This is a genomic window from Gleimia hominis (assembly GCF_032085515.1).
GTDB lineage: Bacteria > Actinomycetota > Actinomycetes > Actinomycetales > Actinomycetaceae > Gleimia > Gleimia hominis.
The window spans coordinates 1,233,696-1,291,366 of the sequence record NZ_JASXSX010000001.1; the positions used below are offsets into that span (position 1 = coordinate 1,233,696).

Sequence of the window (57,671 nt, forward strand, 5' to 3'; positions counted from 1 at the left end):
TGGGGGACACTCGAGCGCGAAAAACCCAACCTCATCCCGGAACCCGACCAGGTCCAGAATTCAGTCATTAACTCTACCAGTAAACGCCTCTTGCTTGATAGTGGGATCCGCGTCAAAACAAGTGAAGGTGCTCACCTTAACCGGTATCCCCGGAGCGTAATTGCCCAAGAAAATAGTAGATAACAATTCCGCTCCTTTACTTAACAGGCCCGTAGCGCTGACTACCGTTACTTCTACTTAACAGGCCCGTAGCGCTAACTACCGTTACTTCTACTTAACAGGCCCGTAGCGCTGACTACCGCTACTTCACTAAGCCGGACCCGTGCCGCTAACTGATAGAGGCGATCAGCAACCCCACCGCAGTTATAAGTGTTAGCGCGCCCGTGATTGGAATAGACACGGCGGTCAGCACAAAAGACGCCAGCGTGTAGCGGAAATCCTGGTTCAGCCACTGCGCATCGTAATCGGGGGCCAATAAGTGGCGTAAGCTCCGCTGCGCCGCTTCGACGCGAGGAAAAAACCGGGCGGTGCGTCTAGAGTATTCGGCACGCGCACTGCCGATCCGCTCCCCACTTTTACGCGCGGCCTCCTGCAGTCGCTGCGCAGGCTCAGACGAAGAGTCTTCTACGGTAACCACTTCGCGCGGGCCCGAACGAGCAATGGCTTTTGCCAGCGAGTACCGCCGGTAAGCGAAGAAACCGGTGCATGCAAAAGCGGCGGCAGCGATGACGAGCATAATCCACCAGCCGGCACCCCCGTATAACGCTGCGCCCAGCATGTTCGCTACCGCCAGCACTCCGGCGCTAAGTAAAGCCAGGCGAATCAGAAGCCGACCCGGTACCTAAACTGCGTTGCGCGTAAACCGCTGCTGCGCACCACTCACATCCACGGGGACTGGGGGATTCTTGCGATCGTCAAACGAGTGCACAACCTCACCTTCCATAACTTAGAGAACGAGACTCATCAGATTTGAGCTATCTCGCCGCACACCGACCCCACCTACAACCTAGAAACCTAGACTCGAGCCGGGGTTGATGACGGATAGCAGTCTAACTCAACCACCTGAACGACAGCTTGACCCCCTATAGTGGGTGCTACCCACGCGTTTACCCTAAACCGAATGGAGCGGACAGCACCTCAAGAACAAAAACCGTCTTGCGAAACTACACAACGCGCGCCGATAGGCAGAAAAGTTTGCGTTGCAAAACGGAACGTCTTGCTTTGCAGGACAAAACGGTTTGCAGCGCGCTATCGGCAACTAGAAACCAGCGGCTAGAAAACAGCTAAGAGTCAGCGAAACACAAGGAGGCCTCGGAATGGAAGCAGTGTCAATCCCCGCGGTGCGTTCCGCCCTAAAGGTCGTGTACACACCGGGAATCACTATTGATTCTCCAATCGGGCTGCGCAACGATCCACTGACCGCAACAATCCTGCAGCGAGGCCGGGAATGGTCAAAAGAACTGTGGGAAGCACGCTACCAACGCACCCCATCGGAAATGCGTGAGTACGCACAGTGGCTTGAAGACGCCGACGGGGTAGCGTTCACCGAATGGAGTAAACGCGCGTTCGCGCTAGCGGGCGCATACGAGGTGATCGCATCCGCGTGGGAACGGGAAGTGCTCACGGAAGAAGAAGACCGGGCCCGCGCGCAGCTGCAAGCCATGGCGGATCGGGCACAGCGAATCCAAACAAACCAGCACTGGCTGTGGATATTCGCCTGCCTGCTCGTATTCTGCGGTTTCTTCTTTGTGGGGCCCGCAACCAGTGCCGCGTTAGTGGGAATGCGGATCGTGCTGTACGGCGCTGCTGGGCTGCTGCTGGTGGGCTACGGGTTCGCCCGCTGGTACGTGGGACGCCTTGACCGCAAGGCGCAAAAACAGGGCGTTACCCTCGCACAAATCCGCCACCAGCAAGTAAATAAACCGCAGCTTTGGATGGGGGAGGGCCTGTCGCATCAACGCATTCTAAACTTCGCTAACTGGGCTCTCATGTCGACCCCGCCGAAAGGTAGTTTTATTCCTTTAGATCCCCCAGTACCTCAGGAATATGAAGGGCCGGAGGCAGAAAAACTCGACGAATGGCACACGCAGGTACTGGACCTGGCGCACCGGTGGTACCGCGAGTGGCAGACGAAATATGATCAAAAGGGCGAGGGAATTCGGTAAATCCGTGAGTGCATGCAACAATTGCGCACAGCAGTAGTGAAAGGTGGGGTCAGTTGCCTCAAGTTACGGATGGGCAGTTAAAGTCTATTGAACCGGGACGAACGGATCCGAAGTGGATCCGAAACTTCTGCATCATAGCGCACATTGATCATGGGAAGTCCACGCTCGCGGACCGTATGTTGCAGCTAACCGGAATCGTGGAGCAACGCCTAATGCGTGACCAGTACCTAGACCGCATGGACATTGAACGCGAACGCGGCATCACAATCAAATCCCAAGCGGTACGCATGCCGTGGGCGGTGGATGGGAACGCGTACGCGTTGAACATGATTGACACGCCCGGTCACGTCGATTTTACGTATGAGGTATCGCGCTCACTCGCCGCGTGCGAGGGGGCGGTGCTGCTCATCGACGCAGCGCAGGGGATTGAAGCTCAAACGTTGGCGAACCTCTATCTGGCGATGGAACACGACCTCGAAATCATTCCGGTGCTCAATAAAATCGACCTGCCGGGCGCGATGCCAGAAAAACACGCGGAAGAGATCGCGCAACTCATCGGCTGCGATCCGAGCGACATCCTCCAGGTGTCTGGGAAAACCGGGGCGGGGGTAGAAGAGCTGCTGGACGCGATCATTGAACGCATCCCAGCGCCAACGGGGGGCGATGGGCCGGCGCGCGCACTGATTTTCGACAGTGTTTACGACATCTACCGCGGGGTAGTGACCTACATCCGGGTGGTCGACGGGGAACTGAAACCCCGCGAGCGGGTGCGGATGCTCGCCACGGGCACGCACCACGAGGTGTTGGAACTGGGGGTTATATCCCCGGAACCAACCGGCACCAAAGGTCTGGGCGTAGGGGAAGTAGGGTACCTAATTACCGGGGTGAAAGACGTGCGCCAGTCGAAAGTGGGGGACACGGTCACCACCGTGGTGCGGGGCGCAGATGACCCCCTGCCGGGCTACGAAGAGCCTCTCCCAATGGTGTACTCGGGCATCTACCCGATTGACGGATCAGACTTCCCGGTGCTGCGGGAGGCGCTTGAGAAACTTCAGTTGAACGACGCGTCCCTCACTTTTGAACCCGAGTCGTCTGCGGCACTTGGATTTGGATTCCGCTGCGGCTTCTTGGGGTTGCTGCACTTGGAGATCATCCGGGAGCGGCTTGAACGCGAGTTCGACCTCGCGCTTATCGCCACCGCGCCGAACGTGATTTATGACGTGGTGGCCGAAGATGGGACGACGGTTGAAGTGACGAACCCGTCGGAGTTTCCAGACGGGAAGATCGCGCAGGTGCGCGAACCGATTGTGGATGCCACGATCCTCACGCCTTCGGACTACGTGGGGCGGGTAATGGAACTGTGTCAAGACCGGCGCGGGGACATGAAAAACATGGAGTACCTGTCGCAAGATCGCGTGGAGATCCACTACACGCTGCCACTTGCCGAAATCGTGTTCGACTTCTTCGACCAGCTGAAATCCCGCACCCGCGGGTACGCTTCTTTGGATTATCACAGCGCGGGTGAGCAGGCAGCGGACTTGGTTCGGGTGGACATTTTGCTGAACGGCGAGCAGGTGGATGCGTTCTCGGCGATCGTCCACCGTGACAGTGCCTACCAGTACGGCGTGATGATGACTAAGAAACTGAAGGAACTGATTCCCCGCCAGCAGTTCGAAGTGCCCGTACAGGCCGCGATTGGTTCGAGGGTGATTGCCCGCGAGACGATTCGGGCGTTGCGTAAGGACATGCTCGCGAAGTGTTATGGCGGCGATATTTCGCGCAAACGGAAACTGTTGGAAAAGCAGAAGGAAGGGAAGAAGCGGATGAAGGCGATTGGGCGGGTCGACGTGCCGCAAGAGGCGTTCATCGCGGCCCTGACTTCGGATGCTCCGACCGGTAAGTCCGGTAAATCTGCGGGGAAGTAGTGTGGATATAAAGTACCCGGCTCGAACCAAATCGTTTGCCCGGCGCGGGCGGCCACTGCACGATGCAATGGAACGCGTGTGGGCTGAGCACGCAGAGGAGTACGTTGCGCAGGTGCCACGCGATGGGGGATTGACCACGGTGGATCCGCGGTTCCAGTTAGATCTACAGGCACTATTCGTTCGCGTTGCCCCGCTCGTTGTAGAGGTGGGGACCGGGAACGGGGAGCAGCTGGTTGCGTACGCGCAGTCGCATCCGGATGTTAATTGCCTTGGGGTTGAGGTGTGGCGCCCGGGGTTGGCGAAAACAGTGGCGCGGGCCGTGCGGGAGGGCGTGCATAACCTCCGGCTGGTGGAGGCCGACGCCGCGCAGGCACTTCCGACCCTGCTGCCGGCAGCGTGCGCGCGGGAGGTGTGGACGTTCTTCCCAGACCCATGGCGCAAGGCCCGGCATCGCAAACGTCGGTTGGTGAACGAGGCGTTTGCTGGTACCGTGGCGCGCTTGCTTCAAGATGGTGGGGTGTGGCGGCTAGCTACGGACTGGCCGGATTACGCATGGCAGATGCGGGATGTGGTAGAAGCCAGCGCGTGGTTTGAAAACCCGTATGCGGGTGAGCGCGTTGCAGAGGAAGATCCGCGGGGTGCACACGGTGGGTTTGCACCGCGGTTCGCGGATCGGATTCGCACGCGGTTTGAGACCCGGGGCGTGGAAGCGGGCCGGGTAGCCCGGGACGTTGTGGGAGTGCGCGTAGAGCGGTGACTTTTTCCGTATCCCCACGCAGCATCGAACCCGGTCGCGATCTAGCACTGTACATTCACGTTCCGTTTTGTACGGTGCGGTGTGGTTATTGCGATTTCAACACGTACACGCGCGGGTTCGGCGCGGGCGCGGATTTGGATTCGTACCACCAATCAGTTTTGGCCGAAATTGACCTGGCGGCCCGCACCCTTGCCCCTTTTGAGCACCGGCCGGTTTGTTCCATTTTTTTTGGAGGCGGCACCCCGTCTTTACTGGACAGTAGCCATCTGCAGGTTATTTTGGACTATGTGGCGACGCGCATCCCGGTGGCTGCGGATGCGGAAATTACGCTTGAGGCCAACCCGGATACTGTGGATGCGCAGCGGTTTGAAAGGATTGCGGCCGCGGGGGTGAACCGGATTTCGATGGGGATGCAGTCGGGGGTCAAACACGTGTTGGACACGTTGGATCGCACGCATGATCCGGAGCGTATTCCCAGCCTCGTGCAAGCGGGGCAGCGGGCCGGTTTGGACGTGTCTTTAGATCTGATCTACGGCACCCCGGGGGAGAGCCTGGAGGATTGGCAGTGCAGTATAGAAACGGCGCTGGCAGCGCAGCCGGATCACATTTCCACTTACGCCCTGGTGATTGAACCCGGCACTAAGATGGGGCGCCTAGTGCGCAAGGGGGATTTGCCGCAGCCAGATCCTGATGATGAGGCTGCGAAATACGAGATTGCAGACCGGATGCTCAGCGCTGACGGTTATGCGTGGTACGAGATTTCTAACTGGGCGAAACTTGAGCCCGGTGAAACTCGTGGCCAAACCAGCCTCGTGCACGCGTCTGTGCACAACCTCGCGTATTGGAAAAACGCGGACTGGTGGGGAGTGGGCCCGGGCGCGCACTCTCATTTGGGCACGACCCGATGGTGGAACCGCAAACACCCGCGGGCGTGGGCGGATTCACTAGCGGCCGGAGAGCCGGCTGCGGGTAGTGAAGAACTAACGGCTGAGGACCAGTTGTTGGAGCGCGTCATGCTCAATATTCGCACCGCAGACGGGTTAGCCCTAACTGAGATTCCCGCGCCACTGCGCGGGCGCGTACAAGAGCTCGTGGGCGATGGATTACTCGACCCGGCGCAAGTGGAAAACGGCCGCGCAATGTTGACCCTGCGGGGCAGGCTGTTAGCGGATTACGTAACGCGCGTGCTCACCCCCTAGCGTGGGCTTCCCCCTAAGTACGAGGTTTTCGCTGCATCCGGGCTTTCCATTGGGCCGGGGTTGCACAAATTAACGTTGGGTGCGGTCCAGGTGGCGCTACACGCGTGCCTTGCGCGGCCCGGTGCCACCAGAGGCGTGTTACGCGATGCTCAGTTGCGCTACTTAGTGCCCGGTTCGGTAACGAAATCGATCAGTGCTTCCACGCATCCGAGCAGTGGCGCCTCAAGGTCCCGGTAGTCGCGCACTTGAGCGAGAATAGCTTGCCAGCCCCTGCCCACATCTTCGCGAGTTTCGTGCGCCAACCCAAGTGCTTTTAACGAAGCAGTTTTAATATCCACGCCCCGCGGTACATCCGGCCACTGCCGCAACCCAACCCGTTGCGGTTTCACCGCCTGCCACACGTCCACAAACGGGTGCCCGAGCACCAGGACCGCATCGGGCCACCGCTCCATAACCCGCTTTGCAATCCGGGTTTCCTTCGAGCCAGCAACCAGGTGATCCACCATCACGCCCACCCGCTGGGACCGCGTGGGGCCAAACACCTCAAGAAGATCCTCCAGGTGGTCGACGCCTTCCAAAAACTCCACTACGACCCCTTCGAAACGCAGGTCGTCCCCCCAGATTTTTTCCACCAATTCCGCATCGTGGCTACCTTCTACGTAGATGCGGGAGGCCCTGGCTACGCGCGCCCGTTCCAGGTGCGCGGCGCGGGAACCAGACGCGGTCCGACCCGGCTGCGCCTGCTCTTTCCCCTGCCCATTCCTTTTCCCCTGAGGCGGGGTGAGCTCAACCGGTTTCCCATCCACCCAAAAACCCTTCCCAAGCGGGTACGAGCGGAGCCTGCCGCGCCGGTCCTCCAACTCAACTAGGTGCACGCCCCCGGATTTCTCTACGCGCACGACCGCGCCCACGAAACCGTCCGCTGGAACCTCAACCACTAGGCCTCGGTCCGCGGGGAGCGGCTGCGGCGCAATCACCCGAGCGCGATGCGGGTCAGAGCGCAGAACATCGGATCCATAACGGTCAAACATAGCCCCTAGACTAATCCATGAGCGATCACTGTTAGCGCAAAACTGGCGGCGGCGTTCGCGATCTACTACTGAGCGCGGTAAGGTTAGCACTCGGAAGGTAAGAGTGCTACGCGTTCGGAGGGGGTTGACCATGAGCACGCACGCAAGACGGTTAGACGTGCTGCGGGCAATTGTGTCCGACTACGTCTCTACCCGCGAACCAGTAGGCTCCGCGATGCTGGCGCGCAAATACGACCTCGGGGTGTCACCCGCAACCATCCGCAACGACATGTCAATCTTGGAAGAAGAAGGCCTAATCTTCCAACCGCACACTTCCGCCGGGCGGATCCCAACGGTCAAAGGCTACCGGTTGTTCGTAGACCAACTTGCGGAGTTAAAACCACTGTCCGCGCCCGAACGGCGTGCCCTAGAGGTGTTCCTAACGGACGCCGCAGATATAGACGATGTAGTAGACCGCACCGTGCGCCTCCTCTCGCACCTCACCCGACAAGTCGCGATCGTCCAATACCCCCAGCACGTGAGCGCGAACCTCGTGGGCATAGAACTGGTCCCAATTGGGGCGGGCAGACTGCTCGTTATCGTAATTGCAGACGATGGGGAAGTGGCCCAACAGGTAGTTCCCGACTTCGCGACCGACACCGAACAGATCCACAGACTTCGGGAGCACTTCAACCAGCAGCTGGTGGGCGCTCCACTGGAGCAGGTCGTCGCGCAAACTGACGTGCTAAACGACGTAGACGCGCCCCTGCTTCCCGTTGCCACCGCAATCAGCCAAGCCATCGCGGCAGCATCGGATCGTAAAGTAGATGACCGCATAGTAGTGGCCGGAACCGCTAACCTAGCGCGATCCGGAGTGGATTTTCGCCACACAATAGTGCCAGTATTAGACGCACTAGAAGAACAAGTTGCCCTCCTGCGCCTATTTTCCGCGCTCCCAGCCGACAACGTCACCGTCTCCCTCGGCCGTGAAAACCAACACGCCGGGCTCAGTGAAACAGCGGTTGTGGCTGGATCTTACGGAGACGAAACCACCACCGCGCACCTGGCGGTCGTGGGCCCCCTGCGCATGGACTACCCCGGCGCCATGAACGTGGTGCGCAGTGTCGGACAATACCTGTCACACTTCCTCAAAAATAAACGGTAAGCAAGGATTAACTTAATGAACGAAGACTATTACGAAATATTAGGTGTCTCGCGGACCGCATCCACCGAGGAGATCAAGAAGGCCTATCGTAAACTCTCCCGCAAACTCCACCCTGACATTGCGGGCCCCGAGAAGGAGGAGGAGTTCAAACGCGTCTCCGTGGCGTACGAAACCCTCTCAAATCCGCAAAAACGCCAGCGCTACGACATGGGTGGAAGCGCGTCTGGGGCAAGTGGCTTCGGTGGATTCGACATGGGCGACATGTTCGGTGACATTTTCGAAAGCTTCATGGGAGGCATGGGGGCGAACGCGTCCACGGGCCGCAGCCGCCGCGGGCAAGACCTGCTGAGCGTAATGACAATCGACCTGAAAACCGCGGCGTTTGGCGGCACCGAAGAAACCACCATTAACACCGCTGTCGTGTGCCCAACGTGCGAAGGGTCGTGCGCGAAACCGGGCACGTCCCCCCGCACCTGCTCGCAATGCCACGGCTCCGGGACCGTGCGGCGCGCCCAAAACACGTTGCTGGGCACCATGATGACCTCCGGACCTTGCCCCGCCTGTGGTGGGCACGGCACCATCATCCCTGAGCCCTGTGACGAATGCTCCGGTGAAGGCCGCGTCCATGCTAAACGCACCGTGTCCGTTGACATTCCCGCTGGGGTCAGTGCCGGCACCCGCATCCGCATGTCTGGCGAAGGTGAAGTTGGCCCTGCTGGCGGACCCGCCGGTGACCTGTACATAGAGATCCGCGAAGAACCTCATGATATTTTCACCCGGTCAGGCGACGACCTGCTCGTCACCCTGTCCATCCCCATGACGCTCGCGGTGCTGGGGACAACCGTGCCGCTCGAAACGCTGGATGGAACGGAAGAAATCGAGGTGAAACCAGGGTCTCAACCGGGGGAAGAAATCGTATTGAAGGGGTACGGCGTGGGACACCTGCACCGCAACTCCAGAGGTGACATTCGGATCCGTTTGAAAGTGGAGATCCCCAAGAAGCTCAGTGCGCAAGAGCGGGAAGCTTTCGACGCATTCGCAGCCTTGCGCCCGGAGGCGAGTGCAAAAGCCCAAGAACACGGCAAACCGGGTGGGTTCTTCCAGTTCTTGCGCGAGAAGTTCGCGGGTAACTAGACGTGACTGCGCCCGTGTTTTTCTCGTCCGTACTCGCGGACCCGGGGGAAGTGGTCCACCTGGACGCGCCAGAGGCCAAGCACGTGCGCGTCATGCGCATTGAGGTGGGGGAAGCGGTTGACCTAGTCGACGGGCGCGGTACCCGGATGAGCGGCACCTACCTGGGGCAAGATCAAGTGCGCGTGCAAACCCGCGTTGAAGATCCGGTGGTATTGCCGCGCATTACCCTGGTGCAAGCGCTCGCCAAAGGCGGGCGGGATGAGAAGGCAATCGAAATGGCCACAGAAGTGGGCGTGCACCGGGTAGTTGCGTGGCAGTCCGAACGCGCCATCGTCCGGTGGGGGAAGTCGGCCTCGAAAGAAACGGCTTCCTCAAAAGTCGGCCGAGGGCTTGCGAAGTGGCGGCGCACCCTGGAGGCAGCTACGAAGCAGTCGCGGCGTTCACGCATCCCAGATTTGGACTACGCGGCCGATCTGAACGAGTTGCTAGCAGTACTGAAAGACCACCGGATAGTGGTGCTGCACGAGGCAGCTGAGCTGCCTATTGAACAGCTCGACCCCGCGTTGCTGCGCGACCCGGTCGCGATCGTGGTGGGCCCAGAAGGAGGTATCACGGACACGGAACTGGACGGTTTAACAGCGGCGGGTGGGCGCGCGTGCGTGGTTGGGGACACGGTGATGCGCTCTTCTACCGCCGGTACCGTTGGGATCACTCTGGTACGCCACCTAGCGCGAGCGTGAGACAGTTGGCTCAACCGGCGCGTTAACCGAGGCGGCGCGGTAGAATACGAGTGAGTCAACGAAAGGGTAGTTTAGCGCCGAATGACCGCGAACAGCACAGAAGAAGATCTGAACGTCAGTGACGTAGTTACCATTCCGGAGCAAGTGGAGCCCGTGCGCGTCCTCGGGACGGCCGATCAAGTGTTACGTACCCTTCAGACCGGGTTTCCGCAAGTGTCTATCTCTTCCCTTGGCCACGATATTACTGTGCGCGGGCCCGCAGCTGACGTGTCGACTGTGGCAGACCTCGTGCGCGAACTAATTTCCGTAGCGCAAACCGGGCAGCATTTGGATGCGGCGACAGTGCAGACCGCGATCGATTTACTGCAAGGCAGTGGCACGGTGGCGAATACTGAAGCGATTTTGACGGTTAAGGACCATCAGATCCGCGCGAAAACCGATGGACAGCAGCGGTATGTGAACATGATTGAGCGGTCCACAGTCGTGTTTGGCATTGGCCCTGCTGGCACTGGGAAGACGTATTTGGCGATGGCGATGGCGGTGAACGCGTTGCTAACCGGGCAGGTGCGTCGCATCATTTTGACGCGTCCAGCGGTTGAAGCCGGGGAGTCCCTCGGGTTCCTTCCAGGCACTCTCACCGAAAAAATAGACCCGTATTTACGTCCCCTTTACGACGCATTGGGGGACATGGTGGATTCTGAGGCTCTGCCCCGCTTGATTGCCTCCGGCACCATTGAAGTCGCGCCGCTCGCGTACATGCGTGGCCGCACCTTAAATGATGCGTTCATTATTTTAGATGAGGCACAAAACACGACGGCGTCGCAAATGAAAATGTTCCTCACGCGACTTGGGTTCGGGTCGAAAGTGGTGGTGACTGGGGATGCGACCCAAGTGGATCTACCGGGCTCTGTGCGCTCTGGATTAGCGACTGCGAGGGATATTTTGGATGGCATCGAGGGAATCGAGTTTTGCCAGTTGACGTCCGCGGACGTGGTGCGCCACCGGCTCGTGTCACAGATTATCGACGCGTACGATAGGTGGAGTGAAGAAAACCCGCAGCCAGTTAACCACAACAGGAGCCGCCACCGATGAGCATTGACGTTGCTAACGAAACTGAAGTTCCCATCGACCTGGAAGACTTCACGCGCGTTGCGGAATACGTGCTGACGCAAATGCACGTTTCTACCGAGGCGGAACTGTCGATCCTGTTCATCGACCCCGATCCGATGGCGGACCTGCATGAACGCTGGTTGGACCTGGAGGGACCCACAGACGTGATGAGTTTCCCCATGGACGAGTTACGTCCCGGCACAGCGCAAAAACCTACCCCACCGGGCACGCTCGGGGACATCGTGGTGTGCCCACAGGTTGCAGCGCAGCAAGCGTTGAGCGCGGGCCATTCGTCGATGGAAGAAATGCTGCTGCTGACTGTTCACGGGATTTTACATCTTCTTGGATACGACCACGCAACCAAAGCGGAAGAAGCCGAAATGTTTGGTCTGCAACGCCACCTGCTGCTCACGTTCTTAGCCCAGAGGTAACGCGTGACACTCCCAGTGGGCTTCCTTCTAGCTGGAAGCGTGGTGATGCTGTGGCTGGCCGGAGTGCTCGTCGCAGTCGAAACCGCACTCGGTAGCCTCACCCGCGCCGCGATCGAAGACCTAATCGAAGAAGGCCGAAAGAAAGCGCGCCGCCTCGACCAGGTTTTTGAACACCGCCGCCGCGCCATGCTCGCCGCCCGGGCGGTGCGTATCGGAGTGCAAATGGTGGTTGCAGCTGCGGTCACTCTAGTGATTGCGGCAACCGGTTGGTACTGGTGGGTGGTTCTGCTCGGGTCGATTTTCTTAAACTGGATCCTCACCTACTTGCTGGTGTCGTTGCTTCCACAGGCGATTGGATACCGCCGACCGGCGTCAGTGGCGCTTTCTGCCACCGGCTTGCTCGAACTGCTGCTGCGCGCCTCCCACCTGCTCGACCCCGTGTTTACACTCGTTAAGAACCGGATCCCACCCGCCGCGCAGACCGATGCGCAAGTGCGGGCGGCGATGACGGAGCAGATGCGGGAAGTGGTTGACGAAGTTGGGGACACGGACGGGTTCGAAGCCGAAGACCGGCAAATGATGCGCAACGTGTTCCAACTTGGCCACACGTACGTGCGGGAAGTGATGGTGCCCCGCACGGACATGATCACCATTAACGCAGACACAAGTGTAGATAAGGCCCTCGGACTATTTGTGCGCTCCGGATTCTCACGTATTCCCGTTATCGGGGACGACATTGATGACGTCGTGGGAATCCTGTACTTCAAAGACGTGGTGTCTAAAATGCGTTCGCGTCGCGTAGACGCCACCCGGCCCGTGCGGGACCTGTGCCGCCCACCCCACTTCGTAGTGGAAATGAAACGCGCGGACGACGAACTGCGCCTCATGCAAAAAGAACGCGTCCACATGGTCCTGGTGGTCGACGAATACGGTGGAATCGCGGGCCTGCTCACGATTGAGGATTTGATTGAGGAAATCGTGGGGGAAGTGCGTGACGAACACGACCGGTTCGAGGTGGAACCGCAGCAGCTGGAACCGGGCGTGTGGCGGATTTCGACCCGACTTGGGTTAGACGAGTTGGGGGAGCTGCTCGGGATGGAACTAGAGGATGAGGACGTGGATTCCGTCGGTGGACTACTAGCGAAAACCTTGGGTAAGGTACCATTGCCGGGGGCGCATGCGACTGCCCTGGGGGTGGAGATGGTCGCGGATGAAGCAGTGGGGCGCAGACGCCAAGTTCGGACTGTGGTGGCTAGAAAAATGGAGGACGAGACCAGTGAACTTTCCCAGTGATGACGAGTTAATGGACGGGCCACAGGCCGACGTGGAACCACTAATCGCGAACTATCCCGAAGGGTTCCGGGCTGGTTTCGTTGCGATCGTGGGCCGGCCGAATGTGGGGAAATCTACGCTCACGAACGCGCTGGTGGGCAGCAAGGTGGCGATCACGTCGCGGCGGCCCGAAACGACGCGCCGGTCAATCCGCGGAGTGGTGCAGGGCGATAACTACCAGGTGGTGCTGGTGGACACTCCCGGCTACCACCGGCCCAGAACCCTGCTGGGGCAGCGGTTGAACTCGATGGTGCGCGATTCAGTGGGGCAAGTTGATGCAGTACTGTTTTGCCTGCCGTGTGACCAGCGGGTGGGGCCGGGCGATGATTTTATTGCCCGCCAACTGCGCGGTCTAAAAGTGCCGGTAATCGCCGTGGCAACCAAGATGGATGCGGTGGCGCAAGAGCGGGTGATGAAACACCTGGTAGCGATCGACAAGTTGGGGGACTGGGAGCAGATCGTGCCCGTCTCGGCCGCTACCGGTGAGCAGGTGGACCATTTGAAAGACGTGGTTGCGTCTTATTTACCGCCGTCCCCGCCCCTGTACCCGCTTGATGCGGAGTCGGACGAGTCCGATGAGGCACTTATCGCCGAGTACGTGCGGGAAGCGGCGTTAGAAGAAATTCGTGAGGAACTGCCGCACTCACTGGCCGTTTCGGTGGAAGAAATTATTGAGCGGAAGAAAAAACCGGGGCAGAACTACCCGCCGATGTTGGACGTGCACGTGAACGTGTACGTGGAGCGGGATTCACAAAAGGCGATCATCATTGGTACCGGTGGCACCCGGATAAAGCGGATTGGCATGAAAGCGCGGCGAGAAGTTGAGAAACTGCTGGGCCGGCGGATTTATCTGGACCTGCATGTGCGTACCGCTAAGGATTGGCAGTCGGATCCGAAGATGCTAGATCGGTTCGGTTTCTGACAGGTGCGGACGTATCGCGATGAGGGGATAGTGCTGCGCACCCACAAGCTTGGGGAAGCGGATCGCATTATTACTGTGCTCACGCGGTATTCGGGGCTTAAACGCGTAGTTGCGAAGGGTGTGCGGCGCACGAAGTCTAAGTTTGGGGCGCGGTTGGAGCCGTTCACGGTGGTGGATGCGCAGTTTTACGCGGGGCGGAGTTTGGACACGCTCACGCAGGTGCAGACGCTGCGTCCGTACGGGATGCGGATTGCGCGGGACCATTATTTGTACGCGTGCGCAAACGTGATGGTGGAGGCCGCGGAGAAGCTCAGTGAGGACGATCAGAGCCCGCAGATGTACCTGCTTTTGCTGGGGGCGTTGCATGCGTTAGCGTTTCGCCGGCACGACGCGGACTTGGTGATGAACTCATTTTTGCTGCGGGCGTTCGCCCTGTCTGGTTGGGCGCCTTCGTTCTACGATTGCGCGGTGTGCGGCCGGCCAGGCCCGGCAAGCGGGTTCAGTGTGGAAGCGGGGGGTGCGGTGTGTGAAAACTGCCGTCCCCCGGGTTCTTTAGCCCCGTCGCTTGAGGCGCTGGCCCTGCTTGGGGATTTGATTTCTGGTGATTGGGCGCGGGCGGATGAGGCTCCGCGAGGGCCGCGGCGGGAGTCCGCTGGGTTGGTTAACGCGTGGGTGCAGTACCATTTGGAAAGGCGGCTGAAATCTATGGATGTGCTCCGCCGGTTACGGGAGGTTTGATTCACGTGTCAGACAGCGGGAAAACTAATGAGCCAGCAGCGGAAGAGAATCGGGTAATTGCCCCGTTTGAGGGCGGTTTGCAGCCCCCGCATTTGGATGCGCCCGCCCGGCACGTGGCGATCATCATGGATGGCAATGGCCGGTGGGCAAACGCGCGTGGCCTGCCGCGCACGGAGGGGCACAAACGCGGGGAGATTGCCCTCATGAACACGATCGCGGGGGCGGTTGAAGCGGGGGTTAAACATTTGACGGTGTACGCGTTTTCTACGGAAAACTGGAACCGCTCCCCAAGTGAAGTGCGGTTCCTAATGGGGTATTCACGCAACGTTATTCGCCGCCGCGCCGCACAGTTGCACGAGTGGGGCGTGCGGATTAACTGGTGGGGGCGCCGACCTCGGTTGTGGCGGTCGGTGATTCGTGAACTGGAGGCGGCACACGCGTTAACGCAACACAATGACCGGTTGGATTTCAACATGGCCATTAATTATGGTGGGCGCGCGGAGATTGCGGATGCGGCCCAGAGAATCGCCCGGGAGGTTCAGCGGGGAACGTTGAAACCGCGGGGGATAACGGAGGACGTGTTCGCCTCCCGCTTGTACGCCCCCCATTCACCGGATGTGGATTTGCTGATCAGAACCAGTGGTGAGCAGCGGCTTTCGAACTTCCTTTTGTGGCAGTGCGCGTATGCGGAATTCATTTTTAATCCCACTCCCTGGCCCGCGTATGGACGCCGTGAGTTGTGGGATGATTTATTAGCGTTTGAGGGACGCGACCGGCGCTTCGGTGGCGCTGTGGACAAAGTGAACTGAACGACCGTCGTGCGCGGCTTATGCGCGGCGGCGTTTCGCCATCCAGTAGATGCTCAGGGCTGCGACGAGGAACGTGAATGGGATCAGCACCCAGTACTTGCCGCTGGCTGCCGCCTGACCGGCGGTGAACAGGCCGGTGAAAACCGCGGCGTACAGTAGGCCCCACGCGATGTACCCCGGGATTGCGCACAGCGTGTACGAAAACCACCGCATCCGCAGCACTCCAGCGCCCAAGTGGATGACGGTTTGCAATCCGATCGTTAAGAACGACAGGGGAATAATCACCAGGCCCCAGCGGTCTACCGCGTCGATCCCCCGCCGGGTAGAAGCGGATTGTAGTTTCCCCTGCAGGCGCCGCACCCAGGGGCGCTGGGAGTACTTAGCGGTAGACAGGAACCCGCTGGTCACCAGGCGTGCCAGCCAATACGTGGATTGGGAACGCAAAAACACCACGATCACCAGGAACGCTGTTAGCGCCCAGAAACCAGATTGACTGATGAACGAGGGAACACCGGGCATGGGAGAGCTTTCTATTTATCCGCTATTTCTTTCTGACAACTAGAGCATAGACCAAAAAGTTCCAACGAGTGCTGCAGATCCGTGAACCCCTCTTTTTGCCCCAGTTCTTGGAACCAAGACTCCAGCGGATCCACCTCAATCTCCACACTGCGGTGGCACCGCCTGCAGATCAGGTGGTGGTGGTGTCCTTTCGTGTCGCACTGCCGGTACAGTGCCTCCCCGTCGGGCGTCATGAGCACGTCCACGTCGTCTTCATCCGCTAGCGCCCTCAAGTTTCGGTAAACCGTAGCTAAACCGATTCGGGAACCAGACTGCGCCAGGTCCTCATGAATCTGCTGGGCAGAACGGAACTCGCTGGAAGAACGTAACTCATCCATCACGGCTTGCCGTTGACGCGTGTGCCGGCGAACGGGGGTAGTACTCATAAGACCTCTTCCTAACTGATCCAAGGGGCGGCTAACGCGGTGGGCACGCGAAGTGCCGTCAGACCAGTCTACCGATTTTGCCGCAAACGGCTCGCGGTCGACCGGGCGATGAGGCCGAGGGCGTAAATCCCGATCGCTAAAACCACGATGGTAGCGCCCGGGGAAATGTCTAGCACGTACGTAATGAACAGGCCGCACACGCAAGTGGCGACTCCGACGAGGATGCCGCCCACGAGCGTGGCTTTAAACGAGCGGGCGAACAGCTGCGCGATCGCTACCGGGACGATCATTATGGCGGAAACCAGTAGCGACCCCACGACGCGCATCGAAATCGCGACCGTGAACGCAGCTAAAAGTGCTATTGCGATAGATAATGCGGCGGTGGGCAGGCCGGTTGACCGCGCGAACTCTTCGTCGGAACACACCGCGTACAGCGCGGGCGTGAGGGTGATTGCAACAAGGAAAATCACGAGTGCAAGCACGCCGATAGTCCAAATGTCCGTGTTCGTAACCGTGGCGATAGAGCCAAAGAGGTACGCGTTCAGTTGCGCGGACGTGCCGCCGGCGAGTCCAATTAGCAGCACCCCACCGGCGATCCCACCGTAGAACAGCATCGCGAGAGCGACGTCTGAGGAGGTGCGCCCGGTCAGGCGGATGACTTCCAGTAAAACCGCGCCCACCACGGACACTGCGAGCGCCCCAGGGACGGCGAGTGATTCGGGGGAGGTAAGGTTCAGCCACGAACCCACCAGCCAGCCCAGCGCCACCCCGGTGAGGGCGACATGTCCGATGCCGTCCCCGAGCATAGCGAGACGCTTATGCACCAGGAACGTTCCCACAATGGGGGCGCTGATCCCAACGAGTACTGCGGCAATCAGTGAACGCAGCATCAGGGGAGAGGTCAGCATGACGCTGAGGTCTTCGAAACCGGTTGCGAAACCCAAAACTGTGGGGAGCACTCAGCGGCCCTCCTGGTAGTTAGACATGACGGTGTGGGGCACGTGGGGAGAATCGTGGTGATGCACGGGCGTGCTGGGGCGGGGCTGGCCGTCGTAGTCGATGTGTCCAGAAGCGATGTTTACACACCGGTCGAGGTGCGGCGCTAGGGGCCCGAGTTCGTGCAGGACAGTCACGATAGTGCAGCCGCGTGCTTTGAGGTCCCCCACGAGGTCCGCGAGGGTTTGCTGACTGTGCGCATCGATGCCCGCGAGAGGCTCGTCCATAATCAACACTTGAGGGTCACGCACGATCGCGCGGGCGATGAGCACGCGGCGGCGTTGCCCGCCGGACAGCTGGGATACGGGCACGCCCTGGTGGGAGCGCAGCCCCACGGTATCCAGCGCAGTTAGCGCCCGAGTTTTTGACCCGCGAGGCCACCACAACTGGTGTTTACCGAGCGTGCCGGTGCGCACTACCTCGAGGGCCGAAGAGATAACTCCGCCCGAGAGGCTACTGATTTGCGGGACGTACCCAACTTGTGCCCAGGGAACGTGGCTGTCGGTGACCTCGTGGCCGAGAAGCTTCAGGGATCCAGCACGGATTTGAGCGCTTTTGAACAGGGCGCGGATCAGCGTGGATTTGCCGGAACCATTTGCGCCGGTGATCGCCACGCACTGCCCGAGGGGCACAGTGAGGTCGATTCCGTGCAAAATCACTCCCGCATCGTACCCAACGTCGAGGGCATGCGCTTCCAGTGCGTTCACTGGCATTCTAAGCCGGCCTGCAGTACCTCAATATTTTTCTTCATCACGCTCAAGTAATCCTCACCGTCTTTAGGCTGGTTCTCTAACGGGTCAAGCGTAGTTGTTTTTACACCCAAATCGTTAGCTAGCACTTTAATTACTTTAGGTGATATCGCGATTTCCGTGTAGAGCGTGGTGGTACCCGTCTCTTTCACGATCTTTGCGATTTCATTTAGCCGTGCAGGCGAGGGCGCTACCTCCGGTTCAATCCCAGACACCCCAATCTGCTTTAACCCGGTTTTTTGCGCGAGGTAACCGAACGCCTCATGCGAGACAATAAAGTTTTCGCGCTTGCAGGATTTGAATGAACTCGTCATGGTCCCGCTCAAGTCTTTAAGTTGTTTCTTGAGGGATTCGAGGTTCTTCTGGTAGTCCGCGGCATGGGCCTTATCTATCTCGCTGAGGTGGTCGCTCACCTGCTGTGCCACGGAAACCATGCGGTCTGGATCGAGCCAAAAGTGCGGATCCATCCCGCCGACATCGTGGTGGTGATGGTGCTCGTGGTCGTGTTCCTCGTGGTCGGCATCGTCACCGTGGCCGTGCTCGTCGTGGCCAGCCTCTGCGTGGTCGGCATCGTCATCGTGGCCGTGCTCGTGTTCGTCGTGGCCAGCCTCTGCGTGATCGGCTTCTTCACCGTGCTCGTGTGCTTCGTCTGAATGCTCGTCGTGCTCGGCATCGTCACCGTGGCCATGGTCATGCTCACCCTCGGCATGGTCGTGCGCGTGCTCGTCTTCATTAGCGGGCAGCAGGTGTGCGGCAGACGTGATGTCGAGTGATTTGGTGGAAGACGTCTGGTCTACCGCCGCATCCACTGCGGGTTGGAATTTGCGCAGGTAGATCACCGAGTCTGCGTTCGACAAGCCAGCAACGGTCTTGGGAGATAGCTCCAGGTCGTGCGCCTCCACATTCGGTGGGGTTAGTGAAGTGACTTTAACGTGATCACCACCCACACTTTTAGCGATATATTCGAGCGGATAAATCGCAGTGCGGATATCTAGCGTCTGTGCTTTCGAAGAGTCCGATCCAGCGGAACATCCTGCGAGCGCAAGTGCGGCTACAGCTAAACCTGAAAAAATACGCGTCTTAAACCTCATGATAATCATTCTCGAACAGGTGGTGGGGGAATGCAACTAAAGGTGACCTACCGCAACTCTTTTCGCGTTTCAGTTATGGGTGGCGTGCCTTTAGAATGGACGGTGGCCTGTCAGCCAGGCAGGTGAGTTGCGCCAGAGGGCGCGTTAACTAATAAGGAGACAACAGTGGCTAAAGCCTCATCGCGACTTGAGTCCGTTATCAGCCTCGCTAAACGCCGAGGATTCGTCTATCCGTGCGGGGAAATATACGGCGGCACCCGATCCGCATGGGACTACGGGCCACTGGGAGTTGAACTTAAAGAGAACATTAAAAAAGCGTGGTGGGCACGCATGGTGCGTCAGCGTGACGACGTCGTGGGCCTAGATTCCTCTGTTATTCTGCCGCGTGCCGTGTGGGAAGCTTCGGGGCACGTAACTGCGTTTACCGACCCGCTCATCGAATGCCTCGCGTGCCACCGCCGGTTGCGCGAGGACCAGCTGGTAGAAGAATACGCAGAGCGCAAAAATATCGCTGAAGACGCGGTAGAGATGTCCGAAGTGCCGTGCCCGAACTGTGGCACGCGCGGCCAGTGGACTCAGCCACGCGCATTCTCCGGTCTGCTCAAAACCTACCTGGGAGCCGTGGATGATGAAACTGGGCTCCACTACCTGCGCCCCGAAACCGCGCAGGGTATCTTCGTGAACTTCATGAACGTTATGACTTCCGCGCGGAAAAAACCACCGTTTGGGATCGCGCAGATCGGCAAATCGTTCCGCAACGAAATCACCCCCGGGAACTTCATTTTCCGCACCCGCGAGTTCGAACAAATGGAACTGGAGTTCTTCGTTGAACCCGGCACGGACGAGAAGTGGCACGAATACTGGATTCAAGAACGGTTGAACTGGTACACCGACCTGGGGATTGCGCGCGAGAACCTCCGCCTGTACGAACACCCTCAAGAAAAGCTTTCCCACTATTCAAAACGGACCGTGGACATTGAATACACGTTCGGCTTCCAAGGTAGTGAATGGGGGGAGCTGGAAGGGATTGCGAACCGCACGGACTACGACTTGAAGACGCACATGGAAAAGTCGGGGCAGAAACTCGACTACTACGACCAGCAGAAAAACGAGCGGTGGATCCCCTACGTAATCGAACCGTCCGCGGGGCTGACGCGTTCACTCATGGCTTTCCTAGTGGATGCGTATTGCGAAGATGAGGCGCCGAATACGAAAGGTGGGGTGGATAAGCGCACGGTCCTAAAACTAGACCCCCGTTTGGCACCTGTGAAAGCCGCGGTGCTGCCCCTGTCACGCAAACCTCAGCTGCAAGAACCCGCGAAAGAACTCGCGATGTCACTGCGCGAGTTGTGGAACGTTGAATACGACGATGCGGGGGCCGTTGGGAGGCGCTACCGTCGTCAAGATGAGGTGGGGACGCCGTATTGCATTACGTTCGATTTTGATTCGCTTGAGGATAACGCGGTGACGATCCGTGATCGCGACTCGATGGAGCAGGTGCGTATCCCAATCGATCAGGTGCGTGCCTACCTGCTGGACCGGCTGCCCATCGGATAATTGACTCTGGTGCACGAAGCTTCAACTGGGGCCCTCAAGATCGGACCGATCGAACTGTGGGCCCCGGTTCTGCTGTCCCCAATGGCTGGGGTTACGGACCAGCCATTCCGCCGATTGTGCCGCGAATTCGGTGAGGCCGGGCTATCCCAAGACCTGCAAACCCAACTGCCCGCAGCCCACGCCCACGTGGATGCCCCCGCGGGCCTTTATGTGTGCGAAATGATTACCGCGCGGGCACTGGTGGAAGACAACGCGAAAACCCGCCAAATGGTTGCCCCAGACCCGCGTGAACGCGTGCGTTCCGTGCAACTGTACGGAACGGATCCGCACGTGTTGGAACAGGCCACCCGGATCCTCGTGCAGAATGCGTGGGCCGACCACATCGACTTGAACTTCGGCTGCCCCGTACCGAAAGTCACCCGCAAGGGTGGGGGCGCGGCCCTGCCGTGGAAACTGGACCTGTTCACCGATATTGTCCGCGCAGTGCGGGCGGGGGTGAAGCAGGTGGGGCGTGACGTGCCCGTAACCGTAAAACTACGCATCGGCATCGATAGTGAACACACCACGTTCCGTGACGCCGCCCAGATTGCACAGGATACCGGGGTCGCGGCCGTGGCCCTGCACGGGCGGACACAGCAGCAGCACTACTCGGGTGAGGCTGACTGGGATGCGATTGCGGAGCTGAAGAGTCTTTTGTCCATTCCCGTGTTCGGTAACGGGGACGTGTTCAGTGGGGCGGATGCGCAAAAGATGCTGGACCACACCGGGGTCGATGCGATCGTGGTTGGCCGGGGTGCGCAGGGGCGGCCGTGGATTTTCCACGACATCGTGGCGGCGCTAACGGGCGCGAACAAGCCCGAGGCTGCTCCTACCCTCAAGGAAGTAGCGGAAGTGATCGTTAAACACGCGGAGCTGATGATCGAGTACTCCCGCAGTGAGGAAGACGCAATGCGGAATATGCGCAAACACATCGGGTGGTACTTGCGCGGGTTCAGTATCGGTGGGCAGCAGCGGCTGACTCTGCAGCGGGTCAATACGCTAAGTGAACTCGTGGGGCAGTTGCAGAGCCTAGACTTGCAGCAACCCTACCCTCAGGCTGCACGGGGGCGGCGGGGCCGGGCGGGAAAACCCAAGAAAACACACTTACCAGCGGGTTGGTTAGACTCGCGGACACTATCGACGGCGGGGCGGCGCGATGTCGCGCTGAACGAGACGCATGCGGATGGAGGCTGAAAATGGCGATGCCAGCAGTAATTGGGCAAAAAATCCACACGCCTATCGCGATAGGCAACGGGCGGCCAGCGATGATTTGCCCGCTGCAGGGCGAGAACGCGTCTCAGCTTGTTTCTCGCGCCCGCAAGATTGAAATCAGCCCAGCGGACGTAGTGGAATGGCGCGTTGACACGCTCGCGGAACGTGATCCCGGCGTGGTCCGCGGGGCAGCGCAAGTGGTGCGCCGCGAAGTGCAGCGGCCCCTCATCGCAACCTTTCGAAGCACCGGTGAAGGCGGACAGGGTGACCCAGCGGATTCCCAGCGGGTGTATGAAACAGTGGCGCCAATCGCCGACGCGCTGGACGTGGAGTATTCGCACGCGGCCCGGCCTGAGTTGTTGGAACTTGCGTATTCGCATGAGGCCGTGCCCGTGCTTTCGTACCACAATTTTGAACGCGCAGAATCCGCGGACGCATTACTCGATCGCCTAGAACGGATGCAAACGTGCCTGGTACGAGCTGGGGAGCAGGCGTGTCAGGATATGCCGGCAGATCAGGCGCAGGCGCTTCGCGATCGGGGGTACGGCGTGGTGAAAGTTGCGCTTACTGCTCGCAACGAAATGGAAGCACTCATGATTATGGCCGCTGGCTGCCAGTTTGAACGCACGAAAGCGCGGCTGCCACTGATCGTGGTGGCAATGGGCAGGCACGGGATAGTGTCGCGCGCATTTCCTCGTAACGCAGGATCCTCCGCCACGTTTGTGAGCGCCGATGGGCAAGCCAGCGCTCCCGGACAGATAGATGCCCACGCGCTAGCTGACTTCTACGCCCGCATTGGCAAAATCGCGCTGTACTAGCTGGCTTTTAACATTGGTGGAATGCGGGCATATCCTGCCTGACCTCTAGCATTAGCGATATGCGGCCACGTCCTGCGCGGCAACGCGTTCGGGAATGAACCACGCGCACGAGCCCCCGCGCAACCGCGTGCCCGCTGGGGCGGGGGGAACGCGGCGCAGCCCCTTACCAGAAAACACGGGGCCGGCAGCGGGCACGTCTTCTTCCCCCGTGGAATCGGAGCGGATTAACAGGCGATGCTGGGCGGGCACCTCAATCGGATCCGAACCCGTGTTCAACACGTTCAAAATATTGCCTGTGGTGGACACGAGCGTGTCTGGATTCTGCCACGGCAGGCCTTCCACCCAGGCGAACGTGTCGTCGCCCATGCACAGTTCTTGCCGCAGCCGCAACGCCAACCCCGTGTGTTTGGCACGTGCCTTTTCTTTCTCTGAGTGCGCGGGTTGAGGGCGCACCGCGGAGTGGACGTACTCCACGTGTCCGCCAATGAACTCAAACGGGAGGTAAATACTGCCCGGCAGGGCGCACAGCAGCAGACGCATCGCGGTGCGCCGCGCCGTGTCCGCATCCTGTTCCCACGTGCGCGTAGTTCCCTTGCGCTCGTGCGGATCCGCGAGTATCTGCGGGGCAATCGCTTTCCAAGACGGCACCGCCCCAACCCGGTCGCATGCCTGCAAGGTTTCGTCGATCGCCGTGCGGATCGCGTGGGTGTCAAACGTGGCGCGGTACAGTGAACCGGCCCGCAGGTTGTGGAACCACTCTTCTTCTTGGTGGCGCACGAACGCGTCAATATCCAGCAGTTCAGCGGACGCGGAGAGCGTGTGGTTGGGGGAGAAGTCCGCTAGTTCAACTTGCAGGATCCGTGTCAGTGCGCGGAAATGCTGCGCTCGCTGCGCCGCGTCCGCGCGGGTGGACCATTCGCGGATCCCACCCAGGTCGATTCCATCTACCCCCAGTTTTAAGGCTTCACGGGCGCGCACCACCAGGGTGGCGGGGTCGGATTCGAGGCCAAAGAACAACGCGTCTTCGGTTGAACTTGGCCTGCCGCTGAATGTGGCGCCAGATAGGCGGACCACCACCTTGAGCCCCACCCGGTGCGCTTCTTTAACCAGGTCCGCGATCACCGTGGAACCGGTTAAATCCACTAGGGCGGGCCGGAAAATCACGGCGGAAGCGCCCACCCGAGCCATTGCGAACATGCACGGTTTCAACATGGCGGCCGCAACCTCATCCACAATTCCGGGCACTTCCATGAACACGGCGCGGTGCCACCATTCGGAAGGGACGTTGCGTCTTTGATGCACGATCAGCGTGCGCACGTACGTGTCTGCCCGGGTTGTGTCTTTTGGTTCCCGATCACCCGCATGGTTAGTCACGTTCACTGCCTTTCATTGAGGTTCGGTACCGCTGTTTAAAACCGCTTCCGGATTCGTTACACTTGCGCGCTGTCCCAGGTTTCGCGGTAGTAGTCCGCGAGTTTCAACGCGCCCGCCGCCGCGTCGTCCACAATCACGGTCACGTCTTGGTGGTATTGCAAGATGGAGGCGGGGCAGAACGCGGACACCGGCCCTTCCACGACCCCTTGAATCGCCTGCGCTTTTTGCTCCCCAAACGCGAGCAGCACAATCTTCTTTGCCGTCATGATCGTGGCCAGCCCCTGAGTGATTGCCCGTTTTGGCACATCGGCTTCCACGCCGTCGAAAAATCGGGCGTTATCGCGCCGAGTTTGGGGAGCTAGTGTAACCACGTTCGTGGGAGCAGATAGTGAGCCGGACGGCTCGTTAAACCCAATATGCCCGTCCGCACCCAACCCTAGGATCTGTAGATCTAACCCCGGTGTAATCGATTCTTCGTACAGTTTCGCCGATTCTTCCGGGTCGGCCGACAAGCCGTCGGGCGTGTGCAGGTCCGCATCCGCCAGCCCCGTCTTGTCTTCGCCCACTAATTCGCGCTTGAGGACATTGCGGTAGCGCTGCGGATGATCTTGATCAATCCCAATGTACTCATCGAGCGCCCACGCCCTACTGCCCGCCAAAGTGAACTCACCGGCCGCGTGTGCCTTGCGCAACTGTGCGTACAGACCCTCCGGTGTGGACCCGGTTGCTACCCCTAACCGAAACCCGGGGGAAACTAAGGGAACAATTATGGAAGCAGCCAGCGCTGACCCTTGTGCGGAACTAGGTGTTATCGCAATGCGCATATTTGTAGAAACCTCACTGCAAAAGACGATAGTCCCGTTCAGTATAATGCCCGAACATAAGCTAATCCACCGTTTCCACGCGGCACACCAGTACACTAGCAGTGTGAAGGAAAACAGGCTTTACCACTACGACGCGGCCGACCGGCAGCGTCGCGCACAGGAGCGGCCCAAGTCCGCTTCCCGCACAGATTTTGAACGCGACCGCGCGCGCATACTCCACTCCGCCGCGTTCCGCCGCCTAGGCGCTAAAACCCAGGTGCTGGGCCCCTCGTCGGACGATTTTATCCGCACCCGACTCACTCATTCCCTCGAAGTTGCGCAAGTTGGACGCGAAATCGGGAAGGAACTTGGGGTGGACCCCGACGTGGTGGAAACCGCGTGTCTGGCTCACGACCTGGGCCACCCACCGTTTGGCCACAACGGCGAAAAAGCACTCAACGACCTCGGGCAAGAATGCGGTGGTTTCGAAGGGAACGCGCAAACCTTTCGGATTGTCACGCGTTTAGAACCAAAAGTTGTGGGCGCAGAAGGGGAACCCGCCGGCGTGAACTTAACGCGCGCGAGCCTGGACGCCGTGTGCAAGTACCCGTGGCAACGCGGGCAGGGGCCAGACGCAGTTAAATCAACCCGCAAGTACTGCGTGTACACAGACGACGCCCCCACGTTCACGTGGATGCGCCGCGGTGCCCCAACCGGGCAACTGTGCATAGAAGCACAAATCATGGACCTGTCCGACGACATCGCCTACTCCGTACACGACATTGAAGACGCGATCACCACCCGCAAGTTCGCCCCCCACAAACTTCGAGACGACAAGGAGTTCGCAGGGATTTTGCAAATGCTCAGCGAATGGGTGGGCCACCCCCTCGAAACCGGTAAATACGAAACCGCGCGCAAGCGCCTCCTGGACGACCCGTACTGGATAGAAGACTTCACGGGTGACTACGCTTCACGGGCCCAGCTCAAAGACATGACGTCCCAACTGATCGGCCGATTCTGCTCAGAAGCTGTGCACGCCACGCGCGAGTCCGATCAGCAGCACTGGATACAACCGAGCGGCCCCGCGCCCTCAAACGCAAACGCCCCCAGCCTAGGGCGCTACGAAGCCGCCCTGCAGGTACCGGAAGAAACCCGGGCGGAAATCGAACTACTCAAAGGCATCGCCGTGTACTACGTCATGGCCCCGCGCGAGTTTGAACCCGTCTACCTACAGCAACGCACCCTGTTGGCTGACCTCGTTGACGCACTCGTGAACAGCAAATGCGAACACCTCGAAGAACCATTCGCAACCGCTTGGCGCCGCGCCTCAACGGACGCCCAGCGCCTGCGCGCCACAATCGACCAAGTTGCTTCCCTCACCGACACGTCCGCGAATCAGTGGCACGCGCGGCTATGCGGCCTGTTCTCCACAACCTACTAGAATCCACAACCTACTAGACTCCACACTCCCTCCGAGAAAAGGCCCGCAGCTTTCTAAACCCGCGTACAATCGCTATATTTAACGCGAAGGGTGAAGGGGAGGGCATGGCAGGACTCATCGCGAAAGAAGACATCGAACGAGTACGCGAACGTATCAACCTGGAGGACATCGTTTCCCAGTACGTGACGCTGCGTTCCGCCGGAGTGGATTCCCTCAAAGGCCTATGCCCCTTCCACGACGAAAAAACCCCGTCCTTCCACGTCCGCCCCGCCGTTGGGCGCTGGCACTGCTTCGGCTGCGGAGAAAACGGAGACGTCTTCTCGTTCATCCAACAAATCGACCACCTGTCCTTCACCGAAGCAGTCGAATACCTCGCGCAAAAAGCGAACGTCACCCTCCACTACGAGCGGGGCAGTAAACGCGAAGCCGCCCAATTTGGGAAACGACAACGCCTCATAGACGCCCACCGAATCGCAGAAGAGTTCTTCCAAAAGAACCTCGCAGCCCCCACCGCGCAGGCCGCCCGCGACTTCCTCGGTGCCCGCGGGTTTTCCGAAACAACCGCCCAGCACTTCGGCATCGGATACGCCCCACAAAGCTGGAACGAACTCACCGACCTGCTGCGCTCACGCAGCTTCCGCGAAGACGAAATCCTCACCGCCGGCTTAGCCAGTCAAGGTCGGCGCGGCCTCTACGACCGATTCCGGGGCAGACTAATCTGGCCCATCCGCGACCTCACGGGCGCAACCATCGGGTTTGGGGCGCGCCGACTTACCGACGACGACCAGGGCCCCAAGTACCTCAACACCCCAGAAACCCCGATCTACAAGAAATCGCAAGTACTGTACGGACTGGACCTGGCGAAACGCAATATCGCCAAAAAACGTCGCGTAGTAATTGTCGAAGGGTACACGGACGTGATGGCAGCGCACATCGCGGGCATAGACACCGCGGTAGCCACGTGCGGCACCGCGTTCGGACACGAGCACGTAAAAATCATCCGCCGCCTACTGGGGGACAGCGCAGACCCCGCTGCCGGAGTCCGTCTGGCTTCTGGCCGATCTCGAGGTGGGGAAGTGATCTTCACATTCGACGGTGACGAAGCCGGCCGCAAAGCTGCGCTCAAAGCCTTTGCCGAAGACCAGAACTTCGCCTCCCAAACATTCGTCGCCGTGGAAAACACGGGACTCGACCCGTGCGACCTGCGTTTAGAACGCGGCGACGACGCCCTGGTTAAACTCATCGAGTCACGCAAACCACTGTTCGAGTTCGCGATCCGCTCTTCCCTCAAGAATCTGGACTTGAACACCGCGGAAGGCCGCGTGCGGGGACTTCGCGAAACCGCGCCGATCATCAACCAGATCCGCGACCACGCGCTACGCCGCGAATACAGCCGCGAACTCGCCGGTTGGCTCGGCATGGACGAGCGCGACGTGAGCCAAGCAATCCGCCACTCCAACCGGGCCACAAGCCGGGAACAAAACCAACGCGCCGAACTCCCTCTGCGCGCCAGTACCGACCCGGTGGAGCGGTCGCAAAGGCAAGCGCTTGAAGCCGTACTGCAACGCCCCGCGGACGTAATGGGCATTGGGTTCGATGACCTGGACGGAGACACGTTCGCCACCCCAGCCCTGCGATCCGTACACGACGCAATCCGCGCTGCCGGTGGGCTACACGCATTCGCCGACGAACTCCAAATCGCCCAGGCCCAAGAGGCCGACGCAGACCAGGCGCTCGCGGTGGCGTCCTCACGCTGGCTCAACACGATCACTGACGACACGGATCCGACGGTGAGTAACGTGATTTCTGCGCTGCTAGTGGCACCGCTGCCTCAAGATGACCCCACGCGGATCCGTGAGTACGCGCAAGGTGTGGTGAAATCCTTGGTGCAACACGGGTTCATCCGCGAGATAGGAAAGTGCAAAGCGCAGTTAGCGCGCCTAGACCCAGAGTCGGACGAGCACGCGCAGGTGTTCCGCCGTCTCGTCACACTCGAGGAACAGCGCAAAAACATCCGGTGAAAACCGCTCTGAAGGCGCGCCGACAGCTTCGACCTAAACGGCCTAACAGGGAACTGGGCAGGAACGGCCTAACAGGGCGCTGGGCAGGAACGGCCTAACAGGGCGCTGGGCAGGTAAGAAAACTGCGCAGGAAGCGTATGAAATCCGCGCGCAGAAGGTACAAGAAGTGCCCCGGGCGGGGCTCGAACCCGCGACAAACGGATTATGAGTCCGCTGCTCTAACCGACTGAGCTACCAGGGCGCGCTCTAAGCATGCCAAAAAAACAGTCGCTGAATCAAATCAAATGCGCTTCTCCGCCCTCGTGTCGAAGTGTCGCGTGTGCGTTCAGCATGTATCGCCTGCCCTGCGCGGATTACGCTGGCTCCACGTGAAATCGGGCCAGTTCCTGGGAGTATCGCCACGGGCTCTGGAGGTCTTGGCGGAAATCATCTAGCGTAAAACCATGAGTCGAGTAGATCCTAAACTTCTTGCAAACCCGCCGTGGGTGCAAACCGATGCGACGCGCCCGCAACTGCCCTTAGAGTCTGGCGCCACAATTTTGCTCGCCCACGTGGGGCCGGCCCTCATGCATGAAAATGAACTGAACCTGCTGGGATACTGGCATGAGGTGCAGCACGCGCGCTGGGACGGGAAGACGCGGCAACTGACGATCACGTGGGTGGATCCGAGCCGACCCCCGCTGGTGGCCACCGGGGCGAGTGCGGACCCGACCGTGTTTATGCGGTCGATGGAGGAGTACGTGAGTTACTCACTGGTGACGATCGCGACGCGCGAACTGGACAACGGTACCGCCGCGACCGTGCAAGTGCGGCGCGGGCCAGATGGGGAACTATTCAGCGTTGCAGTAGCCGACGGGCCACTAACCCCCGCGGGGGAAACCGAAGTGGAAGCCCTGGAAACGAGCCTGCGGGACTCGGTGGGGCTACCCCGTAAATAAATAGTGATGATGACCTCACGCGCGGATTTTGTGTCGGTCAGGCAATCTTGGTAAAGTTTCTACCGCAACGCTTTCCCGCGTAGCTCAACGGCAGAGCATCCGACTGTTAATCGGACGGTTACTGGTTCGAATCCAGTCGCGGGAGCTCCTAACGTTCAAGCCCCATCTGGGCTTGGGCGTTTTCCAAATTACGAGCTCTCTCACCAGTGTGAACTGGTCTACGTCGAATTTCGCTCTTAGCTGTGCGTTCGTGCCAAACGAACCCGTAGGTTTAGAGTGTGTCAAGTCAATTTCATTAGTGCTTTTCATTATTTCTAAGAATCGTTGGGAAAACTATGCTTTTAAGGGTCGCGAAACGCGCCGTTAGCAAATTTTGGTTAGCCGCCATAGGGGTGGTGGTGCTCCAGTTGGGGCAGGCACTTGCGCAGCTATATTTGCCTACTTTGAACGCGCGCATTATTGATGAGGGAGTAGCTAAAGGAGACCTGGGCTACATCTGGTCTACGGGCGCGGTGATGCTGGCGCTCGCACTTGGACAAGCGGTGCTCGCGATCGGCGCGGTTTACTGCGGGTCGTACTTAGGGATGCGCACCGGGCAGGATTTGCGCACCCGCGTGTTCGAGAGGGTCAGTTCCTTCTCGCAAAAAGAGATCGCCCAGTTCTCACCTGGTTCGCTAATTACCCGTTCCACTAACGACGTGAACCAGATGCAGTTGTTCTTCGGTTTCGGCTCGATCGCACTTGTGTCCGCGCCGATCATGTCCATTGGTGGGATTGTGATGGCGCTGCGTGAAAACGTGGGGTTGGGCTGGCTGATGGGGATTTCCATTCCCCTCCTACTCGCGATCACGCTGGTTATCATTTCGAAAATGGTGCCGCTGTTCCGTTCATACCAAGACCGGATCGACGCCGTGAACTTGGTGCTGCGCGAACAGCTGACGGGCATTCGGGTGCTCCGCGCGTTCGTACGTGAAGACACGGAACGCACCCGGTTCGCGAAGGCGAACGAAGACATGACCGACGTATCCCGGCGCGTGGGGCAACTGTTCATAATCATCTTCCCACTCATAATGTTTGTACTAAATGCCACGGTTGTCGCGATCTACTGGTTCGGTGGCCACCAAATCGAAGCGGGCACCACGCAGATCGGGACGCTGGTTGCGTACATGACTTACATGATGCTGATTTTGACGGGGATCTTGAACCTGTCGTTCATGTCCGCCATGATTCCGCGGGCAGCCGTGTCAGCAGAACGAATCTGTGAGGTACTAGATACGGACACGTCATTGGAGCCACCCGAAAATGGGGGAACCGACGTTACCGTGCCCGGCCAGGTGGCGTTCGAAAATGTAACGTTCGCGTATCCAGGTGCGGACGAACCAGTGTTGGACGGCCTTGACTTCGAAGTCACCCGTGGGCAAACCCTCGCGTTCATCGGCTCTACCGGCGCTGGCAAAACCACGGTCGCGAACCTGATTCCCCGCCTTTACGACGCCACCGGTGGCACCGTGCGGGTCGGGGGTGTAGATGTACGTAAACTCGCGGAATCGCAACTATCACAAACCCTGGGGTACGTGCCTCAAAACCCGTATTTATTTGCCGGAACCGTGCGGTCGAACATGCTGTTTGGAAACCCGGATGCGTCGGAAGAGCAGATTTGGCGGGCCCTCGAGCTGGCGGAAGCCGCCGAGTTCGTGCGAGACATGCCCAAGGGCCTCGACAGTCCAATTGGGCAAGGGGGCAGCAACGTTTCGGGTGGGCAGCGGCAACGCCTGTGTATCGCCCGCGCGATCGTGCACGAACCAGACGTGTTTATCTTTGACGACTCCTTCTCTGCCCTGGACCTCACGACGGATGCGCGGGTGCGCGAAAAAATCTGGACCGCCCTGCCGCAGGCAACGAAAATCGTGATTGCCCAACGCGTATCCACCATTACCCAGGCCGACCAGATTATTGTGCTCGAGGCCGGCCGGGTGGTTGGGCGCGGAACCCACGAACACCTGCTTGAGCACTGCAAAGCTTACCGCGAGATCGTTGACTCCCAGATAGGGGTAGAAGCATGAGTAAGACGAAACCTTCATCCCGGGCAAACCAGGCCCCTGAAGATGTTGAAGAGGAACTGGACGAGTCTGCTCACGGGCGCCGCCCAGACCGGAAGGCTCAGCATTTCTGGGCTTCCATGCGTAAACTCCTGGCCTTGTTGGCGCCTTGGAAATGGCGGTTCGCAGTAATTTTTGGGGCCAGTGCCCTGTGGGCTGCGATGACCGTTATTGCCCCGCGCGTACTTGGGGAAGTGACGAATACGCTTTTTGAGGGCGTGTTCTCTAAGCACATCCCAGCGGGAGGGACAAAAGCGTAGGCGGTGCAGATGCTGCGCGATTCGGGCCACGAGGATATCGCGAACATGGTGTCCGCCATGCACATCGTGCCTGGTCAGGGCATTGATTTTAACCGCTTGGCGATGCTGTCGATCATCGTGCTGCTGATTTACTTAGCGAGCAACCTGCTTGACTTCTACGTGGGTTGGAACATCAACCGCGTGGTTGTGAAAGCACTGTACGACCTGCGCCGCCAGGTGGAAGAGAAGATCCACGCGCTGCCGCTGTCGTATTTTGATCAGATGAAACGCGGGGACCTCATTTCGCGGGTCACGAACGACGTGGATAACATCACGAACGCGCTGCAACAAACCCTGTCGTCAGTAATCACCTCCGTGTTCTGGGGCACGGGGCTGATCATCATGATGTTCGTCACGTCGTGGAAGCTCGCGTTGGTGGCAATGACGATCCTGCCGATGATGGCGCTCATCGTGCTCGTAATCGGACCGTTGTCCCAAAAGGCATACGGCCGCCAGTGGGCCGCCACGGGGCGGTTGAACGCGCGGGTAGAAGAGAGCTTCTCGGCCCACGCCCTGGTGCACGCCTTCGGCCGTAAGCAAAGTCAGGCACAAGATTTCGCGCAAGAAAACAACGAGCTGTACTCCGCTTCACTGCGAGCCCGGTTCCTCGGGGGCATGATGATGCCGCTAATGACGTTCGCGGGCCTACTCGCCTACGTGGGGATCGCGGTACTAGGGGGCCTGCAGGTGGCTATGGGCCAGATGCGGCTCGGTTCCGTGCAGGCGTTCATCCAGTACTCCCAGCAGTTCAACCAGCCGATTGGGCAGCTGTCTCAAGCCGTGACCGTGATGCAGTCTGCCGCGGCGTCAGCCGAACGGGTGTTTGAGATTCTGGAGGCCGAAGAAGAAACGCCAGCCAGTGAACACCCCGCGCAGCTGCAACCGGGGCCAGGACACATTGAGTTCCGCCACGTGAACTTCTCTTACAACCCCGACGAGCCCCTCATCGAAGACATGAACTTGGATGCGAAACCGGGGCAGACGGTGGCGATCGTGGGGCCCACCGGCGCGGGGAAGACCACGCTGGTGAACCTGATAATGCGGTTTTACGAGATCCAGTCGGGCACCATTTTGCTAGATGGGCAAGACACGCGGGAGCTGACGCGTCAGGACCTGCGTTCTCGCGTCGGCATGGTGCTGCAAGACCCGTGGCTGTTCCAGGGCACGATCGCGGAGAATATTCGTTACGGGCGCTCCGACGCGTCGGACGAGGAAGTGTTGGCGGCCGCGAAAGCCAGTTACGTGGACCGGTTTGTGGCGTCCCTCCCGGATGGTTACGACACGGTGTTGGAAGGTAACGCAGACAACGTGTCTGCCGGTGAACGGCAGCTAATCACCATTGCGCGCGCCTTTATTTCTGACCCGGCGATTTTGATTTTGGATGAGGCCACATCGTCGGTGGATACGCGCACCGAATTGCTGTTGCAAAAAGCAATGGTGGCGCTGCGCCACGGCCGCACCGCGTTCGTGATCGCGCACCGGCTGTCGACTATTCGCGATGCGGACGTGATCGTGGTTATGGAGCACGGCAGCATTGTCGAACAGGGCACTCACGATGATCTGCTGGAGCGCCGCGGTGCGTACTGGCGGTTGTACAACTCCCAGTTCGAAGAGGCGGGGAACTAAGCCCCGGCCTTGGCGGGGCCGCCGGTTACTGCTGCGGAGGCGTCAAAACGGCTTCCGCGTGGCCGCTGCGGACCGCGAGAAGTGTGGTGTTAAGGAGCTGCTCGACTGCGAGCGGCTCCTTTTCGCCCGGCAGGGTCGCGTTCGGAGCGGATGCAAATAACTGCAAGTTCACTTGCAGTAACTGCCGGTACAGGTGCGCGGTTCCTTTGGTGGCCCCGTCTCTTTTGGAAGCCGCGCTTTCCTTGGTGGCCGCAGTTTCTTTGGCGGCCGCGTTCTTGATGTCGCATGAGGGCAGGCGGCGGTCCGCCACCTCGGTGCCCGTGAGTGTGCGCGTGACGGTGTCGAGCAACTGCTCGCGCAGCGCGGTGGCGTGGGCGAACTGCGGTCCGTCTTTGTGCTCAGCTTTGGAGTTATCCATCTGAAGTGGAATGCGTTGCGCGAGGCAATCCCAGTCGCGCACCGCACGTGCCAACGCCAGTTTCTGCTCATTATCTAACGCGGGCGCCGCGTCGTGGCCCGGAGCTGGGCCAGCCAACCAGGTTTCTATTCGATTTTGATCCACACCGTCTTCTTGGGCAATTTGGAGGGCGTCCGCGAGCCGGGCAACGCTCACCCACGCGTAAGTGGTCCGTTCGCGTTCGGGAACAGAGATGCGCGCCGTGTTCAAATCTGCAAGCGCGGTATCGATGCCGTAGCGGGCCAAGTCAGCTGCGGTTTTCGCAACCGGACCCGCCGCTGGTGCCGACGGCGCACGGTTTGGCGCCGGACTGCTCCACGGCTTCCACTCACCTCCGAGCAGGTGCAGCCGGGCGCGTGAGCGGTCGAGTTGGTCGGCACCTAGTTTCAAACTCGCAACCCCACCGGCGAACGCCTGCTCGTGTTTAGCGGCCGCCACCTGTACCTGTTGCGCGTCCGTGAGGTCCGGTAACGTGGGGGCTGATCCCTCAAGATAAATCCCACTACAACCACTGGTCACGATCGCTGCCGAAGCAATAACGGTACAAAGTTGAAACGCATGATGTGATCGCAGCTTAAATGACACGTTTAAATCCTGGCTGATACTCGTGAGACAATCGGAACCGGTAGAATCAAATTCCACTACAAATAGGAGCATAGTTGAGTAACGGCAACGCGGAACGGAAAATCACGCAACTGGTGGCGCCTTGTGTGTCAAATCATGATCTGTTTTTGGAAAAGGTCGTGCTCACTCACGCGAACCCTCCGCTATTACGCATCACAGTGGATCTTCCCAGTGGAACTGGTTCTATTGATTCGCAAGCGGTAGATGCGGTGGCGCGCGATATTTCTGAGGTCCTAGATGACGCGGATCCAATTGCGGGACGCTACACGCTCGAAGTCACGTCCCCGGGGGCGGAGCGCAAACTTACGACCGCGCGGCACTTCGAACGCGTTGTCGGCCAGCCGGTGGAGATAACTACCGTCGACAAGCAAAAACTTCGCGGTCGGCTGATTGCCGCGGACGAAACCCGAATCGTTTTGGCGCCATTGAAACTGCGGCGCAAAGAGCAAGCTGAGGGCAGCGATGTTAACACCGTCGTTGAACTTGATAATATCGCTAAGGCACGTTCACGCGTTGAGTTCGGATCGCAAGGAGAGTGAGGGCACGTGGAAATAGATATGAGGGCACTGCGCGAAGTGGGGGCGTCCCTAGAGGTTGATGGTGACACCCTGGTGCAGGCCGTGGAAGAAGCATTGCTGAAGGTCTACCACAAGATGCCCGGAGCTATCCGCCAGGCCCGGATCGACATTAACCAAAAGACCGGCAAAGTATTGGTTATGGCGACTGAATACGATGAGGACGACAATCCGATCGGTGAGTTTGATGACACGCCCCGCGAGTTCGGGCGGATCGCAACTGCCACTGCACGTTCGATTATTGCGCAGCGCCTTCGCGAGGCTGATGACTCGAAAGTGCTGGGTGAGTTCCACAACTCGCAGGGTAAAGTTGTGGTCGGAACAGTTGACGTGGAACGAGGCCCCCACCTCACGGTATTGAAAGTGGGGGAGTACGAGGCGATTTTGCCGGATGCGGAACGCGTGCCCGGGGAACATTTTGAGCACGGCGAAATGGTGCGCGTGTACGTGGTTGATGTGTCTCGAGGTGAACGTGGCGTGCGCATTACGGTGTCGCGCACTCACCCGGGCCTCGTGGAAGGGCTATTTGAACGCGAGGTGCCTGAAATTGCGGATGGGCTAGTGAAAATCAAGTCGATTGCGCGGGAGGCCGGGCACCGGTCTAAGATCGCGGTGGCTGCTACCCGCGAGGGTGTGAACGCGAAAGGTGCGTGCATCGGCCCGATGGGGCAGCGGGTGCGTGCGGTCATGAACGAGCTGCGGGGCGAAAAGATTGACATTGTGGACTACTCCACAGACCCGGCGCGCTACGTCGCGAACGCGCTTTCGCCCGCCCGCGTTTCCTCAGTGGAAATCGTGGACGAAGAAGCGAAACGCGCGTCCGTAGTAGTGCCGGATTTCCAACTGTCCCTAGCGATTGGGCGGGAGGGGCAGAACTCGCGCCTTGCCGCCCGCTTGTGCGGATACCACATCGATATTCACTCCGATACGGCGTCTGGCCACGGCGTGCTCACGTCCGACGTTTCCCGCCCGGACGTGACCAGTGGCTCACAACCTGAGGGCGAAATCGACGAAAACTAACGTTAAGATGGGGTTGATGTCACCTGTCTATACGGACCGAAATGTGCCTGTCCGCACCTGTGTGGGGTGCCGCAGACGCAAACCGGCGAGTGACATGGTGCGATACGTGTGGGATGCATCCGCCCAAACAGTTGTTTTAGACTCATCCCGGAAACGGTCGGGACGTGGAGCTTGGATGTGTGACGATCCGAAATGTCAGCAACGGGCAGAGCGCACGCGCGCGTTTAACCGCGCTTTTCGACTGTGACATCAACAGTTGCAAATAATTAGCAACAATCCAGTGCACAGGGTGTGCACTGCGGATGAGTAAACGGAAGCGGGTTGGAAGCTGATGGGCACCCGATGAGTACCCAGCGATGAGCTGCCAGCAAGAATAAGACATCCGTCCTGTTCAGGGGCGGATCTGAACAGGAGAATTGTGGCGAAATTACGTGTACACGAGCTCGCGAAAGAGCTCGGAATCACGAGTAAAGAATTACTAGCGCACCTAAAGGAAAGCGGCGAGTTCGTAAAAGCTGCGTCCTCAACGATCGAACCTCCAGTGGTTCGGCGTATGCGCGAAGAATTGGGTGGAAAATCTTCCGCGAAGAAGAAAGCGGACTCGAAGAAATCCAAGACTAAACCTTCAAAACCGGCGTCTAACAAAGGCAAGTCGGCGCCTAAACAGTCGTCAAAAACAGCGGCTAAGCAGAAAGCGGAAAAATCTGGTTCGAGCAAACCGGCTGCGCCCACTAAGACGGCGAAAACCTCGGCGGCAAAACCGGAGGAAACCGCGAAGCCGGAGGCGAAGTCTAAGAAGACTAAATCCGCGATTCCAAATCCGGCGCAAGTGCTGCGCAAGGTAACGGGTAAAGGTAAGGCAAAAGACAAGTCGGCGGAGATGAAACCGCAACGGTCCGCGCCCCGACCTGGGCCGCGTCCGGGGAACAACCCGTTCGCGTCTTCACAGGGCATGCCTCGCCCAGGCGGAACGAGCGGGCGACCCGCACCGAAGCCGGGGCCGCGTCCGGGGAACAACCCGTTTGCGTCCTCGCAGGGTATGCCTCGCCCCGGTGGGTCATCCGGCCCCGGTCGCGGTGGCAACCAAGAACGTGCGGGCCGGGGACGGGGATCAGGACGGTCACGTTCCGGTGGGGGTCAAAACCGTCGGCCTCGCCCCAACCCCTCAATGATGCCGGGGCGCGCAGCCCTGGACTCCGCGGACCTGTCGTCAAACAAGGGGCGGTCCGGTGGTCGCGGTGGCCGTGGACGCGGTGGGCAAAACCACGGCGGACCCGGCCGGGGCGGTTTCAATCCGCATCCCGGTGGCGGTCGTCCACCCCGCGGTGGTCGCGGTGGACGCGGTGCCACGCAGGGCGCATTCGGTCGCGGCGGCGGTAAACGCAACCGTAAGTCCAAGCGGGCAAAGCGCCAGGAGCTCGAGCAGCAGTCAGCACCCGTAATTGGTGGGGTGCAGATTCCTCGTGGAAACGGGAAGACCATCCGCATCCGTCAGGGTGCCTCGCTAGCTGATTTCGCGGACCGCATCGATGTGAACCCGGCTTCGCTCGTCACCGTCTTGCTGCACATGGGGGAGATGGCGACCGCTACGCAGTCGTTGGATGAGGACACGTTCAAGCTGCTCGGCGACGAAATCGGGTACAAGATCGAGGTCGTGTCCCCCGAGGATGAGGACCGTGAACTGCTCGAATCGTTCGACATTGACCTGGAGGCGGAGGAAGAAGAGGACGAAGAGAACCTCCAGCCCCGCCCACCGGTGGTTACCGTCATGGGTCACGTTGACCACGGGAAGACGAAGCTGTTGGACGCAATCCGCCGCACGGACGTCGTGGACTCCGAACACGGTGGGATTACGCAGCACATTGGTGCCTACCAGGTGCACGTAGACCTGGATGATGAAGACCGCATCATCACGTTCATCGACACGCCCGGTCACGAGGCGTTCACGGCGATGCGTGCCCGCGGTGCGGAAGTTACCGACATTGCGATCCTCGTGGTGGCTGCGGACGATGGCGTGATGCCGCAGACCGTGGAAGCCATCAACCACGCGCAGTCCGCGAACGTCCCGATTGTGGTGGCGGTAAACAAGATTGATAAGCCCGAGGCCAACCCCGGGAAGATCCGCGCGCAACTAACTGAATACGGTTTGGTTTCCGAAGAGTACGGTGGGGACGTCATGTTCGTTGACATTTCCGCGAAGCAGGGAACTGGGGTTAAGGATCTTCTTGAGGCCGTGTTGCTAACGGCGGATGCAGCTCTGGATCTGGAAGCGAACCCGGATACGGATGCGCGCGGGGTCGCGATTGAAGCGAACCTGGACCGCGGCCGCGGCGCTGTCGCAACCATGCTGGTACAGCGTGGGACGCTCCGCATTGGGGACGCCCTCGTGGTGGGCGCGGCACACGGCCGCGTGCGCGCGATGTTCGACGAGTTCGGTCACGACGTGGAAGAAGTCGGGCCGGCCTCACCCGTCCAGGTACTGGGCCTGACGTCCGTGCCACGCGCGGGCGACTCCTTCCTCGTGGCGTCGGACGATCGGACCGCCCGACAAATCGCGGAGCGACGCGAATCGGTTGAACGGCAAGCCCAGTTGGCTCGCCGCCGCAAACGCATTTCCCTCGAAGAGTTCGACCAAGTCCTCAAGGAAGGCAAAGTCGACATGCTCAACCTCATCATTAAAGGTGACGTGTCGGGTGCTGTGGAGGCCATGGAAGACTCGCTGCTCAAGATCGACGTGGGCGAAGAAGTTGGATTGCGCATTATCCACCGTGGCGTAGGTGCGATTACGCAAAACGACGTGAACCTCGCGACCGTGGACAACGCGGTCATCATCGGGTTCAACGTGCGGCCAAACGACCAGGTATCCCGGTTCGCCGAAGAAGAAGGGGTGGAGATCAAGTACTACTCCGTCATCTACCAGGCGATTGAAGAGGTTGAAGCGGCCCTGAAGGGCATGCTGAAGCCGATTTACGAGGAAGTGCCGCTGGGCAGTGCGGAAATCCGCCAGGTCTTCAAGTCCGGTAAGTTCGGCAACATTGCCGGCTGTATAGTCAAGAAGGGCGTTATTAAACGCGGAAGCAACGCCCGCCTTATCCGCGACGGCATCGTCTTGCAAGAAGAGTTGGAGATCAAGTCTTTGCGCAGAGAGAAGGATGACGTTACGGAAGTCCGGGAGGGCTACGAATGCGGGATGACGCTGGGGTGGAAAGATATCGCGGAAGGCGACATCATTGAAACCTGGGAGATGCGCGAAAAACCGCGTGACTAACAGTGTTTAGAACCGGAGCCACCGGCCCGCGCGGGGAGCGTCAGGGCCGGTGGCTCTCCTGCGATTAACGCGCGGACCTTCGTTCGCGCGAGTTTTTAACGAGTACATGAGGAGTAATCGTGGCCGATCTGAATAGACAACGTAAAGTTGCCGACCGGATCAAGCAGACTGTGGCGCACATGCTGGAGCGGCGGGTTAAGGACCCTCGCTTAGGCTTCATTACGATCACGGACGTGCGCGTAACCGGTGACCTGCAGCACGCCACCGTGTTCTACACGGTGTATGGCAGTGAAAAAGAGGCGCGGGACACGGCGGCGGCGCTGGAGTCCGCGAAAGGGATGCTCCGTTCCGCGGTCGGGAAGGCGCTGGGGATCCGATTGACCCCAACGCTGGAGTTCGCCGCGGACGGGCTTGCGCAAAGCGCGGCGCGCATGGAAGAAGTGCTGGCGGCCGCCCGGGCAGAAGACGAGCGGTTGGCAGAGCAGGCGCGCGGAGCTAAATACGCGGGTGACGCCGACCCATATCGCGACGACCCCGCCGAAAACTCGTAGGCCCGCGGTGAGACAGCGTCTGGACGTGCCGCGGGCGGGTCGCAGTGCGGCGGATGGATTCGTGATCGTGGACAAACCCAAAGGGGTTACGAGCCACGACGTGGTTGCGGCCATGCGACGGCTGTGCGCAACCCGCAAGGTGGGGCACGGTGGAACCCTGGATCCAATAGCCACGGGCGTGCTCGTGATCGCAGTGGGACGCGCCACCCGCCTCCTGCGCTACGTGAGCGAGCACGACAAGGCCTACGAAGCGCAAATAACCCTCGGGGTCAGTACAGAAACTGATGATTCGGAGGGCAGCGCTTTACAGACCCCCGGGTGCGCGGCAACACCGGATCAGATCGATCGTGCAATCGAGAGGTTTACCGGTCAGATCGAGCAGGTGCCAGCCGCTGTTTCTGCTATTAAAGTCGGTGGGCAACGCGCCTACGCGCGCGTGCGTTCGGGTGAGGCAGTGCAACTGAAGGCGCGGCCGGTGATTGTGCGCGAGTTTGTGCGCACCAGCGAGGTAGAAAGCCTCGAGCTACCGGTGGATGCGCGGACCGTAACAGTTGAACAGTTTGATGCTCACGTTGAGTGTTCTTCTGGCACGTATGTGCGGGCGCTGGCCCGGGACGTGGGTCAGGTGCTCGGCTGCGGTGGTCACTTGACGCGGCTGCGCCGAACTCGCGTGGGCGCGTGGAGTAAGCCGCGGACGATAGCGGAGATGGTGGCAGAAGTGGAGGCAGCGGGCAGGGTAGAAACCTCGGGGCTAACAGCGGCGTGTACCGCGCTGTTTCCCCAGGTGGAGGTTTCGGATTCCGCGGCGCAACAGCTTTCGCATGGGAACACGCACGGCCTCGACCTAGCGATCCAACCCGGCGCCCGCGCGGTAGCAACTCACGAGGGCCGCGCCGTTGCTGTGGTGCGGATGGAACAGCAACTAAAAGCAGAGCTGGTGTTCGCATAGAGCGAGTCCGTTTGAATCGAGTCAGTCTGGAGCGGTTTCGCCTGAATCGAGTTCGCTTGGAGCGGTTTCGCCTGGAGCGGTTTCTCCTAGCGTGTAATACTGCCTAAAGCATCAAGTAAATGGGGTTACCCCCGGTAGGGTGGGATCCCGGTAAGCAAGGAGGGGAATATGGATAACTTAGCTAATGGACGTCTAGAACTTGGGTTGCGCGATAAACATGCGCCCGGTAAGAACCCGGGCGAAGGTTGTGCGTGCGGTCGCCATGGCGGCCACGGTCATGGGCACGCGCATGGAAACGGTGGTTGCGGCTGCGGCCACGGACATGGACAGGGTGCAAACCAGGGCCACGGTGGTTGCGGTTGCGGCCACGGCCACGCACAAAAGGCGCAGGATACGCAGCAGGCCCACAGCGGTTGCGGTTGCGGCCACCAGCACGAAGGCTAGTTCGCCATGGTTATGAGCGTGTGGCGCAGCCTCGGCGAAGTGCCTGCAGATCTGCGTTGCGTGGTGACGATCGGGAACTTCGATGGGGTTCACGTGGGGCACCAGAAGGTGTTGAACGCTTGTATTGAACGCGCGAAAGCCCGGGAGCTACCGCCGGTTGTGGTCACTTTCTACCCGCACCCGGTGCAGGTGCACCATCCGGAACGCAACTTGCAGCTCATAACTACTTTGCAAGATCGTTTGGATGCGTTGGCGGGGCAGGGGATTACACACACGCTCGTGCTCACGTATGACAAGAGTTTGTATTCTATGTCACCGCGCGAGTTTGCCCAGCGGGTGCTGGTGGATTGCCTGGGGGCACAGGAAGTGGTCGTGGGTGAAGACGTCCTGTTTGGGGCCGATAACGCAGGTGATTTAGATACGTTGCGTACCCTGGGTGGGGAGCTTGGGTTTGCCGTTAAAGCAGTTACCGATTTGGAATCTGCTGAGGGACGGCGGTGGTCTTCCACGTGGATTCGTGAGCTTTTAGCTGAAGGTGATGTGGCAGGGGCGGCACGCGTGTTGGGGCGGCCGCATCGTATCCGCGGAATTGTGGAGCACGGTTTTAAGCGGGGACGAAAAATTGGCTTCCCCACGGCTAACCTGTCTGCCAGTATCGAGGGGGTTGTGCCCGCCGACGGGGTGTACGCCGGGTGGCTTTCGATGCGAGTTAAGGATGCGCCCGCGCACGTGTTTTTACCAGCTGCCATTTCCGTGGGGATGAACCCGCAGTTCGATGGCGATAAACACACGGTGGAAGCTCACGTGCTGGGCCGGCACGATTTAAATATTTACGGTGAGGAAGTGGCTGTCTCGTTCGTCGCCAGGATTCGCCCGATGCTTACGTTCCGTTCGGTCGATGAGCTGCTGAGCACTATGGATGACGACATCCGGAAGGTTGCGTCCATCTTGGGTGTAACCGTTTCGGGGCGGGTGGATCCAGAAGCTGTGACCGCGCGATAGGTGTTGCGGGTGACACCCCGGGTAGACCGGGGAGATGCGGGGCGGATCACGTTGCGGAACTGTTGGGAGCGGGAGTTCGCCTGGTAAGCTGGTAGGGCCGTTAGATCGGCCACGGATTGTATGCGCGGAAGAAAAGGCTCCGCAGCTCCGTGCAACGAACAGAGGAAAGGGAGACGATGGCTCTCAGCAAAGAGGTAAAAGAACAGATCGTTAAAGAATACGCAACCCACGAGGGCGACACGGGCTCCCCGGAGGTGCAGGTCGCGCTGCTGACCCGCCGCATTAAGGATCTGACTGAGCACTTCAAGACTCACACGCACGATCACCATTCGCGCCGGGGTCTGATGCTGCTGGTAGGTAAACGCCGCCGGCTGCTCGGGTACTTGGCGAGCATCGACATTGAGCGTTACCGCTCGCTGATTTCGCGACTGGGTCTGCGTCGCTAGTTTTAACCGGTCCGGCTCACTTGAGCCGGGCCGCTTTGGCGTTTTGACTTGGAACGCCGAGATTTTAATAGGACAGGTACGGTAGCGATACCGTAGGTAAGTGACATGTAAGCCCGGGTGTTAAGCGGTCTTCGGTTGTGGCTTTCGGAAAGCGAGTCATCCGAGGGCTTCCATCGACGGCCGATTCACCGGGAGAGATTAATCAGTAAAGGAGAAATCTTCTGATGATGGAAGGTAAGGATCTCACGGCCGCTGAAACCGTGATTGATAACGGTAAGTTCGGTAAGCGCGTGATCCGTTTTGAAACGGGTTTGTTGGCCCGCCAGGCAGCCGGGTCTGCGATGGTGTACCTGGATGACGAGACGGCGATTTTGTCGGCTACCGCGGTGGGTAAGCACCCGCGCGATCAGTTCGACTTCTTCCCCCTCACGGTGGATGTGGAAGAGCGGGCTTACGCGGCCGGGAAGATCCCGGGTTCTTTTTTCCGGCGTGAGGGGCGGCCAGGTACGGATGCGATTCTGGCTTGCCGCTTGATTGACCGTCCGCTGCGCCCCGCGTTCGTGAAGGGCCTGCGGAACGAGGTGCAGGTTGTGGAAACCGTGATGGCGGTGAACCCCGACGATGCGTACGACGTGGTGGCGATTAACGCGGCGTCGATGTCCACGCAGATCGCGGGCCTACCATTCTCCGGCCCGATCGGGGGGACGCGTTTGGCGCTGATCGATGGTCAGTGGGTTGCATTCCCGCGTTACAGTGAGCTCGAGCGGTCCACCTTCAACATTGTGGTAGCTGGCCGGATTGTAGATGGCGACGTGGCGATCATGATGGTTGAAGCCGGTGGTGGCGACGACATGATCAACGTGATGGAACGCGGTGGCACGCGCCCGACTGAGGACGTGGTGGCCGACGGGTTGGAAGCCGCGAAGCCGGTTATCCGCCAGCTGTGTGAAGCCCAGTTGGAGGTCGCGAAGACCGCGTCGAAGGAAACCGTGGAGTTTGAACTTTTCCTCGACTACACGGACGAACAGTACGCGGCTGTGGAACAGCACGTGAGCGCGGACTTGAAGGAAGCCCTCACGATTGCGGGTAAGCTCGAGCGGGAAGCGCGGATAGAAGAGATTGAGCAGAAGCTGCTCGAAGACCTCGCGGAGGATTTTGAGGAGCAAGAAAAGGACCTCAAGGCTGCGTTCCGGTCGTTGGAGAAAACTTTGATGCGCGACCGGGTGCTGCGCGAAGGTAAGCGCATTGACGGGCGTGAGCCGAAGGAACTGCGCACCATCACGGCGGAAGTGGAGATGCTGCCGCGCGTTCATGGTTCCGCCTTGTTCCAGCGTGGGGAAACGCAGATCCTCGGGGTGACGACGCTGAATATGCTGCGGATGGAGCAGCAGGTGGATTCCCTGTCACCGGTAACGTCCAAGCGCTACATTCACCACTACAACTTCCCGCCTTACTCCACGGGCGAGACGGGCCGCGTAGGTAGCCCCAAGCGCCGCGAAATCGGACACGGCGCGTTAGCTGAACGCGCGCTCGTCCCGGTTTTGCCGTCGCGCGAAGAGTTCCCGTACGCCATCCGGCAGGTTTCGGAAGCACTGGGGTCGAACGGGTCCACGTCGATGGGTTCGGTGTGCGCGTCCACGCTGTCACTGCTGCAAGCCGGGGTGCCGTTGAAAGCTCCGGTTGCGGGGATTGCCATGGGCCTGATTACCGGTGAGATAGACGGGCAGAAGAAATCCGTGACCCTAACTGACATTCTGGGGATCGAAGATGGGTTCGGCGACATGGACTTCAAAGTCGCCGGCACTAAGGACTTCATCACCGCGTTGCAGCTGGATACGAAACTCGACGGGATCGACTCCGACGTGCTGAAGTCCGCGCTCGCGCAGGCCCGCGACGCCCGGCTGAAAATCTTGCGCCTCATGAACCAGGCGATTGACACGCCAGACGAAATGTCTCCATTCGCCCCGCGGATCATCACGGTGCAGGTGCCGGTGGATAAGATCGGGGAGGTCATTGGGCCCAAAGGTAAGATGATCAACCAGATTCAGGAGGACACGGGCGCGGACCTCACGATTGAGGATGACGGTACCGTGTACATCGGAGCGGAAACCGGTGAGGCAGCGGAAGCCGCCCGCGACCTCGTGAACTCGATTGCGAACCCGCAGCTACCCGAGGTTGGGGAGCGTTTCGTTGGAACGGTCGTGAAAACCACGTCGTTCGGCGCGTTCATCTCGCTCACTCCTGGTAAAGATGGGCTTTTGCACATCAGCCAGGTGCGCCGCCTCGTGGGTGGCAAGCGCATCGACTCCGTTGATGACGTGCTGCAGGTTGGGCAGCAGATCGAGGTGGAAATCGCTGAAATCGACCAGCGCGGTAAACTCTCGTTGCACGCGGTGTTGGACGAGGAAGCACTGGCGCAGGAAGCGCAGCAGAAAGAGAACCACGATTCGGAAGGCCATGGGGATAAACCCCGTCGCCGCCGCAACTCGGACCGGCCGCGCCGTCAGCGCACCCGGTCGCGCCGCCGCGGGGAGGACAACAACGACTCGGACGACGAGTAATCAGCGTCCCCTGCATGCAGGGAGTTGACTCCTGATTCGTGATCCAGCACGTGCTGATCCTGCGCGCTGGGTAACCCGGCGCGCAGGCGCGAACAGGTGACGAACAGCTGAGCACAGGCGGGTGTGGGCACGGTCCACACCCGCCTGTTGTGTTGTTTTTCTGCGGCAATGTAGACTAACCGTGATGTCAGAAGATTTTATTGAACTCCCCTTAGTGGCGTCCACGGACCCGTTGGCGACAATGACCGTGATGGACGACGAAACCCAAATAAGGCGCAGTGTACTGCCCGGTGGGGCAACCGTGTTGACTCAGACGATCCCGGCGCAACGTTCCGTGTCTTTATCCGCGTGGTGTCCGGTTGGCTCCCGGCATGAGCCGGAGCAGTACGCGGGCGCCACACATTTTTTGGAACACTTATTGTTTAAGGGCACGCGGTCGCGTTCAGCCCAGCAGATCGCGAATGCTTTCGACGCGGTTGGGGGCGAGTCGAACGCGGGCACCACAAAAGAGTTCACTTACTATTGGGCGCGGGTACTGCAAGAGGATTTACCGATGGCCGTGTCCGTACTGGGCGACATGGTGACGTCGTCAGTGATTGACCCGGAAGAGTTTGAACGCGAACGCACAGTGATTCACGACGAGATCGCGATGGGTAACGACGATGGCGGATCCGTGGTGCATGAGAATTTTGCGCGCGCAGTGTTCGGCGCTAGCCCCTTGGGTCGGCCCATCGGGGGCACGGTGGAAAGTGTGAATGCGGCGTCGCGCCAGGACGTGTGGCAGTACTACCAGGAGCGGTACGCGTCGGAAAGCATCGTGTTTGTAGCAGCGGGCGCGGTTGAACACGACCAGTTGTGTGCGCTGGTGAACGCGGCGCTGCAGGACGGGGGATGGTCCACCGATCCGCAGCGCGTACCGACCCGGCCTACGGGCATGGACACGCACATTGATTACCAGGCACGCGAGCTCGTGCGCCGCAAGGAGGGCGAGCAGGCGCACGTGATTGTTGGTGGCCGCGGCCTGGCGTGTAATGACGACCGCCGTTCCGTCATGTCCGTGTTACTGGCGATTTTGGGTGGTTCGATGTCTTCGCGCCTGTTCCAGGAGGTGCGGGAGAAACGCGGGTTGGCGTATTCCACTTACGCATTCGACTCTTCCTACGTGGACGCGGGCCTGTTTGGCCTGTACGCGGGGTGCGCGCCCGGGAACGTGGAAGCGGTTGAGGATTTGATGCGGTCGCAGCTTGAGGACTTAGCGGCAGCTGGGCCAACGGAAGAAGAGATGGTGCGGGTGCAGGGGCAGCTCCGCGGTGCGTTGGCGCTGGGGCTGGAGGATTCTTCTGCCCGCATGGTACGCCTTGGTCGCGCCGAGTTGGTGCACGGCCGGTTCCGCCCGGTAGACCGAGTTTTGCGCCGCCTGCAAGAGGTCCAGCCCGAGCAGGTGAGTGAGCTAGCGCAGTACCTGTTGGAGCAGCCGTGGTGCCGCTCCCGGGTACTGCCACCGCAGTGACGGTTTAGGTAGATGGGTGGCGAGCACAGTTATGGGAAACGAAGTTAATGTAAAACTTGGCGCGCGACCCGACCGGGGGGTGCGCGCCGCACAACCGGGTGATGGTGCGTTCATGGCGCAGCTGCAAGCCCAGGGAATGGCCCGTTCCCTGCAGCGGGGTTTGGAGCAGGTGGCGGCGAAGCCCGAAATGTTTGACGTACGTGCGATGACGCAGGTGTGGGAACAGTCGATTCGCGCTACTTCCCAGCCGGGCCAACGCATCTTGGTTGCCACGCACGAGGGCGAGGCCGTGGGGTTCGCTGCGGTGGCTTCAGGCGAAACCGTTAAAGGCGGCCAAGGTGAGGAAATTATTGCGTTTGAGGTCGCGGCTGAGCGGTTGGATGAGGGCCATGCTGAGCGCCTCATGGCGGCGGTAACGGATCTGGCGCAAGAAGACGGGGCAACGCACGTGAGTATGTGGGTGGTGGCCGATGATGAGCCGCGCACCGAGTTTTTGGAATCGTGCGGTTTCGGCCCCTCCGGTGGGAAACGCACCCTCCAGATCGGAGTGGAAAAAGTGGGGCAGCACCTGTGGTGGGCTGGCCTCGAGAAAGAAGTTGAAAATAAACGCGAGACTCCGTAAACGCCTCGAACATGGCACAATCGTAAATATGATGTCTTTACTTTCTGAGTTACCCGAACCCGGCCCGTTAAAACCCGACACGCTGCGAATCACCCCGCTGGGAGGCCTGGGGGAAATCGGGCGGAACATGACGGTGTTCGAAATTAACTCAAAACTACTAATCGTCGACTGTGGCGTACTCTTTCCCGAAGAGCAGCAACCCGGCGTGGACCTGATTCTGCCGGATTTTACTGCGATCGAAGACAGGTTAGACGACGTCGTGGGGATGCTCCTCACACACGGTCACGAAGACCACATCGGAGCGGTTCCCTACCTGCTGAAACTGCGGCCCGACATTCCGATTTACGGATCCGAACTCACGTTGGCGTTCGTGAAACCAAAACTGGATGAGCACCGGATCGCCAACACTAACCTAAACGTGGTTGAGGACGGGCAGAAGGTAGACCTGGGGGAGTTCTCGTTTGAGGTCGTTGCCGTAACCCACTCTATCCCGGATGCGCTGGCGGGCATGATCCGCACCCGCGCGGGGAACGTGCTGATCACCGGTGATTTCAAGATGGACCAGCTGCCGTTAGATGGGCGCCTGACGGATCTGCGGGCATTCGCCAGGTTCGGGGAAGAAGGCGTGGACCTGTTTATGGTGGATTCCACGAACGCAGAAGTCCCCGGTTTCGTCACGCCAGAGCGTGAAATCGGACCCGTGTTGAACCGCGTTGTCGCAGCGTCGACGGGGCAAATCGTGGTGGCCTCATTCGCTTCTCACGTGCACCGCGTGCAACAAGTGTTCGCGGCCGCGCAACTATCGGGACGCAAAGTTGCCCTCATTGGCCGGTCGATGGAACGCAATATGCGGATCGCACAGGAACTGGGGTACTTGGAAATCCCACAGGACGTCCTCGTGTCGCAGCGTGAAGCGGCGCAACTCCCCGCGAACGAACGGTTGTACATGGCAACGGGGTCGCAGGGTGAGCCGATGGCGGCGCTCGCGCGGATTGCGAACGGGGAACACCGCACCGTGGAAGTGGGGGAAGGGGATACCGTGATTTTCGCGTCCTCGCTGATTCCCGGTAATGAGAACTCCGTCTACCGCGTCATCAACGGCCTCACGCGACTTGGAGCGCAGGTGGTACATCAGGCGAACGCAAAAGTGCACGTGTCCGGACACGCGGCGGCCGGGGAACTACTCTACTGCTACAACATTGTGCAACCTCAGAACGTGATGCCCATCCATGGGGAAGTGCGGCACCTGGTGGCGAATGGGGAACTGGCTGAAAAAACCGGTGTTGACCCGCGCGGAATAATCCTCGCGCAAGACGGCGTTGCCGTAGACCTCGCAAACGGGCGCGCCCAAATCGCGGGGCTGCAACCGTGCGAATACGTCTACGTGGACGGCGACAGCATCGGGGAGATCTCAGAAGAAGAACTCCAAGACCGGCTGGTCCTCGGATCCGAAGGGTTCATTGCGATCTACGCGGTTGTGGACCTCGAAATGGAACGCATCATGTCAGGGCCAACGGTGCGCGGCGTGGGACTTGCCGAATCTCCAGAAGTGTACGAACAAATCCAACCGGACTTAGAAGACGCGCTCGCAGCTGCCGTGGCTAAAAAAGGTGCTACCGCGTACTCGTGTCAACAGGCGATGCGCCGCGTTATGGGCCGGTGGGCAGCCCGGAAACTGCGCCGCCGCCCCATGATCGTGCCGGTCGTAGTGGTAGAAGAATAGACGGTAAAATCTACCCGTAGTGACCATCACCCCCGCGGGGGCCGACCGATAGGTGGACTGTGTCTAAACGACAACCGAGCCCTATAGACAACACTTTCTTGCGTGGCAAAGCGGTGCGCGTGCCGCAGTGGATTGCCACAGTACTGTATTTTGCAGCGCTGTGGTCGGCCCTGCTGCTAACCGGTGCGTTCGACACGGTACCGTTCAACTGGGTGACGCTAGCCCTGTTCCTACTTGGGCTTCCGAGCGTGTCCGGGTTGCACGTGACAGTGGGGCTTGCGGTACTTGCCTACCTTGTTTCCACGCGTAAACGCGTCGGCTGGTGGGTGTTGCTGGGGATCCAAGTGGTCAGCCTGCTGGGGATCGCGATGGCGATACTGATTGCGGTGGCCCCGCATTTGCTGGCCAGTAACACGGTTGAGAACCTGGATGCGAACGCCCTGTTTGACCTGCCGAGCGAGCTCGTGGTGTTCGTAGTTTTGAAAGTCTTGTGTTCCGCCATCATCACCGCGTGGCTGCTGCGCATTCGCCGCGCTTTCCCGGGGCGGATCATGCCCGGTTCAATCATTGCAGCACTAGTGGTGCTGGCGGTTGGATTCTTAACTGCGATCGCCACGGGGTCAATCCTGTGGACGCTCGCGGGGCGGCCCGAACCGGAGGGCAGTTCGAAACACTGGATTATCGGCACCGCGATGGGGCGGTATCTAACGCGCCTGCTCACGGGTGAGCCCTCCGTTGGCGGTCCCCTGTGGATTCGGGTTGTGATCTCCACAATTATGGCGATCACGATTGTCGCTGCCCTATTTGTATTCCTGAGGGGCCGGCGCATGCCGGGGCGCACAATGGCGGACGATTTGAAGGTCCGCGACCTACTGGCCCGCTACGGCAGTGACTCCCTGGGGTACTTCGCAACGCGCGCAGACCGCTCGATTGTGGAGTCTGCGGATGGAGAAGCGGTGGTTTCTTATGCGGTGGCACTGGGCGTGTCGATTGTGGGTGGAGACCCGATTGGGGCGCGGTCGTCGTGGGCGGATGCGATTACGCGGTGGATGTCACTGTGCGCGCACTACGGGTGGGTGCCGGCCGCCATGTCCGTGTCGGAAGAGGGCGCGAAAGCATTTCGCGAAGCGGGTTTTCTTGTGCGCCTGATGGGCGATGAGGCGGTGATTCACACCCGTGACTTTTCGCTGTCTAAACCGAGTTCTAAACCGTTGCAGCAGGCGGTGCGCCGCGTGCAGCGGGCGGGCGTGCAGATTCACGCGGCGCGGCAAAGCGACATTTCCTCCGAAATAAAGGAAAAAATCGCTCGTGCTGCGCAGCAGTACCGCGTGGGCGATGAACGCGGGTTCACGATGGCGTTAGACCGGGTGGTGAGCCCAGAAGACCCCAGTAGCCGACTGGTTTGGGCAACCCGGCCAGATGGGATGATCGAGGCGGTGCTGTCGTTTGTTCCATTCGGTCACCACGGCTTGTCGCTGTCGCACATGCGCCGCTACTCGGGCGCCACGAACGGGGTGGTGGAGGCCATGGTGGTGCACTTGCTGCGCGAATGCGCGGATGCGGGCATCACCCAGGTGTCGTTGAACTTCGCGATGTTCAGAAAGTTCTTCGTCCAGGGTGAAGCGGTGGACGCGCGGGCGTTTGACCGGGCTCTGTATTCGATTATGCGGTTGGCGTCGCGATTCTGGCAGTTAGAAAGCCTGTATGAGTCGAATGCCCGCTACGCCCCCGAATGGGTGCCGCGCTACATGTGTTTACCCGGTATAGCGGAAGGCTCCCGGGTGGGTTTGGCCGCCGGCGTGCTGGAAGGCTTCGTGCCGCACCTGGGGCGCAAGCGCGTCGTCGAGTGGACTCCAACACGCGAATATTTGGACGCGGTGCACGAGATTGAAGCGACGAGTGTTGCGGATGTGGTTCCTTCCCAGCCTGAGGTGCAGTGTGTCCGCGCTGCAAAAGCCCACTGGCTGGAAGAGCGCGGCATGGACCCGTACCCACCGGGTTTGCCTGTGCCCTCATCGGTAACTGCTGTGGAGCAGGCGCGAGCGCTGAAAGTGGACACGATTTCTGACGTTGAAACCCAGGCGGGTGGTCGAGTGCGGTACATCCGCGACCACGGGGGCATCGTGTTTGTGGTGCTCGAACAAGAGCGCGTGCAGATCCAAGCGGTTTTTGAACGTTCGAAAGCCAAATACTTCGACCTGTTACCGGGAGTGCAGCGCGGGGACGTGATCCGCGTGGAGGGCTACGCGATGCGCACGCGCACGGGGGAGTATTCCGTGAGCGTGCGCAAGTGGGCGATGGCGGCGAAAGCGATTCGGCCGGTACCTCACGTGGGCGATGTGATTGACCCCAGTCAGCGCGGGCGCGAGCGGGTACGTTACCTGCTGTCTAATCCGGATGCGGTCCACCTGTTGCAACTGCGTTCCAAAGCGGTGAAACGCATCCGCGAGTTCATGGCGGAGCAAGGGTATTGCGAAGTGGAAACCCCCATGCTGCACCCGGTACAGGGTGGGGCGAACGCCCGCCCGTTCGTGACGCACATCAACGCTTATGACGCGGACGTGTTCATGCGGATCGCGCCCGAACTGTATTTGAAACGGCTCGCGGTTGCGGGGATGGGGGCCATCTATGAAATGGGCCGGTCATTTCGTAATGAGGGAGCGGATGCGACCCACAATCCGGAGTTCACGTCGCTTGAGGCCTACCGGGCGGGCGGGGACTACACGACGATGCGAACGCTCACGGAGCAGCTGATTAAAGCGATGGCAACGGAAATGTTCGGAAAACCGGTGGCGCACCGGCCGGCCGACACCCCGGGAGTGGGGCCGCAGACCGCAGCTACGTTTGAGGGGCAAGAACTGCACGAGTTCGACCTGTCTAAACCCTGGCCGGTGGTGCGCGTGTACGACGCAGTTTCGCAAGCAGTGGGGCAGCGGATCGAGACGGATACGAGCGTGGAAACCCTCATGGAACTGGCGAAACAGCACGAGGTTGAGATGCCTCCGGTGCGTGACCACGCGAACCTCATTGGGGCACTGTACGACGACTTGGTGGAGGCACACACGGTCCACCCCACGTTCTACTGTGATTTCCCAGCTGAAACCTCACCGCTGACCCGCAAGGACACGCACAACCCGGCGTTAGCGCAGCGGTGGGATCTGGTGGCGTTCGGCATGGAGATTGGGACGGCCTACACGGAACTGACGGACCCGCGGGACCAACGGGAACGGTTCACAATGCAGTCGCTCGCCGCAGCTGCGGGGGATCCGGAAGCGATGAGTATCGACGAAGCATTCCTGTCTGACCTGGAGCTCGGACTTGTTCCGACCGGTGGTTTAGGCCTGGGCGTAGACCGCTTGTGCATGATGCTCACTGGGGTGAATATCCGCCCGCTCCTAACTTTCCCGTTCGTGAAACCAAAATAACCTCAAGAACTATATTTGCTTGTGGAACCAAAGCCTCTGTGCATCCACAAGATCTGGCAAAAATATGATCGCGTGCGGAACGAAAAACGGGGGACTTGTTAAACCGGGCATGGGGCGTAAAGATATAGTTCATAGGGACCTTGAATAGGAGTAGGGAACAGGAGCACACGTGTCGCGATTTATTTCTACCCAGCCGATTCATTTGAACCTGCCCACATCGATTCCAAAACTTCCCGAGCGCGGCGAGATTCTGCTCGCTAGCTCCATGTTGGCAGCGCCCGGCGGGGGGTTTTTAGGACTCGCCGCGGCCGGTGAACTAGGGGTCCATGCCGCCGCCCTGTCCGTACTCGGATCGGGGCCGAACTCGTTCGTGGCGCGCCGCGTTCTACGCCAGCGCAGCATCGAAATCTTGACTGAAGAAATGATCGGTGACATCGGGGTTGCGATGCAACTGGTGGAAGAAGGCGGGTACACCACCACCGTGTTGTCGGTAGGCGTGGAATCCGACCCGCCTTTAGCGATGTTCCACCAGGTGGAAGTGCAACCCGGCGACGTGGTGCTGGTACACGGCCTCACCATGACTAACTCTCAAGCCGCCAAACAAATCGCCCGGTGGGCCGCGAACCTCGACGAAAGCATCACGGTAGTGCTGTGTCCTTCCCCCATGCTCGACCAGATCGATCCCGAAGTGTGGCCCATGCTGCTGCACCGGGCGGACTACCTGAGTTTGAACTTGCGTGAAGCCCGGATCCTCCCGGGACTGCTGGAACCTGGTGAGGTTGGGTGGCAGGCCGTCGCCGAGCGGATGCGGCCCAACACCGTTGTGGTGCGCCGCATGGGGTCCATTGGGTGTGAATACCACCGCAACGGCGACGCCGCTTCACGCGTGGTGGTCCCCGCTTTTCACGTCCCCGTTGCGGACACCTCCGGGGTTGGGGACATTCACGTGGGGGCCATGTGCGGGGCGCTCGCAGTGGGACACGACGTGGGCGCCGCGGTACTCATTGCGAACGCGGCGGGCGCCGTAATGATCTCGCACGAGTACTCAATGCACATTCCTTCGCTGGACGACCTCATGGCATTCCTCGACTTTGACCCCACTGAACCGGCGTGCCTGGACACAGCCGCGGCCTCTAAGCGGGTAAATTAACTTATACTATGGCACACGAACGCGCGAAAAAATCCGATCAGCCTACCGATGAATCCAACCGCTCACCCCTGCTGAGTCTTATTACCACAATCGGTTCCGCGTTCTTCAAAGGCATCCGTACGGGCGTTCGTTTTTTTGCCCGAGGGGTGGCGGCGGCGTATCGGCACGTCCACGCGTGGGATCCACAGCTAAAACGTGACATCGTCGCAGTAGTTCTAGTTCTCCTCGCAGTTTTATTCGCGTTAGGTACCTGGCTGCACACGTCCGGTGGGGTGGGGCAGTGGTTCCAGAACCTGGGGCGAAACCTGGCTGGGGTTTTTGACGTCACGATCCCAATTGCTCTCGTCTACGTGGCGGTACAACTGTTCAATGCCCGGGTAGAAAACCGCTTGCCGGCGCAAATAACAGCACTGATTGGAACCGCTGCAGCCCTAACTGGGATGGTGCAGGCAACGCGCGCAAACCCCCCGCTGTCAAACCTGCCGCGGGTCGCAGACGCCGGCGGTGTGATCGGCTGGTTCTTCGGATACCCCCTCACTGCGCTGCTGACCAGTGGTGGGGCAGTGATCGTGCTCCTACTGGTTTTGCTCGCATCCGCCGTCATCGCTATGCGCACGCCCCTTCGCGACCTGCCCCGCGTCCTCAAACAAGGGTTCCGCCGGCCAGAGGCTGCGGAGCAAACCCCGCATTTGGATGAATACGATGCAGACGAAGCGTTCCGCACCGCCCACGAAGTTGAAGACAACACCCAGGTTTTCCCCGCCGAGCACGAAGTCTACGAACCCTCCCAAGCACTACCAGGCGATGCCGAACCCGCAACCGAAGTGTTCACGCCCACCGGCTCTTCGAAGCGTGACGCTCAGCCGAGTCCAACCTCGCCTGAGCCCTCCAGCGCGGACCTCCCCGTGACTGCAAATCCGGACGATCCAAATGCACCTTACGAACTGCCCGGTGACAATGCACTGGTTAAAGGTGCGCCCCACAAGACCCGCTCTGCTGTGAACGACCAGGTAGTGCACGCCCTCCAACAAGTCTTGGATGAGTTCAAAGTCGATGCCACTGTGGATGGGTTCTCGCGCGGGCCAACCGTTACCCGCTACGAAGTTTCCCTTGGTACCGGCGTTAAAGTCGAGCGGATTGAACAGCTTTCCAAGAACATTGCGTACGCGGTTGCGTCAGCGGACGTGCGGATCCTCTCGCCCATTCCCGGAAAGTCTGCAATCGGTGTGGAAATCCCCAACGCGGACCGCGAAACCGTTGCGCTCGGTGACGTGTTGCGTTCCGCCGCTGCACTGCGCAATCACCATCCCCTCGCCGTTGGGGTTGGGAAAGATGTTGAGGGCGGCTACGTCGTCACAAACATTGCGAAAACCCCCCACCTGCTGGTGGCGGGCGCAACTGGTTCCGGTAAGTCGTCTTTCGTTAACTCGATGATCACGTCCATCATGATGCGTGCCACACCCGCTCAGGTGCGCATGATATTGGTGGATCCAAAACGCGTGGAACTCACCATTTATGAAGGGATCCCGCACCTGATCACCCCGATTATTACCGACCCGAAGAAGGCGGCGGAAGCCCTGGAGTGGGTCGTTAAAGAAATGGATCACCGCTACGACGACCTTTCACAATTTGGGTTCAAACACATTGACGACTTCAACAAGGCAGTGATCGCTGGGCAAGTGCAAACCCCACCCGGTTCCGAACGCGAGCTCAGCCCGTACCCGTACCTGCTGGTTGTTGTCGATGAGCTGGCGGACCTCATGATGGTTGCTCCACGCGACGTAGAAGCCTCGATTCAGCGCATCACCCAGTTGGCACGCGCGGCCGGTATCCACCTGGTCTTAGCGACGCAGCGTCCCTCAGTGGACGTGGTGACCGGGCTAATCAAGTCCAACATCCCATCCCGGCTCGCGTTCGCAACCTCCTCGCTTGCGGACTCGCGAGTTATTCTGGACCAGTCGGGAGCGGAGAAACTCATCGGGCAAGGTGACGCCCTCTACCTACCCATGGGCGCGGGAAAACCAATGCGCGTGCAAGGCGCGTGGGTAACCGAATCGGAGATCCACCGCGTAGTGGACCACGTGAAATCACAAATGGCGCCCGTGTACCGAGAAGATGTGACGGAACCAGCGAAGAAAACGATGGTGGCCGAAGACATCGGTGACGACCTCGACGACCTCCTGCAAGCTGCGGAACTCGTGGTGTCAACGCAACTGGGCTCCACTTCCATGCTCCAGCGCAAACTGCGGATTGGATTCGCGAGGGCAGGCCGCCTCATGGACCTACTGGAATCGCGCGAAATTGTAGGGCCGTCACAAGGATCCAAAGCCCGCGAAGTGCTGGTGGAACCAGAAGCGCTACCACAGGTTCTGGCAATGCTCAGGGGCGAGAATCCGGTAGGCTCAGAAGAGAGCAGTGAAGCAAGTGAAGAAGACGCGTGGCAACTCACTGGAAGATAAGTTAACCCCGGTGGGTACCGGGAGAGGCGGGGACTATGAATAAAGCGCAAATGGACGACAACGTGTCGAAAGCGCGGGGGAGTGAAGAAATCTGGAATCTCCCAAACATTTTGACAATGCTGCGGCTGGCCCTAGTGCCGGTGTTCATAATCCTCATGTTCATCCCCTCAACGGCGTGCCGCTGGGTGGCCCTGGTGGTGTTCATGGTTGCTGCGGCAACGGATCATTTCGACGGTGAGATTGCGCGCAAACGCGGGTTGATTACAGACTTCGGAAAGATTTGGGATCCGATTGCTGACAAGGCGTTAACGCTGGGCGCGTTCATCGTGTTGTCCATAACGGGCCTGCTCGGATGGTGGTTTACGATAATCGTGGGCGTGCGCGAACTGGGGATCACGTGGATGCGCCGCCGGCTTCTGCGCCGCGGCATAGTGGTCGCCGCGAACTCCGGTGGGAAAGCAAAAACCGTGTCGCAGATGTTCCTCATCTTCCTCCTGGTTGGCCCGTGGACCACGTGGATTACCGCTCCCGCGTTCGCTACCGCCTTACGCTGGGTGACCGTGGCATTTATCGCGATCGCATTCGTCCTCACCGTCTGGTCCGGTGGTGTGTACGTGGTGGAAGCGGCGAAAATCGTCCGCAAGCGAAGTTAGTAACGGACATTTCCCCGCCTGTTCCTCTCCCCACCTTTTCTCTCACCACCTGGACCTCTAAACGTGTGATTCCCCACTTATCGACTTGGAATATTGTTTGCTGAACCGGGGTTTACGTTCATATGAAGGAAAAAAGTCCAAGTCGTTATTACATTAAGGTGGCACCGTCAGATCAGACGGGACGCATAACACACCCACGAGCATTAAAGAATCAAGCATCTGTTCGATACGGTAGGAATATGCAGGCATCAAAGATTGAGACACTGTCATTGCGAGAGCACCTTGGGGAAGTGCTGCGAAACATTCGCCGCCACCAGGGGCGCACACTCCGGGACGTGTCTTCCGATGCGCAGGTTTCCCTCGGGTATTTATCGGAAGTTGAACGCGGGCAGAAAGAAGCATCGTCAGAACTGCTGCTAGCAATCTGCAACGCGTTGGATGTACCGCTGTCGTTCGTGTTGCGTGAGGTCTCCGACCGGATCGCCGCACTAGAGAACGTGAAGGTACCCGACACGGTACCCGACTACCTGGAGTCTTCTTTAGCGGAGCGGATGACGCTTCTGAGCTAGAAATTAGAACGGAGCTAGGCAAGTGACGATCTCAGAGTTCTGGAGGAATGTGGAAGCGGTCTACGGATCCTGTTACGGCCGCTCACTGGTTGGGGATCTATTCTTGCCACACTTGGGGGGTACCGCCGAGCAGGCCCTCAAGGACGGGATGGAACCCGACACGGTCTGGAATGAACTCGTAGACGAAACGGATGTTGGCGACGAAGCCCGGTGGGTGCA

The 57,671-nt window shown here is 59.7% G+C and carries 51 protein-coding genes and 2 tRNA genes (1 of these 53 only partly in view); 41 read left to right on the plus strand and 12 right to left on the minus strand.

What is annotated here, in order from left to right; genetic code table 11:
• Positions 1–328: 328 nt before the first annotated feature.
• Positions 329–796: a hypothetical protein gene (locus QS713_RS05255; protein ID WP_313273061.1), complete on the minus strand. Its 468-nt coding sequence runs from the start codon at positions 794–796 to the stop codon at positions 329–331.
• A 520-nt stretch (positions 797–1,316) separates the two neighbouring features.
• Between QS713_RS05255 and QS713_RS05260 the strand changes: the two genes are divergently transcribed.
• The 4 genes from QS713_RS05260 to hemW are packed head-to-tail and all read left to right on the plus strand — an operon-like array spanning position 1,317 to position 6,046.
• Positions 1,317–2,165: a hypothetical protein gene (locus QS713_RS05260; protein ID WP_313273063.1), complete on the plus strand. Its 849-nt coding sequence runs from the start codon at positions 1,317–1,319 to the stop codon at positions 2,163–2,165.
• A 53-nt stretch (positions 2,166–2,218) separates the two neighbouring features.
• Positions 2,219–4,090 carry a translation elongation factor 4 gene (gene lepA, locus QS713_RS05265; protein WP_376779556.1) on the plus strand — a complete coding sequence of 624 codons (1,872 nt, stop codon included), beginning with the start codon at positions 2,219–2,221 and terminating at the stop codon, positions 4,088–4,090.
• Positions 4,050–4,847 carry a tRNA (guanosine(46)-N7)-methyltransferase TrmB gene (gene trmB / locus QS713_RS05270; protein ID WP_313273065.1) on the plus strand — a complete coding sequence of 266 codons (798 nt, stop codon included), beginning with the start codon at positions 4,050–4,052 and terminating at the stop codon, positions 4,845–4,847. The genes lepA and trmB overlap by 41 nt, the downstream gene beginning before the upstream one ends.
• Positions 4,844–6,046, plus strand: coding sequence for a radical SAM family heme chaperone HemW (hemW, locus tag QS713_RS05275; RefSeq protein ID WP_313273066.1), 1,203 nt, complete (start codon positions 4,844–4,846; stop codon positions 6,044–6,046). The genes trmB and hemW overlap by 4 nt, the downstream gene beginning before the upstream one ends.
• 158 nt (positions 6,047–6,204) lie before the next feature.
• Here the strand turns inward: hemW and QS713_RS05280 are convergent, their stop codons facing one another.
• Positions 6,205–7,077: a DUF3097 family protein gene (locus QS713_RS05280; protein WP_313273068.1), complete on the minus strand. Its 873-nt coding sequence runs from the start codon at positions 7,075–7,077 to the stop codon at positions 6,205–6,207.
• Positions 7,078–7,207: 130 nt separating this feature from the next.
• On the opposite strand from QS713_RS05280, the gene hrcA reads away from it, so the two are divergent.
• From hrcA to uppS, 9 genes are all read left to right on the plus strand, one after another.
• Positions 7,208–8,221 carry a heat-inducible transcriptional repressor HrcA gene (gene hrcA / locus QS713_RS05285; RefSeq protein WP_313273069.1) on the plus strand — a complete coding sequence of 338 codons (1,014 nt, stop codon included), beginning with the start codon at positions 7,208–7,210 and terminating at the stop codon, positions 8,219–8,221.
• A 15-nt stretch (positions 8,222–8,236) separates the two neighbouring features.
• The gene (dnaJ, locus tag QS713_RS05290; protein ID WP_313273071.1) at positions 8,237–9,355 is read left to right on the plus strand and encodes a molecular chaperone DnaJ; all 1,119 of its coding nucleotides are present in this window, start codon (positions 8,237–8,239) and stop codon (positions 9,353–9,355) included.
• A 2-nt stretch (positions 9,356–9,357) separates the two neighbouring features.
• The gene (locus QS713_RS05295) at positions 9,358–10,095 is read left to right on the plus strand and encodes a 16S rRNA (uracil(1498)-N(3))-methyltransferase (protein ID WP_313273073.1); all 738 of its coding nucleotides are present in this window, start codon (positions 9,358–9,360) and stop codon (positions 10,093–10,095) included.
• Between the two features lie 81 nt (positions 10,096–10,176).
• Positions 10,177–11,187: a PhoH family protein gene (locus QS713_RS05300; RefSeq protein ID WP_313273075.1), complete on the plus strand. Its 1,011-nt coding sequence runs from the start codon at positions 10,177–10,179 to the stop codon at positions 11,185–11,187.
• Positions 11,184–11,636: an rRNA maturation RNase YbeY gene (gene ybeY / locus QS713_RS05305; protein ID WP_313273076.1), complete on the plus strand. Its 453-nt coding sequence runs from the start codon at positions 11,184–11,186 to the stop codon at positions 11,634–11,636. Before QS713_RS05300 ends, ybeY begins: the two co-directional genes overlap by 4 nt.
• A gap of 3 nt (positions 11,637–11,639) precedes the next feature.
• Entirely contained in the window at positions 11,640–12,929 is a 1,290-nt protein-coding gene (locus QS713_RS05310; RefSeq protein WP_313273078.1) for a hemolysin family protein, read from the plus strand.
• 10 nt (positions 12,930–12,939) lie between these two features.
• On the plus strand, positions 12,940–13,890 hold the full coding sequence (gene era, locus QS713_RS05315) for a GTPase Era (protein ID WP_313273775.1): 951 nt from the start codon (positions 12,940–12,942) through the stop codon (positions 13,888–13,890).
• 3 nt (positions 13,891–13,893) lie between these two features.
• Complete coding sequence (gene recO, locus QS713_RS05320) at positions 13,894–14,628, plus strand: DNA repair protein RecO (protein WP_313273079.1); 735 nt, start codon at positions 13,894–13,896, stop codon at positions 14,626–14,628.
• Between the two features lie 56 nt (positions 14,629–14,684).
• Complete coding sequence (gene uppS / locus QS713_RS05325; RefSeq protein ID WP_313273778.1) at positions 14,685–15,437, plus strand: polyprenyl diphosphate synthase; 753 nt, start codon at positions 14,685–14,687, stop codon at positions 15,435–15,437.
• A gap of 18 nt (positions 15,438–15,455) precedes the next feature.
• Here uppS and QS713_RS05330 read toward each other — a convergent pair whose 3' ends face one another.
• The 5 genes from QS713_RS05330 to QS713_RS05350 all read right to left on the minus strand — a co-directional run bounded on the left by QS713_RS05330 (position 15,456) and on the right by QS713_RS05350 (position 19,217).
• Positions 15,456–15,956 carry a hypothetical protein gene (locus QS713_RS05330; RefSeq protein WP_313273081.1) on the minus strand — a complete coding sequence of 167 codons (501 nt, stop codon included), beginning with the start codon at positions 15,954–15,956 and terminating at the stop codon, positions 15,456–15,458.
• A gap of 11 nt (positions 15,957–15,967) precedes the next feature.
• Positions 15,968–16,381 carry a Fur family transcriptional regulator gene (locus QS713_RS05335; protein WP_313273083.1) on the minus strand — a complete coding sequence of 138 codons (414 nt, stop codon included), beginning with the start codon at positions 16,379–16,381 and terminating at the stop codon, positions 15,968–15,970.
• A 68-nt stretch (positions 16,382–16,449) separates the two neighbouring features.
• A complete protein-coding gene (locus QS713_RS05340; protein WP_313273781.1) occupies positions 16,450–17,289 on the minus strand; it encodes a metal ABC transporter permease in 840 nt (279 codons plus the stop codon).
• A 51-nt stretch (positions 17,290–17,340) separates the two neighbouring features.
• Complete coding sequence (locus QS713_RS05345) at positions 17,341–18,090, minus strand: metal ABC transporter ATP-binding protein (protein WP_376779557.1); 750 nt, start codon at positions 18,088–18,090, stop codon at positions 17,341–17,343.
• The gene (locus QS713_RS05350; RefSeq protein WP_313273087.1) at positions 18,081–19,217 is read right to left on the minus strand and encodes a metal ABC transporter substrate-binding protein; all 1,137 of its coding nucleotides are present in this window, start codon (positions 19,215–19,217) and stop codon (positions 18,081–18,083) included. Before QS713_RS05350 ends, QS713_RS05345 begins: the two co-directional genes overlap by 10 nt.
• Positions 19,218–19,382: 165 nt before the next feature.
• On the opposite strand from QS713_RS05350, the gene QS713_RS05355 reads away from it, so the two are divergent.
• Genes QS713_RS05355 through QS713_RS05365 form a run of 3 tightly spaced genes read left to right on the plus strand, consistent with a single transcriptional unit; the run spans position 19,383 to position 22,843 of the window.
• Positions 19,383–20,774, plus strand: a complete 1,392-nt coding sequence (locus QS713_RS05355) for a glycine--tRNA ligase (RefSeq protein ID WP_313273089.1) — start codon at positions 19,383–19,385, stop codon at positions 20,772–20,774.
• Positions 20,775–20,780: 6 nt separating this feature from the next.
• The gene (gene dusB, locus QS713_RS05360) at positions 20,781–22,007 is read left to right on the plus strand and encodes a tRNA dihydrouridine synthase DusB (RefSeq protein WP_376779570.1); all 1,227 of its coding nucleotides are present in this window, start codon (positions 20,781–20,783) and stop codon (positions 22,005–22,007) included.
• 2 nt (positions 22,008–22,009) lie between these two features.
• Positions 22,010–22,843 (plus strand): type I 3-dehydroquinate dehydratase, encoded by an 834-nt coding sequence (locus tag QS713_RS05365; protein WP_313273090.1) that lies wholly within the window; start codon positions 22,010–22,012, stop codon positions 22,841–22,843.
• Positions 22,844–22,894: 51 nt separating this feature from the next.
• On the opposite strand, the gene QS713_RS05370 is transcribed toward QS713_RS05365, so the two are convergent.
• Both QS713_RS05370 and QS713_RS05375 read right to left on the minus strand, forming a co-directional pair.
• On the minus strand, positions 22,895–24,217 hold the full coding sequence (locus QS713_RS05370; protein ID WP_313273092.1) for a hypothetical protein: 1,323 nt from the start codon (positions 24,215–24,217) through the stop codon (positions 22,895–22,897).
• Positions 24,218–24,273: 56 nt separating this feature from the next.
• Positions 24,274–25,041: a glucosamine-6-phosphate deaminase gene (locus QS713_RS05375; RefSeq protein WP_313273093.1), complete on the minus strand. Its 768-nt coding sequence runs from the start codon at positions 25,039–25,041 to the stop codon at positions 24,274–24,276.
• A gap of 46 nt (positions 25,042–25,087) precedes the next feature.
• Between QS713_RS05375 and QS713_RS05380 the strand changes: the two genes are divergently transcribed.
• Positions 25,088–26,461 (plus strand): deoxyguanosinetriphosphate triphosphohydrolase, encoded by a 1,374-nt coding sequence (locus QS713_RS05380; protein ID WP_313273095.1) that lies wholly within the window; start codon positions 25,088–25,090, stop codon positions 26,459–26,461.
• Between the two features lie 104 nt (positions 26,462–26,565).
• A complete protein-coding gene (gene dnaG / locus QS713_RS05385; RefSeq protein ID WP_313273096.1) occupies positions 26,566–28,482 on the plus strand; it encodes a DNA primase in 1,917 nt (638 codons plus the stop codon).
• A 167-nt stretch (positions 28,483–28,649) separates the two neighbouring features.
• Here the strand turns inward: dnaG and QS713_RS05390 are convergent.
• Positions 28,650–28,723: transfer RNA gene (locus QS713_RS05390), tRNA-Ile, on the minus strand.
• A 202-nt stretch (positions 28,724–28,925) separates the two neighbouring features.
• Between QS713_RS05390 and QS713_RS05395 the strand changes: the two genes are divergently transcribed.
• The 5 genes from QS713_RS05395 to QS713_RS05415 all read left to right on the plus strand — a co-directional run bounded on the left by QS713_RS05395 (position 28,926) and on the right by QS713_RS05415 (position 33,444).
• The gene (locus tag QS713_RS05395) at positions 28,926–29,420 is read left to right on the plus strand and encodes a hypothetical protein (RefSeq protein WP_313273099.1); all 495 of its coding nucleotides are present in this window, start codon (positions 28,926–28,928) and stop codon (positions 29,418–29,420) included.
• A gap of 73 nt (positions 29,421–29,493) precedes the next feature.
• Positions 29,494–29,565, plus strand: a tRNA-Asn gene (locus tag QS713_RS05400).
• Positions 29,566–29,812: 247 nt separating this feature from the next.
• Complete coding sequence (locus QS713_RS05405) at positions 29,813–31,483, plus strand: ABC transporter ATP-binding protein (RefSeq protein ID WP_313273101.1); 1,671 nt, start codon at positions 29,813–29,815, stop codon at positions 31,481–31,483.
• A complete protein-coding gene (locus QS713_RS05410) occupies positions 31,480–31,779 on the plus strand; it encodes a hypothetical protein (protein ID WP_313273103.1) in 300 nt (99 codons plus the stop codon). The genes QS713_RS05405 and QS713_RS05410 overlap by 4 nt, the downstream gene beginning before the upstream one ends.
• 9 nt (positions 31,780–31,788) lie before the next feature.
• The gene (locus QS713_RS05415) at positions 31,789–33,444 is read left to right on the plus strand and encodes an ABC transporter ATP-binding protein (protein WP_313273105.1); all 1,656 of its coding nucleotides are present in this window, start codon (positions 31,789–31,791) and stop codon (positions 33,442–33,444) included.
• A gap of 25 nt (positions 33,445–33,469) precedes the next feature.
• On the opposite strand, the gene QS713_RS05420 is transcribed toward QS713_RS05415, so the two are convergent.
• Positions 33,470–34,420: a hypothetical protein gene (locus QS713_RS05420; RefSeq protein WP_313273108.1), complete on the minus strand. Its 951-nt coding sequence runs from the start codon at positions 34,418–34,420 to the stop codon at positions 33,470–33,472.
• 179 nt (positions 34,421–34,599) lie between these two features.
• Here QS713_RS05420 and rimP point away from each other — a divergent pair, with 179 nt between their 5' ends.
• From rimP to truB, 6 genes are all read left to right on the plus strand, one after another.
• Complete coding sequence (gene rimP / locus QS713_RS05425; protein ID WP_313273786.1) at positions 34,600–35,064, plus strand: ribosome maturation factor RimP; 465 nt, start codon at positions 34,600–34,602, stop codon at positions 35,062–35,064.
• Between the two features lie 6 nt (positions 35,065–35,070).
• Positions 35,071–36,120, plus strand: a complete 1,050-nt coding sequence (gene nusA, locus QS713_RS05430) for a transcription termination factor NusA (RefSeq protein WP_102215920.1) — start codon at positions 35,071–35,073, stop codon at positions 36,118–36,120.
• 16 nt (positions 36,121–36,136) lie between these two features.
• Positions 36,137–36,367 (plus strand): YlxR family protein, encoded by a 231-nt coding sequence (locus QS713_RS09170; protein ID WP_376779558.1) that lies wholly within the window; start codon positions 36,137–36,139, stop codon positions 36,365–36,367.
• 171 nt (positions 36,368–36,538) lie between these two features.
• Positions 36,539–39,388, plus strand: coding sequence for a translation initiation factor IF-2 (gene infB / locus QS713_RS05435; RefSeq protein ID WP_313273114.1), 2,850 nt, complete (start codon positions 36,539–36,541; stop codon positions 39,386–39,388).
• 119 nt (positions 39,389–39,507) lie between these two features.
• Positions 39,508–39,939 carry a 30S ribosome-binding factor RbfA gene (gene rbfA, locus QS713_RS05440; RefSeq protein WP_102215918.1) on the plus strand — a complete coding sequence of 144 codons (432 nt, stop codon included), beginning with the start codon at positions 39,508–39,510 and terminating at the stop codon, positions 39,937–39,939.
• A 7-nt stretch (positions 39,940–39,946) separates the two neighbouring features.
• Positions 39,947–40,888 (plus strand): tRNA pseudouridine(55) synthase TruB, encoded by a 942-nt coding sequence (gene truB, locus QS713_RS05445; RefSeq protein WP_313273120.1) that lies wholly within the window; start codon positions 39,947–39,949, stop codon positions 40,886–40,888.
• 192 nt (positions 40,889–41,080) lie between these two features.
• Here the strand turns inward: truB and QS713_RS05450 are convergent, their stop codons facing one another.
• Positions 41,081–41,317: a hypothetical protein gene (locus QS713_RS05450; protein WP_313273122.1), complete on the minus strand. Its 237-nt coding sequence runs from the start codon at positions 41,315–41,317 to the stop codon at positions 41,081–41,083.
• A 27-nt stretch (positions 41,318–41,344) separates the two neighbouring features.
• On the opposite strand from QS713_RS05450, the gene QS713_RS05455 reads away from it, so the two are divergent.
• From QS713_RS05455 to QS713_RS05510, 12 genes are all read left to right on the plus strand, one after another.
• On the plus strand, positions 41,345–42,334 hold the full coding sequence (locus QS713_RS05455; protein WP_313273788.1) for a bifunctional riboflavin kinase/FAD synthetase: 990 nt from the start codon (positions 41,345–41,347) through the stop codon (positions 42,332–42,334).
• Positions 42,335–42,510: 176 nt separating this feature from the next.
• On the plus strand, positions 42,511–42,780 hold the full coding sequence (gene rpsO, locus QS713_RS05460; RefSeq protein ID WP_102215916.1) for a 30S ribosomal protein S15: 270 nt from the start codon (positions 42,511–42,513) through the stop codon (positions 42,778–42,780).
• A gap of 224 nt (positions 42,781–43,004) precedes the next feature.
• Entirely contained in the window at positions 43,005–45,341 is a 2,337-nt protein-coding gene (locus QS713_RS05465; RefSeq protein ID WP_313273125.1) for a polyribonucleotide nucleotidyltransferase, read from the plus strand.
• Positions 45,342–45,525: 184 nt separating this feature from the next.
• On the plus strand, positions 45,526–46,851 hold the full coding sequence (locus QS713_RS05470) for a M16 family metallopeptidase (protein WP_313273127.1): 1,326 nt from the start codon (positions 45,526–45,528) through the stop codon (positions 46,849–46,851).
• A gap of 16 nt (positions 46,852–46,867) precedes the next feature.
• Positions 46,868–47,473, plus strand: coding sequence for a GNAT family N-acetyltransferase (locus QS713_RS05475; RefSeq protein WP_313273129.1), 606 nt, complete (start codon positions 46,868–46,870; stop codon positions 47,471–47,473).
• A 28-nt stretch (positions 47,474–47,501) separates the two neighbouring features.
• On the plus strand, positions 47,502–49,196 hold the full coding sequence (locus tag QS713_RS05480) for a ribonuclease J (protein ID WP_313273131.1): 1,695 nt from the start codon (positions 47,502–47,504) through the stop codon (positions 49,194–49,196).
• A gap of 59 nt (positions 49,197–49,255) precedes the next feature.
• Positions 49,256–52,621: a bifunctional lysylphosphatidylglycerol synthetase/lysine--tRNA ligase LysX gene (lysX, locus tag QS713_RS05485; protein ID WP_313273133.1), complete on the plus strand. Its 3,366-nt coding sequence runs from the start codon at positions 49,256–49,258 to the stop codon at positions 52,619–52,621.
• A 169-nt stretch (positions 52,622–52,790) separates the two neighbouring features.
• The gene (locus QS713_RS05490) at positions 52,791–53,771 is read left to right on the plus strand and encodes a PfkB family carbohydrate kinase (protein ID WP_313273134.1); all 981 of its coding nucleotides are present in this window, start codon (positions 52,791–52,793) and stop codon (positions 53,769–53,771) included.
• A gap of 8 nt (positions 53,772–53,779) precedes the next feature.
• A complete protein-coding gene (locus QS713_RS05495; protein WP_313273136.1) occupies positions 53,780–56,230 on the plus strand; it encodes a DNA translocase FtsK in 2,451 nt (816 codons plus the stop codon).
• A 35-nt stretch (positions 56,231–56,265) separates the two neighbouring features.
• Entirely contained in the window at positions 56,266–56,883 is a 618-nt protein-coding gene (pgsA, locus tag QS713_RS05500) for a CDP-diacylglycerol--glycerol-3-phosphate 3-phosphatidyltransferase (RefSeq protein WP_313273139.1), read from the plus strand.
• A 239-nt stretch (positions 56,884–57,122) separates the two neighbouring features.
• On the plus strand, positions 57,123–57,452 hold the full coding sequence (locus tag QS713_RS05505; RefSeq protein WP_313273140.1) for a helix-turn-helix domain-containing protein: 330 nt from the start codon (positions 57,123–57,125) through the stop codon (positions 57,450–57,452).
• Between the two features lie 22 nt (positions 57,453–57,474).
• Positions 57,475–57,671: the 5' portion of a DUF3046 domain-containing protein gene (locus QS713_RS05510; RefSeq protein WP_102215906.1), read on the plus strand. The gene runs 25 nt beyond the window's last position; only the first 197 of its 222 coding nucleotides appear in the window; its start codon is at positions 57,475–57,477; its stop codon lies off the right edge, out of view.

Bases quoted from the DNA above. Each gene is read 5' to 3' on its own strand.
- QS713_RS05260 (WP_313273063.1), top strand. From the start codon at position 1,317: ATGGAAGCAGTGTCAATCCCCGCGGTGCGTTCCGCCCTAAAGGTCGTG.
- trmB (WP_313273065.1), top strand. From the start codon at position 4,050: ATGCTCCGACCGGTAAGTCCGGTAAATCTGCGGGGAAGTAGTGTGGAT.
- QS713_RS05280 (WP_313273068.1), bottom strand. From the start codon at position 7,077: ATGTTTGACCGTTATGGATCCGATGTTCTGCGCTCTGACCCGCATCGC.
- hrcA (WP_313273069.1), top strand. From the start codon at position 7,208: ATGAGCACGCACGCAAGACGGTTAGACGTGCTGCGGGCAATTGTGTCC.
- dnaJ (WP_313273071.1), top strand. From the start codon at position 8,237: ATGAACGAAGACTATTACGAAATATTAGGTGTCTCGCGGACCGCATCC.
- QS713_RS05300 (WP_313273075.1), top strand. From the start codon at position 10,177: ATGACCGCGAACAGCACAGAAGAAGATCTGAACGTCAGTGACGTAGTT.
- ybeY (WP_313273076.1), top strand. From the start codon at position 11,184: ATGAGCATTGACGTTGCTAACGAAACTGAAGTTCCCATCGACCTGGAA.
- era (WP_313273775.1), top strand. From the start codon at position 12,940: ATGGACGGGCCACAGGCCGACGTGGAACCACTAATCGCGAACTATCCC.
- QS713_RS05330 (WP_313273081.1), bottom strand. From the start codon at position 15,956: ATGCCCGGTGTTCCCTCGTTCATCAGTCAATCTGGTTTCTGGGCGCTA.
- QS713_RS05335 (WP_313273083.1), bottom strand. From the start codon at position 16,381: ATGAGTACTACCCCCGTTCGCCGGCACACGCGTCAACGGCAAGCCGTG.
- QS713_RS05340 (WP_313273781.1), bottom strand. From the start codon at position 17,289: ATGCTGACCTCTCCCCTGATGCTGCGTTCACTGATTGCCGCAGTACTC.
- QS713_RS05345 (WP_376779557.1), bottom strand. From the start codon at position 18,090: ATGCCAGTGAACGCACTGGAAGCGCATGCCCTCGACGTTGGGTACGAT.
- QS713_RS05350 (WP_313273087.1), bottom strand. From the start codon at position 19,217: ATGAGGTTTAAGACGCGTATTTTTTCAGGTTTAGCTGTAGCCGCACTT.
- QS713_RS05365 (WP_313273090.1), top strand. From the start codon at position 22,010: ATGGCGATGCCAGCAGTAATTGGGCAAAAAATCCACACGCCTATCGCG.
- QS713_RS05375 (WP_313273093.1), bottom strand. From the start codon at position 25,041: ATGCGCATTGCGATAACACCTAGTTCCGCACAAGGGTCAGCGCTGGCT.
- QS713_RS05380 (WP_313273095.1), top strand. From the start codon at position 25,088: ATGCCCGAACATAAGCTAATCCACCGTTTCCACGCGGCACACCAGTAC.
- dnaG (WP_313273096.1), top strand. From the start codon at position 26,566: ATGGCAGGACTCATCGCGAAAGAAGACATCGAACGAGTACGCGAACGT.
- QS713_RS05395 (WP_313273099.1), top strand. From the start codon at position 28,926: ATGAGTCGAGTAGATCCTAAACTTCTTGCAAACCCGCCGTGGGTGCAA.
- QS713_RS05410 (WP_313273103.1), top strand. From the start codon at position 31,480: ATGAGTAAGACGAAACCTTCATCCCGGGCAAACCAGGCCCCTGAAGAT.
- QS713_RS05415 (WP_313273105.1), top strand. From the start codon at position 31,789: ATGCTGCGCGATTCGGGCCACGAGGATATCGCGAACATGGTGTCCGCC.
- QS713_RS09170 (WP_376779558.1), top strand. From the start codon at position 36,137: ATGTCACCTGTCTATACGGACCGAAATGTGCCTGTCCGCACCTGTGTG.
- QS713_RS05455 (WP_313273788.1), top strand. From the start codon at position 41,345: ATGAGCGTGTGGCGCAGCCTCGGCGAAGTGCCTGCAGATCTGCGTTGC.
- rpsO (WP_102215916.1), top strand. From the start codon at position 42,511: ATGGCTCTCAGCAAAGAGGTAAAAGAACAGATCGTTAAAGAATACGCA.
- QS713_RS05465 (WP_313273125.1), top strand. From the start codon at position 43,005: ATGATGGAAGGTAAGGATCTCACGGCCGCTGAAACCGTGATTGATAAC.
- QS713_RS05470 (WP_313273127.1), top strand. From the start codon at position 45,526: ATGTCAGAAGATTTTATTGAACTCCCCTTAGTGGCGTCCACGGACCCG.
- QS713_RS05480 (WP_313273131.1), top strand. From the start codon at position 47,502: ATGATGTCTTTACTTTCTGAGTTACCCGAACCCGGCCCGTTAAAACCC.
- QS713_RS05495 (WP_313273136.1), top strand. From the start codon at position 53,780: ATGGCACACGAACGCGCGAAAAAATCCGATCAGCCTACCGATGAATCC.
- pgsA (WP_313273139.1), top strand. From the start codon at position 56,266: ATGAATAAAGCGCAAATGGACGACAACGTGTCGAAAGCGCGGGGGAGT.
- QS713_RS05505 (WP_313273140.1), top strand. From the start codon at position 57,123: ATGCAGGCATCAAAGATTGAGACACTGTCATTGCGAGAGCACCTTGGG.